The sequence below is a fragment of the Candidatus Sodalis endolongispinus genome (assembly GCF_018777395.1).
In the GTDB taxonomy this organism is placed as follows: Bacteria; Pseudomonadota; Gammaproteobacteria; order Enterobacterales; family Enterobacteriaceae; genus Sodalis_B; species Sodalis_B endolongispinus.
This window is the reverse complement of the sequence record NZ_JAFJYC010000002.1, coordinates 807,400-857,618: the sequence shown is the minus strand read 5'-3', so window position 1 is coordinate 857,618 and position 50,219 is coordinate 807,400. Positions and strand designations below refer to the sequence as shown.

Genomic DNA, 50,219 nt, shown 5'->3' with positions numbered 1-50,219 from the left:
GAGGCAGCGAACTTCCAGATCGCCTGCGCCTCTTGCGCCGCCGCCGCCAGGCTGTCCACCTGCACAAGCGTTGGCCGCTGCGCCGGCGGCAGAGTCTCCGACCAGGCCAGGGAGCGCAGGACATGATCGGTCGGGTGTTGATACAGCATGGCGTCATCCACGTACAGCAGGCCGTGAACATCATACTGATCGAGCAGACTCAGTACCGTCAGCGTCTGGGGCTTGTCGAGAGGTTGAGCGGCTAATACCCGCCGTGCCGGGTAATCGTACAGATAGGTACCGTTGCAGCAAATGGCCGGCGTGTCTATCTCGAGGACCTGATAGAAGGGGTGAATGGCGACGTGATGCCGGCCGGTGACGACCATCACCTGCAGGCCAGCCTCGCGCGCTGCGCGTAGGGCGGCAAGGGATTCGGGCAAAATACGTTTTTGGCGGGTCAGCAGCGTGCCGTCCAGATCCAGGGCAATAAGGCGATAATCCATAGGTTTCCTATTAGGTAAGTATTTCAATCATACTGCAATGTTACACCCTCAGCGCGTCGGCGAAAACCGTGATAATCTCGCTGGCTAAGGCGCTTTAAGGGTGACATGCTTAACAAAGGCGTGCCATAAAGGTGACGAAACGTTGCCAAATCAGGGACACTATGCCTGCCACAGAAGCGAAATTAGGAGAACATATGAAGCAAATTGTCTACGTTGCCAGCCCGGAAAGTCAGCAAATACACGTCTGGCAAATGGATAACCAGGGCACGCTAACATTGCTGCAAGTGGTGGATACCCCGGGGAAGGGGCAGCCGATGGTCATCCATCCGGCAAACACGCACCTCTATATTGGCGTCCGGCCGTCCTTCGGGGTGGTCAGCTATCGTATTGATGAACATGGCCTGCTGACTGAAGCAGGTATGGCGCCGCTGCCGGGCAGTCCGACGCAACTGACCACCGATTTGCAGGGCGAGACGCTATACAGTGTTTCTTATAGCGGCAGCTGTCTCGGTGTCAGTCCCATCGACGAACAGGGCATCTTCGGTGCGCCGACGCAGACGCTGGAAGGCTTGACCCATTGCCACTCCGCCAATGTCGACACCACCAACCAAGTGCTTTGGGTGCCTTGCTTGCAAGAGGATCGTATCCGGCTCTTCACCATGGGCGAGTCCGGCCAGTTAACCCCGCGCACGCCGGCAGCGTTGGACAGCGTGGCCGGCGCCGGGCCGCGCCATATGGCGTTTCACCACGGCGGCGGATACGCCTACACGATCAACGAGCTCAGCGGTACGGTGGATGTGATTGCCATTGACGCCGCAGGCGCCGGTCCGCGCATCGTGCAGACGTTGGATATTATGCCGGCCGGCTTCAGTGACACCCGCTGGGCGGCGGATATCCATATCACGCCCGACGGACGCTGGCTCTATTGTTGCGATCGTACCGCCAGCGTCATCAGCCGGTTCGCGGTGTCCGAAGACGGCGGGGTGCTCAGTCTGGCAGGCCATCAGACCACCGAAACCCAGCCTCGGGGTTTCAATATCGATAGCCAAGGGCGGTTCCTGGTGGCCGCCGGGCAGAAATCGCACCATATCACGGTTTATGCCATTGACCCGCAATCTGGCGTGCTGGCGCCGCTGGCGCGCTATGCGGTGGGGCAAGGGCCGATGTGGGTGTCCGTGCTGGCGCGTTAACCCTCCGCCTCGCGGTCCGTGGCGCCCCCGTGCTCAAGCCATTACCTTGCGCCCGGGCATGGCGGCGGGCCATCGCATCAGCGGTAAGTCACGGTCAGCGACGCACTGCCCAAAGCGTGGAAATGCACGTTAAAACCAATCATCGCGCCGCTGGCGTTTTCATCGACCTCCAGATGGTCCACATCCAGCGCATGGACGGTGAACTGATAACGGTGGGTTTCTCCCTGCGGCGCCGCCGCGCCGCCGTAGCCCGCACTTCCGAAATCGGTACGTCCCTGCACGGCGCCCGCCGGCAGATTGTCCTGACCGGAGCCTGCCACCTGGGGCAGCATACGCACCTCGGCCGGAATATTGGCTACCAGCCAGTGCCACCAGCCAGAGCCGGTCGGCGCGTCTGGATCAAATACCGTAATGACAAAACTTTTGCTGCCTGCCGGTACATTATCCCAGGCCAGATGCGGCGAAATATTATCCCCTTGATATCCCATACCGTTAAACACATGGCGCTCAGGTAACGTCGCGCCGGGTTGTAGATCGTTGCTAAAGAGAGTAAACACGCGGGCATTCTCCTGTCTGGCATTAGCGGTTAAGGATTTTTAATAAATTTTGCGCGGTGGCCGTCGACGAGGCCGGGTTCTGGCCGGTGACCAAATGGCCATCCGTTACCGAACAGGACTGCCAATCCTCGCTGCGCTCAAAGTGGCCGCCGTGGCGCCGAAGCTCATCTTCCACCGAGAACGGCACCACGGTAGTCAACCGGCCAGCTTGCTCTTCGCTATTGGTAAAACCGGTGACCCGCTTCCCCGCCACCAGCGGCGTACCGTCAGGCTTTTTCGCATGGCGCAGCACCCCTGGCCCATGGCAGACGGCCGCCACCGGTTTGCCGTTGGCGAACGTTTGCTCGATAAGGGCGATGGAATGGGGATCTTCCGCCAGATCCCATAACGGACCATGGCCGCCGGGATAAAACAGGGCATCAAACTCTTCCGCCCGCAAAGTATCGACTCTGACGGTGGCGGCCAGGGCCTGCTGCGCTGTCGGTGCGAAACCGCTCGGTGTCCTGGGTTTGCGCGTCCGCTTCGTCGCTTTTCGGATCCAGCGGTAGCTGGCCACCTTTCGGCGAGGCCAGGGTTATCTCTACTCCGGCATCATGCAGAGTATAATACGGCGCGACCAGCTCTTCCAGCCAGAAACCGGTCTTATCACCGGTATCGCCTAACCGGTCATGGGATGTCAAGATTATGGCGACTTTCATCAGCATTCTCCATTGGTTGCGGCGCGCGGGACAAGGATCGCCGGCGACGACGCTCTGACCAGATGCCATAAGAGCGGCCCGCGAGTTCGTGGCTGGCGCCATCGGCCCGGTCATCACCCCGCTCATCGCGGCTCATCGGCGCTCGGCACGGTTTCGCCGAGCCGCATTCATGCTCGCCGGCGGCGGAACGCCTCGTGCCGCAAGCGTCAGAGGTTAAGCATAGCGTATGTGGCCCGGCGCGCATGCGCACCCTGTGCCGCCGGCGTCACGGGAGAAAATGCGCCGGTTGGTCCAGGGCGCCGGCGATAGCGTCGATGAGCCGCGCCAGCGCCGGCGGTGAGATGATATAAGGCGGCATCAGGTAAATCAGCTTGCCGAAAGGACGGATCCACACGCCGCTGACGACAAACCAGCGCTGCAGCGCCGCCATGTTGACCGGCTGCGTCGTTTCCACTACGCCAATGGCGCCGAGCACACCCGCACATCGCGCACCCGCGGATGACTGGCCAGCGGTGATAACCCGGCGCTAAGCGCGGCGGCAATCGCCGCCACGCGCGGGCGCCAGCGTTCATCCTCCAGCAGCGACAGGCTGGCGTTGGCGGCGGCGCAGGCCAGCGGATTGGCCATAAACGTCGGCCCGTGCATGAAACAGCCGGCGTCGCTCTCGCTGATAGTATCCGCCACGTGGCGACGGGTCAGCGTGGCGGCGAGAGACAGGGCGCCGCCGGTCAAGGCTTTGCCCACACAAAGAATATCCGGCGCGATTGCAGGCGAACCATTCGCCGGTGCGGCCGAAACCGGTTGCGATTTCATCGGCAATCAGCAATATGCCATAGCGATCGCACAGCGCCCGCGCCCGGCGCAGGTATTCGGGATGGTAAAAGCGCATCCCGACGGCGCCCTGCACGATCGGCTCCAGGATCACCGACGCTAGCGTGCGGTGGTGGGCGGCTAATAGAGTAGCCAACGGCGCGTCGTCTCCTTCGAGCCAGGTGTCGTCGAAACGGCGTCGGGGAGCCTCAACGAACCGATGCGGTGGCAGGTAGCCCTGATACAGGCTATGCATTGAGTTATCGGGATCGCAAACCGACATCGCGCCAAAGGTATCGCCATGATAGCCCTGACGCAGGGCAAGCAACTCGCGCCGCGGTTCGCCGCGCGCCTGCCAATATTGCAGCGCCATTTTTATCGCCACCTCCACGGCCACCGAGCCGGAATCCGCCAGGAAAACGCACTCCAGACCGGCCGGCGTCAGCGCCACCAGCCGACGACACAGGGCTACCGCTGGCGGGTGGGTAATGCCGCCGAACATCACATGGGACATGCGGCCGATTTGTTCGTTCATCGCCTGATTGATAACAGGGTGATTGTAGCCGTGAATGGCCGCCCACCAGGAAGACATGCCGTCCACCAGGCGGAGGCCGTTGCTGAGGGTCAGCTCACAGCCGTCGGCGGCGACCACAGGATAGGCCGGCAGCGGCCGGGTCATGGAGGTGTAAGGGTGCCAGATATGGCGGCGGTCGAAGGCGAGGTCATCAGCCTGCATCGGATCATCCTGTAAACTAAATTTTAAATATATGGTTGACAGTGTAGCGGCAAACTCTACACTGACGCCATCTATTTCCTTCAAGATGCTGTGGATAACCGTTATGTCAACCTCTCAACGCTGGACGCTGGCGCAGGCCAGAGCGCTGTTTGATAAACCGTTTCTTGAGTTGCTGTTCGAGGCCCAACAAGTGCACCGCCAGCACTTCACGCCGGGCGAGGTTCAGGTCAGCACGCTGTTGTCGATCAAAACCGGTGCCTGCCCCGAGGATTGCAAGTATTGTCCGCAAAGCGCGCGTTACAGCACCGGGCTTGAGAGCGAGCGGCTGATGCAGGTGCAGCAAGTGCTGGACGCCGCCCGTAAGGCACGGGACGCCGGTTCAACGCGCTTTTGCATGGGGGCTGCCTGGAAAAACCCGCACGACCGCGATATGCCGCTGCTTGAGCAGATGGTGCAGGGCGTGAAGGCGATGGGGCTTGAGACTTGCATGACGCTTGGCATGCTTAACGATGGGCAGGCGCAGCGGCTGGCGGAGGCGGGGCTGGATTTTTATAACCACAACCTGGATACCTCGCCGGAATTTTACGGCAGTATCGTCACGACCCGCAGCTACCAGGACCGGCTCGATACCCTGAGCAAAGTCCGGCAGGCGGGGATTAAAGTGTGCTCCGGCGGCATCGTCTGGCTGGGGGAGGATATCCGCGATCGCGCGGGGCTGCTGGTGCAACTGGCCAATTTGCCGACGCCGCCGGAAAGCGTACCCATCAATATGCTGGTGAAGGTAAAAGGAACGCCGCTAGCCGATAATGAGGATGTCGATCCGTTGAGTTTATTCGCACCATCGCCGTGGCGCGCATTATGATGCCGCGCTCACGCGTGTGCCTGTCGGCGGGACGGGAGCAGATGAACGAACAGACCCAGGCGCTATGTTTTATGGCCGGTGCCAACTCCGTGTTCTACGGCTGTAAATTACTCACCACGCCTAACCCGGAAGAGGATCGCGACATGGCACTGTTTCGCAAGTTGGGCATCAATATCGAACGTCGCACCGCCACCCAGGGCGATGTGGCACAGCAAGCGCAACTGGCTGAAGACCTGCTCACCGCAGATACGGCGCATTACTACAATGCGTCACGCTAATGGCCGACGGCTGGATGTCGCGTATCGATGGTGCGCTGGCGCAGCGGCGCCGGGAGCAGACCTACAGCGAACGACGGGCGCTCAGCGGCGGCAACGCTCGCCTTATCCGCGACGGCAATAGACAGTACCTGAATTTCTCCAGCAACGACTATCTGGGATTGGCGCGCCACCCCGAGGTGATTGCGGCATGGCAGCAGGGCGCGGCGCAGGCGGGGGTAGGGGGATCGGGGCATGTCACCGGTTACAGTCTGCATCATCAGCGGCTGGCCGACTGGCTGGGCTTTCCGCGTGCGCTGCTGTTTACCTCGGGTTTCGCCGCCAATCAGGCGTTGGTGGCGGCATTAACGGCCTTCGGCGACCATATTTTAGCGGATCGCTTAAGCCACGCTTCGTTGCTGGAGGCGGTAATGCACTCGCCGGCGACGTTACGGCGCTTCGCCCACAACGATGCCGACGCCATGCAGCGTCTGTTGCGTCGCGATTGCGCCGGCAACCGTTTGGTTATCACGGAAGGCGTGTTCAGCATGGACGGCGATCGGGCGCCGCTGCCGGCGTTGGCGGAGATAACCCGGGCCGCCGGCGGCTGGCTGATGCCCATGGTATCGGCGTCGTCGGCGAGGAAGGACGCGGCTGCGCCTGGGCGCCGGCCGGCCGGACCTGCTGGTGGTCACCTTTGGCAAGGCGGTGGGCGTCAGCGGCGGTGCTGTGCGCGGCGCCGGTGGCCGAATACCTATTACAGTTCGCGCGTCATTTGATTTACAGCACCGCGCCGCCGCCGGCGCAGATAGCGGCTATTGACGCCGCCTTAAGCGTCGTGCGCCGCGGCGACGCCCTGCGCCAACGCCTTTGGGACAATATCGCCAGTTTCCGCCGCGGCGCCGCGGCGCTCGGATTTGCGCTGTCGCCATCAGACACCGCCATTCAACCGCTGGTGATTGGCGATAATTTACGCACGCTGCAACTGGCACAGCGCCTGCGCGAGCGCGGCGTGTGGCTGACGGCGATCCGTCCGCCTACCGTGCCGCCGGGCGGCGCACGGCTGCGCATTACGCTTACCGCCGCTCATCTGGCCGACGATATTGATACGCTGCTGGAGGCGCTCTCCGATGCCAATCAGCAACACGCATAATCTGCCGGCGGACCTTAAACCGGGCGGCGCACGGCTGCGTATTACGCTCACCGCCGCCCATCTGACCGACGATATTGATACATTGCTGGAGGCGCTATCCGATGCCCAACACCAAAACGCATAATCCGCCGTCGGACCATAAGCCGGGCATCGCCCGCCTTTTCAGCCGCGCCGCACCGCATTACGACCGTCACGCTGCCTTTCAGCGCGCCTGCGGCGATAGGCTTTGTGACCTGATAGGGCCAGTCACAAGAGGGCGGCTGCTCGATGCGGGCTGCGGCACCGGCTGGTTCAGCCGGCGCTGGCAAGCGCAGGGCAATCAGGTGGTAGCCCTTGATCTCTCCGCCGCCATGCTGGGCTATGCCCGACAACAACGGTCTGCGGGGGCCTACGTCGTGGGCGATATCGAACGGCTGCCGCTGGCGACGGAATCGATGGACAGGGTATTCAGTAATCTGGCGGTACAGTGGTGCGATGATTTGCCGCAGGCGCTGGCGGAGCTGTACCGTGTGCTGCGGCCCGGTGGCCTGCTGGCGTTATCCACCCTGGCGCAAGGATCGCTGGAAGAACTGGCGCAGGCGTGGGGACAGGTGGATGACGGCGTACATATCAACCGTTTTCTGCAGCAGCCTTTGCCCCTTATCGCCATCGCCTGCTGGCCGAGCCGCATCGCTTGCACTACCCGCAACTGACCGATTTGTTGCGGGAAATCAAGGGGGTGGGCGCCGGTTATCTTCACGATGGCCGCACGCCCGGACTGACCAGCCGCAGCCGCTTGCGGGCATTGGAGGCCAGCTGGCCGCACCGGCCGGCGGGGCTGCCGCTGAGTTATCGCGTGGTTTATGGGGTTATCTACCGTGACTAAACGTTTTTTTGTGACCGGGACCGATACCGATATCGGTAAAACCCTGGCGGCGTGCGCGTTGCTGCAATCCGCCGCGCGCGCCGGCTATCGCACCGCGGGGTAAAAACCGGTAGCCTCGGGGTGTGAACTGACCCCCGAGGGGCCGCGTAACCGCGATGCGCTGGCGCTGATGGCCAACGGCACCGTGACGCTTGACTATCAGCAGGTCAACCCGCTGGCGTTTATTGCGCCGACCTCGCCCCATATTGCCAGCCGCGATGAAGGCCGGCGCATCGACGCTGCCGCGTTATCGGCGGGACTTCGGACGGTGGCAACCGCCGCCGACTGGCTAGTGGTGGAGGGGGCGGGAGGCTGGTTTACCCCACTGAGGGAAACGCTTAGCTACGCCGATTGGGTCGTCGCCGAGCGGCTGCCGGTGATTATGGTGGTCGGGATGAAACTCGGCTGTATTAATCATGCGCTGCTGACGGCGCTGGCGGTACAACAGGCGTGGCTACCGTTGGTTGGGTGGATTGCCAATCATCCTACGCCGGTTAGCCACCGGCCGCGGGACTATCTGGCGGCGCTGCAACAGCGGCTGGATGCCACTTTGTTGGGGGAAATCCCCTGGCTTGACGCGGCGGAAAACGCACCCTTGGCCGACTATCTTGACCTCTCACTCTTGGAGGGCCCGTATTAAGTAGACCCGTTTGGGCCGGCTGTCGGCGGTGCCGTCGCGGGAAGCAAAACGCGCGCTGCTGTTATCCGCATCCTCCGCCACCGATACCATCGCGCGGCGGCGAGCGCTATCATTGAGGCCAGGCAGCAGCAGGGTGGCGTTGCGGGTTGTCTTAGCTCGCCAAATAGCCTTGGATCAGTGCATTGTCCTGCTCGTCCAACAATCCCTGGTCCACGTTGCGGCCGCCTTCCAGCAGGTAATAACGATCGCCGGTGAGAACACCCAAGGGTAATTGCTGTTCCACCAGTAACAACGTCAGCCCGAACTCATGCTGCATGCGCCGCAGAATGTGGCCGAATTCCTGTGCCGCCGCCGGCAGCAAACCGGCGGTGGGCTCATCGAGAATTAATAGCTCTGGTTTCGGCATTAACGCTCGCGCGAGGGCGAGCTGTTGCTGCTGGCCGGCGGTAAGCTCGCCGGCGCGCGCGCCGTCTGGCGAAAAGAAACGGAAACAGATTATGGACCATTTCCGGTACCTGCCGGTTATGATTGCGCCCGGCCAGCAGGGCGACGTGCAGATTCTCCTCCACGCTCAGTTGCGAAAAAATCTGCCTGCCCTGCGGTACATAACCGATACCAAGTGATGCGCGCGCCTCGGCAGGATGCGCCAACAGATCCTGCGCCTCTTCCCCCCGCAACTGCCAGGTGACGCTGCCGCTGCTGACCGGGACATGGCCCATGATGCAATTGATTAACGTGGTTTTACCGACGCCTTTGCGTCCCAGCAGGCAAGTGCATTGGCCATAGGGCAACTCCAGATGGATGTCCCGCAGAATTTGCCTCGGGCCATAAGACTGATTTACCGCGTGCATTCGTAACATAGGCTAGCTGCCTCCCCTTGTGAAATAACCGTCGTCGGTTCCTTGGGTACCGGTGCGAGCGACTTCGGCGTGCCGGCCAATGGTTGTAGCAACTATCAGGCCAACCGTGGTCACCGGCGGTATCAGCGGCAGGATGCACTGAGCGGGCTGGCCATTGGCAGGATAAAAAAGGTTTGCCGCGGCGATTTTGCCGGACAAAGTGCGGAATAATGCACTTTGTCGGTGCCTTGCGTGATTGTTGTGGTGCAAGCGGTGCCGCTAACACCCGTAAGACACAAGTAAGATGCGCCACCGCCCTCTACCAGATCACGGTCCTGTACAATGATAGGGAGGGTTTAGTTATTTTTGGCATAACAAGCCCCATAATAAAGACAAAAAATAGCTAAAAAAACCTTTTGTCATCTTTCTTTCAAGTTATTCAATTTTGTGGAACGCAAGCTATAAGCGGGGCGGTAGGAGTTATCCACTATTCCTGTGGATAACCGTGTGCATTAGGTTTAGAAAAACCCTCCGGTGCGAGAGCGGGCGCGGGTTGGCTGCGTTTTGCCTGTATTCTCCACGCTTTTTTTATTCGCGTATTTACAACCATTTATGTAAAATCAAGTAAATTTGTAAGCGAAGCGCCTGTCGCCTCTGTTTCGTCATCGGGAGGCTTCGCGCGCGGTCCCATCCCCTGTTGGTTAATCACCTTTTCCGCTCAAAGTCAACACATTTTCCCTTCACTGGAGATGCACTTTTGTGGCTATAGTCTGTCTAATTACTGGTATTGTATCCAGTGGTTATCTACTGGTAAAATAGCCCGAGCGTTCCCATACTCATAGAGTAGCCCGCCACCCACATTTCCAGCAGGTAGTTATTACAAATGAGTAAAGCATTTAAACTGGTTTCATCGTTTAAACCGTCCGGCGATCAGCCGGAGGCCATTCGTCGCCTGGAAGACGGGTTGGAGGATGGTCTGGCCCATCAGACTCTGCTTGGCGTGACCGGGTCAGGGAAAACCTTTACCGTGGCAAATGTGATAGCGGACTTGAACCGTCCTACCATGGTGCTGGCGCCCAATAAAACGCTGGCGGCACAGCTGTACGGCGAAATGAAAACGTTTTTCCCCGATAATGCGGTGGAGTATTTTGTCTCTTATTACGATTATTATCAGCCGGAATCCTATGTGCCCAGCTCTGATACCTTTATCGAGAAGGATGCGTCGGTCAACGAACATATCGAGCAGATGCGTTTATCCGCCACCAAAGCGCTGCTGGAGCGACGCGATGTCATCGTGGTCGCGTCGGTTTCCGCCATCTATGGCCTGGGGGATCCTGATGCGTATCTGAAGATGATGCTGCACCTGACGCGCGGCATGTTAGTCTCTCAGCGCAGCATCGTTAACCGGCTTTCGGAGCTGCAGTATACCCGCAACGATCAAGCTTTTCAGCGCGGCACCTTCCGCGTGCGCGGCGAAGTTATTGATATTTTCCCCGCCGAGTCTGACGAAGTGGCGCTACGCGTTGAGCTGTTCGACGATGAAGTAGAGCGCCTGTCGCTATTTGATCCACTCACCGGTCATGTCAGTCAGGAAGTGCCCCGTTACACTATTTACCCGAAGACCCAATACGTCACCCCGCGCGAGCGTTTGTTACAGGCGATGGAGGATATCAAAGTGGAGCTGGCCGAACGGCGTCAGTCGCTGCTGGCTGCTGGCAAGTTGCTGGAAGAGCAGCGCCTGTCCCAGCGTACCGCCTTCGATCTGGAAATGATGAACGAACTGGGCTACTGCTCGGGGATCGAGAATTACTCCCGCTACCTGTCCGGGCGTGGGCCGGGCGAGCCACCGCCGACGCTGTTTGATTATTTGCCGGCCGATGGCCTGCTGGTGGTGGACGAATCCCATGTCACCATTCCGCAAATCGGCGGGATGTACCGTGGCGACCGAGCGCGTAAAGAGACACTGGTGGAATACGGTTTCCGACTGCCGTCGGCGCGGGACAACCGGCCGATGAAGTTTGAAGAATTCGCCTCGCTGGCGCCGCAGACCATTTATGTTTCCGCGACGCCCGGCCACTATGAACTGGAGATGTGCGGCAATGAGGTCATCGATCAGCTGGTGCGGCCGACTGCTCTGCTGGATCCGCTCATCGAGGTGCGACCGGTCGGAACCCAGGTGGACGACCTGCTGTCGGAAATACGCCACCGGGTGCAGATAAACGAGCGGGTGCTGGTCACCACCTTGACCAAGCGGATGGCGGAAGATTTGACCGAATATCTCGAAGAGCACGGCGAACGGGTGCGCTACTTGCACTCAGACATAGAAACCGTGGAGCGGGTGGAGATTATCCGCGATTTGCGTCTCGGCGAATTCGACGTGCTGGTCGGCATCAACTTGCTGCGTGAGGGGCTGGATATGCCAGAAGTGTCGCTGGTGGCGATACTGGACGCCGACAAAGAGGGCTTTTTACGCTCCGAGCGGTCGCTTATCCAGACCATCGGCCGCGCGGCGCGTAACCTCAACGGCAAAGCTATCCTGTATGGCGATAAGATCACGCCGTCGATGGCGCGCGCGATTGAGGAAACCGAGCGCCGGCGCGAGAAACAGCATGCCTATAATCTGGCCAACGGTATCGTGCCACAGGCGCTGAATAAGCGCATCGCCGATATCATGGAGCTGGGCCAGTCGCCGGTGCACGCCAAGCACAAAAAACGCAAGGCGATGGAGGCGGCGGCGAAGTATGGCGATTTGACGCCGAAAGCGCTGGAGCAAAAGATCCGCGAACTGGAAACCCGCATGCAGCAGCATGCGCAGAATCTGGAATTTGAAGAGGCCGCCAGCGTGCGCGATCAAATTCACGCGCTGCGTGAGCAATTTATCGCCGTTTCCTGATCCGCCAGCGCGTCCAGCGCTTCAGCCGCTCCCTGTGGGGGCGAGGCTAGCGCGGGGCAAGGGTTAAGCGCCGTGGCTGTGAGCGCTTGGTTTGGCGTCGTGGGGGTTGATCATGCGCCGGGCGCCGTGGCGGTAACCCCCGGAGTGGAGCCATGGGGCGGGCGTTGAGGGGGTCCCTCCAGGGCGGTTGCTCTTAGGGTCGTTTGCCAGCCTGCGCCCGGCGTACCGGGCGTCGACTGTCAGCCGAGGGACTGCAGCGCCAGATCCAGCGCTTGGCGCAGCAGCGCGCGATCGTGGTGGTGGGGTTCATCCTCCGCCGCCAACGGCCGCTGTATTATGACGCGATCCGCCAGATTTTCCGCCGCCGTGGCCGGCCCGATAACCACCCCGTCAATCACCTTTTCCCGGCCGATGGCCTGCTCCATCATGTGCACTTTCTGCGCCAGCGTCATACTCGCCGCCGCAACGCTGAGCTCCCGGCCCAGGTTATCAAGGTAAATCATCGGCGCGCGGGCGCAACGCAACGCCTGCGTCAAATCTTCCAGCAGCAATAGAGGCATCAGGCTGGTCAGAAAACTGCCCGGGCCGATAATGATCAGATCCGCACCGGCGATGGCCAGCAGCGCTTCGCGCGTGGTCGTCACCGGCGCTGTCAACGTCAGTTGGACGGGCAGTTTGGCCAGCCGGTCAATGGCCACTTCACCGTACACGGTGTCGCCGGCCAGCGTGGTGGCTTGCAAATCAACCGGTTGTTCCGACATCGGGATCAGGCTGGCATTGACTTTAAGCAGGTTGCGAATGAGGTTGATGGCCTCGAGCGGCCTAACGCTGAGATTGTCCAGCGCCTTCAACATCAAATTGCCCAGATTATGGCTCGCCAGTTCGCCATGGCCGCCGAAGCGGTATTCAAACATCGCCGAGGAGATGCTCGGTTCGGCGATCAGCTGATTGAGGCAGTTGCGGGTATCGCCCCAGGCGATACCGCCTTCGGATTGCCTGATGCGGCCGGAGGAGCCGCCGTTATCGGTGGTGGTCACAATGCCCGTCAGTCGTGACCCCAAAAAGGATAGCGCAGACATGACCCGGCCCAAGCCGTGGCCGCCTCCCATGGCGACCACCTGATCCAGATCGGCTAACGTTCTGTTGCGCATAGGTCTCCTGATGGTGTGAAGCGGGTGTCTGAGGCTGAGTGTGGCATAAAATAGCGTATTTGCCGGCAAAAGCGAACCGGGTCGCGCGCCGATAAGCGGTTTTTGGCAACTAAAATGGAAAACCATCGCAATTTCAACGTTATATATAAATTTATATAACGGTCTTTCGCGCTGTACGCATGGTAACCGCGTGGCTTTAAGGCTATTATAGTAGATAGTCAAGCATTCCTTTTCGCCCCGTTAGGCGTAAAGGTATACATAACTCCTAGCCTTTACGCCTAAGTGGCCCGTTTGAGCCATACGAGGTTCTGGCCGTGGCGAAGCCACCAGGGTGCAGGGTAGAAATGCCGGCATCTCCCGTATTTGGAAAGGTGTTACTGTGTCACAACTCATCGATGCGTTCGAGCGCAGATTTTACTATCTGCGCTTGTCAGTCACGGACGTTTGTAATTTCCGCTGCAACTACTGCCTGCCTGATGGCTATCGCCCGCAGGGTACCCGCAATACCGGCTTTCTATCGCTGGACGAGATCCGCCGCGTCACCCGCGCCTTCGCCGAGCTGGGGACAGAAAAGGTCCGCCTCACCGGCGGCGAACCGTCGCTGCGGCGGGATTTCACCGATATCACTGCAGCGGTGCGCGCCAATCAGGCTATCCGTACCGTCGCGGTCACCACCAACAGGTATCGGCTGGCGCGTGATGTCGCGGCCTGGCGCGACGCCGGGCTCACGGCGCTGAACGTTAGCGTCGACAGTCTGGACGCCCGCCAGTTTCAGGCTATTACCGGCCAGGATAAATTCCATCAGGTGATGGCCGGCATCGATGCCGCCTTCGAGGCCGGTTTTGACAAGGTAAAGGTCAATACCGTGCTACTGCGCGACGTGAACGACGTTCATCTGGATACGTTCCTGGCGTGGATCAAACCGCGACCGCTGCAGCTGCGCTTTATCGAGCTGATGGAGACCGGCGACGGCAGCGCGCTGTTCCGTGAGCGTCACTTTTCTGGCGATCTTATTCGCCGGCGGCTGGAGCAACGCGGCTGGCAATGCCAGCCGCGCGGGCGCACGGATGGCTCGGCGCTGGTGTTTCGCCATGTGGATTATCAGGGCGAAATCGGCCTTATCATGCCTTACGCCAAAGATTTCTGCGCCAGCTGCAATCGCCTGCGCGTGTCGTCGCTGGGAAAATTGCACCTGTGCCTGTTTGGCGACGGCGGTGTTCCGCTGCGCGATTTGCTCGACAGCGACGCTACGCTTGAAGCGCTGAAAACCCGTATCGCGGGCGGATTGCAGCATAAAAAACAGACCCATTTTTTGCATCAGGGCAATACCTGCATCACCCGCAACCTTTCCTATATCGGCGGCTAGGCCTGCCCGGAGAAAACGTATGTCGCGACTAACCCATATTACCGAGCGCGGCGAGGCGCATATGGTGGATGTTTCCGCCAAAGCTGATACGGTGCGCGAAGCGCGCGCCAGCGACTATGTCACCATGGCGCCCGCCACGTTGGCGATGATCCTCGACGGCCAGCATCATAAAGGCGATGTGTTCGCCACCGCCCGCATCGCCGGTATTCAGGCGGCGAAGCGCACATGGGAGTTGATTCCTTTGTGCCACCCGCTGTTACTCAGCAAGGTCGAGGTGCAACTGACGGCCAAAACCGAACAGCACCGGGTGCGGATTGAGGCGGTCTGCCGCCTGACCGGTAACACCGGCGTGGAAATGGAGGCGCTGACCGCGGCCTCGGTGGCCGCCCTGACGATTTACGATATGTGCAAGGCGGTGCAAAAGGATATGGTTATCGGCCCGGTGCGCCTGCTGGAGAAAAGCGGCGGTGAATCTGGCGATTTCACGGGGGATGAGGCGTGATTACGGTGTTGTTCTTTGCCCAGGTCCGCGAGCTGACCGGTGTCGAGCGTTTATCGGTCGACGCGGGATTCGCCTCGGTGGAAGCTCTGCGTCAGGCGCTGGCGGCGCGCGGCGATCGCTGGGCGCTGGCGCTGGAACCGGGCAAACTGCTGGCGGCGGTCAATCAGTCGCTGGTGACGGCGGAGAACCCGCTGGCCGCCGGCGATGAAGTGGCGTTCTTCCCACCTGTCACGGGGGGCTAAATGGAGGCAACCCTGATTGAGGTTGGCGCGGGCGATTTCGACGTCGCGGCGCTGTATGCCTGGCTGTACGCCAGCGATAACGATGGTGCGGTAGTCACCTTTACCGGCAAAGTGCGCAGCCATAATTTGTGCGCCGAGGTCAGTAAGCTGACGTTGGAACATTATCCAGACATGACCGAAAAAGCGCTGGCGGACATCGCGGCGCAGGCGCGCGAGCGCTGGCCGCTGACCCGGATCGCCTTGCTGCATCGCGTCGGCGAACTCGGCGCTGGCGAGCGAATTGTCTTTGTGGGCGTCAGCGGCGCTCACCGCGCCGCGGCGTTCAGTGCCGCAGAATATATGATGGATATTCTCAAAACCCTGGCGCCGTTCTGGAAACGGGAGTCAACCCCTGCCGGCAGCCGCTGGCTGGACGCGCGCGTCAGCGATCAACGCGCGGCCGAACGTTGGCAAGGTTGTTCTCCTGCCGGTGAAACAGACAGCACCGGCTGAGCCGTCGGCCGCGATGGCGGGGCACAGCCATCATCGAGCGCGCTGCTGTATAAGGGCACTGCCTTCATCGAGTGCGCGGTTATGTAAGGGAACCGCCTTCGTCGAGTGCGCGGTTATGCGAGGGGCACTGCCTTCATCGTGTGCGCGGTTATGTAAGGGAACCGCCTTCGTCGAGCGCGCGGTTATGCGAGGGGCACTGCATTACATCGTGTGTGCGGTTATGTAAGGGAACTTCCTTCGTCGAGCACGCGGTTATGCGAAGGGGACTGCCTTCATCGAGTGCGCAGTTATGTGAAGAGGACATCCTCTGCCGGCCGTGCTTTTATGCGAGGGGGCATTCTACGTCGGGCGCGCTTTTATGATATACTTGGCAGAGGTGGGTCGTCCGCGCGGCCTGGGATAATTCGCCCGCGTGCGGCCTATAACTCTTTCGCAAACTCAAAGGTGATAGTCATGGATCGCTTTCCCCGCTCCCAGGGTTCCATCGTAGAACGCGCCAACAGCGCGGTGCAGCCGTTTATGGCGCAGGTCTACGGCTGGATGACCTGCGGATTGCTGTTAACCGCCTTCGTGGCCTGGTACGCCGCCCGCACCCCGGCGCTGCTGCAGTTTATTTTCTCCAGTCAGATTACCTTTTTTGGTCTGATTATCGCCCAATTGGCGCTGGTGTTTGTCATTTCGGGCATGGTCAACCGCCTTAGCGGTGCGGTGGCGACGTCGCTTTTCATGCTGTACTCGGCGTTAACCGGGCTGACGCTGGCGAGTATTTTCATCGTCTATACCGCGACCTCCATTGCCAGCACCTTTGTTGTGACCGCCGGCATGTTCGGCGCCATGACGCTTTATGGCTATACCACCAAGCGGGATTTAAGCAGTTTCGGCAACCTGCTGTTTATGGCGCTTATCGGTATCGTGCTGGCATCGCTGGTGAATATCTGGCTGAAAAGCACCGCGCTGATGTGGGCGGTAACCTATATCGGCGTTGTGGTGTTCGTCGGACTGACTGCCTATGACACCCAGAAACTGAAGAACATGGGCGCACAACTGTCGTTGGACAATAAAGACCAGTTCCGTAAATATTCCATCGTCGGCGCTCTGAGCCTGTATTTGGATTTCATCAATCTGTTTTTGATGTTGCTGCGTATCTTTGGCAATCGACGCTAAGCCGGAGCCGAGGATACGATGAGCGATCTTGCCCAACGGTTGGCCGGCATTCCCCGGCTGGATATTATTGTCCCGCCGACGCCGCTCGAGCATCTCCCCCGGCTGTCGGACTTTCTCGCGCGCGATATCTTTATCAAGCGCGACGATTTCACCCTGCTGGGCCTGGGCGGCAACAAGCTGCGCAAGCTGGAGTATCTGGCCGCCGATGCCCTGCGCCAGGGCGCCGACACACTGTTGACCGCCGGCGCCATCCAGTCGAACCACGTGCGGCAGACGGCGGCGCTGGCGGCCAAATTGGGTTTGCACTGCGTCGCGCTATTGGAACAGCCGACCGGTACGTCCGGTGGGAATTACCTGACCAACGGCAACCGGCTGTTGCTCGATTTGTTCCAGTGCGAGGTCATCGCGTGCGAGGCCATCACCCAACCCGTCCAGCAGTTGGCAGATGCGGCGCTGCGCCTGGAGGCGCAAGGTTTTCGGCCTTATGTCATACCGGTGGGTGGCTCCAATGCACTAGGCTCGCTGGGCTATGCCGGTTGTGCGCTGGAGATAGCCCATCAGTGCCAGGGAGTGATTCAGCCGGGCGCGGTGGTAGTGCCTTCGGGCAGCGGCGGCACGCACGCGGGACTGGCGGTCGGGCTGGCCGCCGTGCTGCCGGAAACGGCGTTGATCGGCGTGACCGTTTCGCGCCGCTCGGAGCAACAGCCCCTCATTGCGGGTCTGGTGGCACAAGTGAGAGAGCAATTGTCGCTCGCACCGCCGGCCGCGGAGATTATCCTGTGGGACGAGTATTACGCACCTGGCTATGGTCTGCCCAATGACGAGGGCCGCGAGGCGATTGAGCTACCCGCGCGTCTGGAGGGCATTGTGCTGGACCGGTTTATACCGGTAAGGCCATGGCAGGGCTGATTGATGGCCTGGAACGCGACCGTTTTCCCGACGGGCCGCTGGTGTTCGTGCATACCGGCGGCGCGCCGGCGCTGTTTGCTTATCATCATCTGGAGACCCGATGAGCGCGATTGAAGTTAAATGGCTGGTTAAGACGTTTAACGACCACATGGTGCTCGAGTGTACCAGTCTCGCGGTAAATCCCGGCGAGGTGTTGGAGATAGTGGGCCCGAGCGGGTCCGGCAAAACCACGTTGTTGCGCAGTATAAACCTGCTGGAGACGCCGGATGACGGCAGTATTCAGGTGGGAGATATCACCATCTACGCCAGCCGTCCGCTGAGCGACCAGAAAGCGCAAATCCGCGCCCTGCGCCAGCAGGTCGGGTTTGTGTTTCAGAATTTTAATCTGTTTCCCCACCGCTCGGTGCTCGACAATATCATTGAGGGGCCGCTGGTGGTGAAGAAGGAGCCACGCGCCGAGGTGGTCGCGCGCGCGCGAACTGCTGGCCAAGGTGGGTCTGAGCGGCAAAGAGGACGCCTTTCCCAAACGGCTGTCCGGCGGTCAGCAGCAACGGGTGGCTATCGCCCGCGCGATGGCGATGCGTCCGGCGGTGATTTTGTTCGATGAACCGACGTCGGCGCTCGATCCCGAATTGGTGGGCAAGGTGCTCAGCACCATCCGCGCGCTGGCCGAGGAGCGATGCACCATGGTTATCGTCACCCACGAGATGGGATTTGCCCGCGACGTCGCCGACCGCGCGATTTTTATGGATGAGGGCAACATCGTGGAGCAGGGGCCCGCGCGTGATGTCTTCGCGCATCCGGATTTTTCTCAATAAATTTCTCGGCGCCTGACAGCAAAGGCACGCTCCACCGCCTTGTCCCCGGTGGGGCGGGAAGGATTACAGTTATTTACCGGATACTCGTGCCCAACGGCCGGATATTTTGCTACAATCTCGTTATTGATGTTTTGTCCGTTCACCATGGTAAGGCTTTGCCTCCCATCTGATTATCCCCCTGAGCGCGGTTTCGGCCGGCGACATCGGGGCGGGTCTGGAGTTTTTCAGTCTATGTCATTTGATTCACTTGGCCTGAGTGCCGAGATTTTGCGCGCATTAGCGGAAAATGGTTATCTCGAACCGACGCCGGTTCAGCAGCCCGCCATCCCTTATGTCTTACAAGGCCGCGATATTATGGCCAGTGCCCAGACCGGCACCGGCAAAACCGCCGCCTTTACCCTGCCCATCCTGCAGTTGCTCGACCAGCGCCCGGCGCCGGCCGGTAAACAGCGTCGGCCCGTCCGGGCGCTTATTCTGACGCCGACCCGTGAGCTGGCGGCGCAGATTGGCGAAAATATAACCGAATACAGCGCCCATCTCGGCCTGCGTTCGCTAGTGGTGTTCGGCGTCGTCAGCATCAACCCGCAGATGATGAAGCTGCGGGGCGGGGTAGAGGTACTGGTGGCGACCCCAGGCCGTTTGCTGGATTTGGCTCATCAGCGCGCGGTCGATTTGTCGCAGGTGGAAATTCTGGTGCTGGATGAAGCCGATCGCATGCTGGATATGGGCTTCATCCACGATATCCGCCGGGTGATGAAACTGTTGCCGGCAAAACGTCAGAGCCTGATGTTTTCCGCGACCTTCTCCGATGAGATTAAAACGCTGGCCAACACCCTGCTGGATAATCCGGCGTCGGTTGAGGTCGCGCGGTGCAACACCGCGTCTGAGCAGATCACCCAGTTCGTGCATATGGTCGATAAGAAGCGTAAGCGCGAGCTGCTTTCCGATATGATTGGCCGCAACAACTGGCAGCAGGTGCTGGTGTTTACCCGCACCAAGCACGGCGCCAACCATCTGGCGGAGCAGCTTAACAAGGACGGCATTACCGCCGCCGCGATCCACGGCAACAAGAGCCAGGGCGCGCGTACCCGGGCGCTGGCGGATTTCAAACAGGGCAGCATCCGCGTGCTGGTGGCAACCGATATCGCCGCCCGCGGTCTGGATATCGACTTGCTTCCGCACGTGGTTAGCTATGAATTGCCACAGGTGGCGGAAGATTATGTATACCGCATTGGCCGCACCTGACGCGCGGCGGCTACCGGCGAAGCGCTGTCGCTGGTCTGCGTCGATGAGCTGGGCCTGCTGCGCGATATTGAGCGTTTGCTGAAAAAGACCATCCCGCGTATCGCGTTACCGGGCTATGATCCAGACCCCAGCATTAAAGCGGAGCCCATCCAGCAGGGACGTGGCAGTCGGGGCGGCGGCGCTGCCCGCGGCGGCCGCGGCGCGCCCGCACGCGATAGCCGTTCAGGTCCGTGCCGCGATGGGGCTCATCCGCGCCGTAGCGCGTCAGGCCATAACGCTGCCCGCGGCGGGAATGCTACCGGTAACGGCGGTGCCCGTAGCGGGCGCTGCGGCAATTATGCCGGTAACGGTGGCACCCGCAGCGGCAACCCGCTGCCCGCCTTGACGGCGTCGGGGCCATTACAGACGCCGGCAACCCGCTGTCCGCCCTGTCGGCGTCGGGATCGTCTCTGACATTGGCAATACGTAATTCCTTCAGCAGCTTGTGCATACCGACCATCTGCGCATAACAGAACGGTGCTTTATCTTCCCGGCGCCACGGTAATTCAGGCGGGCCATGTCTTTGTCTCGCATGCGCTTATCGTTTGCATTTGGCGGCGGTTTTCCCCTAGTATTGCTCCCCTGCTGGTTATCGGGTGGTGTTATGCGTGTGGTATTGGCTCCGATGGAAGGCGTGCTTGACGCGCTGGTCCGCGAGCTGCTGTGCGAAATCAATGATTACGATCTGTGCATCACCGAGTTTTTGCGGGTGGTGGACGGGCTGCTGCCGGAAAAATCCTTCTATCGACTCTGCCCCGAACTGCGCCGGCACATCCGGACCCCTGACGGTACGCCCGTGCGGGTGCAACTGCTGTGGCAAAATCCCCCCTGGCTGGCGGAAAATGCCTGGCGCGCGGCGGCGTTGGGATCGTGGGGGGTGGACCTCAACTGCGGCTGCCCGTCGAAAACCGTCAACGGCAGCGGCGGCGGCGCGACGCTGTTAAAAGACCCGGAGATGATTTATCAGGCCGCGAAAGCGATACGCGCGGCGGTGCCCGCCGATCTGCCGGTTTCGGTCAAGGTTCGTCTTGGCTGTGATTCCACCGGCCGCAGCCTGGAAATCGCCGATGCGGTGGAGCAAGCCGGCGCCAGCGAAATCGCGGTACACGGCCGCACCAAAGAAGAGGGCTACCGGGCCGAATGTATCGATTGGCCAGCCATCGCGGCTATCCGCCGGCGTTTACGTATTCCGGTCATCGCTAACGGTGAAGTTATGGACTGGCAGAGCGGGCAGGCGTGTCTGGACAGCTCCGGCTGTCAGGCGCTGATGATTGGGCGCGGCGCGCTCAGTGTACCCAACCTCAGCCGGGTGGTGAAACACCATGCGCCACCGCTGACCTGGCCGCAGGTGGTCAGCTTGCTGCAAAAATACAGCCGTATGGAGAAACAGGGTGATACCGGGATGTACCATGTGGCCCGCATTAAACAGTGGCTTAATTATCTGCGCAAACAGTATGCCGAAGCCGATGAGCTGTTTGCGACCGTACGCGCGCTGAAAACCTCGTTGGCGATAGGTGATGTGCTCTGCCGCCTTGCGGACGGGACGTAATGACTTTCTACCGCAGACAAACACCTCTTTCCTGACTGCTGGGGCCGCCGGGCGCTACTCTTTGCTGCGTATATGGCGCGACGTCGTCGCATTCACCGGATCCGCTGCCCGTTCAAAGGACGATCATGAAAGACAATTCCCTGCGCAAATCGTACATATTGCAGCATTTGCCCCTGCAGCTTCCCGGTCTGGAAATTTCCCCGCTGTTCCGTCCGGCGACGGACAAGGCGCTGCACAATGTGTGCTACACCGATTACACCTCGGCGGAGGAGTCGCGGCAAAAACACGCCCATTATGAGCATGATGAGATTGTCGACATCGATTTTATCTGTCACCCCCACGCCACGCTGCAAAGCTGCGTGCCGGATCAACAACAGTTCGACTGGTCGGTGGCATCGCATGTGCTGGAGCATGTCCCGGACCCGCTGGGCTGGATCCTGGAGGTGCTGGCGGTACTTAACGACGGCGCGGTGTTCTCGTTGGTGCTGCCCAATAAACGTTATTGTTTCGATCGGTTTCGTCAAACCAGCAGCGCGGCGCAATGGCTGCAGTGGTGGTTGACCCGCCAGCGTATACCGGCGCCGCAGCAGCTTTATGATTTCCTGCGCCATTGCACCTCCGACGACGGCGAGATGTATGAGAGATTAAAGGATTTAAGCCCCGAAGCATACCAGCAGACCCGCTGTCCGCATTACGCCCAGCAGCAGGCGCTGGAATTCGTGCTTAACGCCTGGACCACCGGCCACTATTTCGATGCCCACTGCTCGGTTTTTACCCCCGAGAGCGCCGCGGCGCTGATGGCCGAAGTGGTTGAGCTCGGTATTTTGAATGTGGCGGTGTCGGCACCCCAGCAGTATGAGGATGAGTTTTATATCCGGTTGACCAAACTGGGCGAGCCGGCGCTCTCACATCCCGGCCCGGGGGCGTCATCTTCTCCACCTTGAACCAGCCAGAGCAACAACGTCTGTCGCACTGCTACCCGCGTCCGCCACACTGGCGGGTCATAGCCTGCTCTGCCGCCTACCGCTTATCGCTTATTATTTATCCCCTACCGTCTGCTCAAAACGCCTGGCGCTTTTGCCTGCCGGCTGGGTTACCTGCCCTGATTTTCCATTCGCGTCGCTGGCACGGCCAATGCGTTGACGCGGTAAGAATTTAGCGCGCTAAGGTGTCTGCCGTATTTTGTGCGCGACCTTCGTGTGACCTCATCCTGCCGGTAATTGCGGCGAGACGGCCGGACTGCGGCGCCCGCCGGCGGGTTGCGCTGTGATGGAACATGCAAAAAACGTTCATAATGATTTCTTATGACCAGGCAGAATAAAGTTATGCGCTTAAGTACGTAGTGGCGTCGAGGATCATGTGTAACACTCTGTTTTCGGGCGGAAGTGCTGCAGGTGTGGCGTAATATCCCGCCGTGTAAAACGCCCGGGACGGGCGGTCGCGCTCAAGCAATAATAAGATCGATAAGGAAAACCGATGGCATCTTTCAGGCATTACTCCAGATTGACCAGGGCGGCAGGCGCCCTCTTGATGTTGACCCTCGCGCCCTCTGGCGGCGCAGGCGGATCAATTGGCAGATATTCAACGCGCGGGGGTGGTGCGCGTCGCCACGTTTGACGCCAATCCGCCGTTTGGCGCGATTGATGCCAAATCTCATCAGATTGTCGGTTATGACGTTGATTTCGCCCGCGCCGTAGCCGACGTGCTGGGTGTAAAATTGGCGCTGGTGCCCACCAACCCCGCGAACCGAATCCCCTTGCTACAGTCCGGCAAAGCCGATCTGATTATTGCCGATATTACTATCACGCCCGAACGGGCACAGGTGATTGATTTCTCCACCCCGTATTTTGTCACCGGACAGCAATTTCTGGTGCCTGCCGCCTCGTCGAATAAACTTGATGACTATGCCTCGGCGCGGATAGGCGCCGTAAAGGGGACCACCGGCGAGCAGGCGCTGCATCAGCGTTTCCCCAACGCCCGCGTATTGGCCTATGACGATATCCCTCTGGCGCTGTCGGCGCTGCGCAATGGCAATGTCAAAGCCATCACCCAAGACAGCACCGTTTTGGCGGGGCTGCTCGCCGGCGCGACGGATAAGGCAAAGTACAAAATTTTGCCGGAGTTGCTAAGCCAGGAGCAGATCGGCATTGGCGTTAAAAAAGGGGAGGGCACGCTGCTGGCGGCAATTAATCAGCAGCTGATTGCGCTTGAGCAGAGCGGTAAAGCAGCGCAGATTTACAACAGCTGGTTCGGGCCGCAGTCGCCCGCGCCGCCGCCGCGTTCGTTCACTCTGACCTCCCGATAACAGGCGCTACCGTGGTGAAGTCATTCAATGTACCGGCGGCAATCTTGCCGCCGGGGACGGGCGACGTTCCGGCAGCTGTGGAATTTCGTCGGGTAAGCAAAGCATTCGGACAGCAGTCGGTGTTGCAAAATATCAATTTACGGTTAAACACGGGGGAAGTTGTCGCCATCTGCGGGCCGTCAGGCTCCGGTAAATCCACGCTGATCCGCCTTATCAACCAGCTTGTAACCCTGAGCAGCGGCGAGATTTTCATTCATCAGCGTCCCACAGCCGGCCTGAAAGGTCGGCAGCGGCGGGCGCTACTAACCGGCATTGGTTTTGTTTTTCAGCAGTTTAACCTGTATAGCCATCTCACCGCGTTGGAGAACGTTTCGCTGGCCCTCATCAAAATTCATCGGTTGAGCGTGGCCGCGGCGCACCAGCATGCGCAGGAGAAGCTGCGGCAGGTAGGTTTAGCGGACAAGACATCCTTTTTCCCCCATCAACTTTCTGGCGGCCAGCAGCAGCGGGTGGCTATCGCGCGCGCGCTGGCCACCGGACGCCGATATTATTTTGTTCGATGAACCCACCTCGGCGCTGGATCCCGAGATGATTGGCGAAGTACTTTCGGTCATGCGCGACTTGGCCGGCAGCGGGGTGACCATGATTGTGGTTACCCACGAGATGCAGTTTGCGCGTGAAATAGCCGATCGAGTGGTGTTCATGGACGGCGGCGAGATTTTGGAGCAGGCCAGTCCAGCGCGCTTTTTCACCCGGCCGCAGCATCCGCGCGCCCGGCGATTTCTGGAAAGAGTGCTGTCACCCCTCGGCGCCGGGGAGCCGACACCCATATGATGTGGCATCCTGATTGGGCCGGTGTGCTGAGCGGCCCGCCGCTGGCGTGGATTGGTACCGGGTTTGTCACCACGTTGCTGGTGACCCTGGCGGGTTCGCTGTTGGCGACGGTCATCATGCTGCTGTTGCTGGTACTGCGCATGATGCCGGGCCGGGCTGGGCGCCTGCTGGTGGCGGGCTGGGTTTCGCTGTTTCGCAATACGCCTTTGCTGGTACAGCTTTTTTTCTGGTATTTTGCCGCCTGGAGTGCGTTACCCATCGGCTGGCGCGATTTTCTGGCCGATGATCATCGTTGGGCGATGCTGCCGGGCAATCTTCCCTGGCTGACGCCGGAGTTCCTCTGCGCCGCCTGGGGACTGGCCATGTTCAGCGCGGCTTACCTGTTGGAAGAGCTGCAGGCGGGGCTAAACGCCATGCCTGCAGGGCAGCGCGAAGCGGCGATTGCGCAGGGTTTCAGCCGTCTGGCGATGCTGCGTTACATCCTGCTGCCGCAAGGGTTGCGTAACGCCTGGCAACCGATGGTCGGGCAATACCTCAACTTGATGAAACTCTCCTCTCTGGCGTCGGCGATAGGTTTTGGCGAGTTAACGTATTACATCAGCCAGATCGAAAGTTACAATGCCCATGCGCTGGAGGGTTTCGCCGTCGGTACCATGCTTTATCTGTTGTTGGGTCTGGCGGTGGGCGCCGCTCTGCTACGGCTGGGCCCGCGGACGCCCGGGCGCCCGCCGGCGGGAGGCCAGCCATGAATTTTGATTGGTCGGTGATCCTGGACAATCTGACCTATCTCCTGTGGGGGCGGGCGGCGGAAGGGGAACCCGGCGGTCTGCTGCTGACTATCATGATAGCGCTTGGCGCGGGTGTCATTGCCCTGGCACTGGGGGTACTGTTGGCAGCGGTAGCCTGGCGTTACTCCGGTTGGCCGCGCCGCTTACTGTTTATCTGGGCGGAACTCATTCGCGGTATCCCGCTGATTTTCGTCATTTTCTGGCTTTACTTCCTGCTACCGGTGGCGTTCGGCCATTCGCTGCCCGGCGCGGTGACCGTGACGCTGGCGCTGGCGTGGTTTACCTCGGCGGCGGTCATGCATGCGACGCTGGCCGGGCTACGGGCGTTGCCGACAGGTCAGGTGGAGGACGGGCTGGCCAGCGGCCTTAGCCATTGGCATGTCCTGCGGTTGATTCTACTGCCCCAGGCGTGGCCCAATGTGTTGCCCTCGTGGAGCGGGCTGTTGACGTCACTAATTAAGGATACGTCGTTGGCGTTTATCGTTAACGTACCGGAACTGACTACCGTGTCAGGTCAGGTCAACAGCCGGCTGCAGATTTATCCGGCCGAGATCTTTTTGCTGATTGGCGCGCTGTATTATGTCCTGTGCGCCTCGCTCACGTCGCTAGCTGCGTGGTTCGCTCGCAGCGTCGGTGCAGGCCGTTAGCCATCCCGGGAAGTATTCGGGCGGCGTTAAGCGACGGTATTGCGCGCTGCCTGCTGAAATGGCTTTCGCCTACCGGTTAACGCCTGCTGACTGCCGGAGCAAGGCGGGCGGCGATGGCGTCGCTTTTGGCGGCGAGGAATATACCGCCCAGGGGGGCTATTCATTCGCCTGCAGCCACAGGCGCAGCAAGGCGGTCAATTGTTGACGCTGTGCCACATCAAGCGGCGCTAACAGTCGTTGTTCATTCGCTACATGAGCGGTCAAGGCGCGGTCGATTAGCGTCAGTCCGGTTTCGGTCAATCCCACTTTACAGCTACGGCGATCGTGTTCATGGGGTTTGCGGTATATCAAGCCGCGCTCCACCAGTTTGTCGAGCCGCACCGACATCGCACCGGAGGACAGCATCAGCGTCTGATACAGACGGGTTGGTGTCACCTCTTCGCCGCTGCGGCGCAACGTGGCGAGAATATCAAACTCCACCGGCTCCAGGCCTGCGCAGGCATGGAGCGCGTTGACCTGAGTGCTTATTAAGTCATTTATTCTGGCGAGACGGCCAACCAGCCCCATTGGCAGGCAATCCAAATCCGGGCGCTGGTTGCGCCACTGTTCCAGTACGCGGTCGACATGGTCCTGGTTCATTGCTTCTCCTGTCGAGATAATAACCAAAATATACTTGAGGCATCGATAAATTTCCAGCATTATATCTTTTGTGAAAGATACTTTTTGGAAAGCTATAATGCCTCTTTTTCTTGCCTTGCTGGCCCCGATATTGTGGGGCAGCACCTACGCGACGGTCGGCCTGTTTTTGCAAGAACAGTCGCCCGTTTGGGTGGCGGTCTGGCGCGCGCTGCCCGCCGGCATCCTGCTGTTGTTGCTCCATCCCGCGAAACCGCCGCTGCCGGCGAAAAAAATGCTGCTGTTGAGCTTTTGCAATATCGCGGCCTTTTTTTTCCTGCTGTTTATCGCCGCGTACCGGTTACCGGGATCGATAGCCGGCACTTTGAGCGCCACCATGCCGCTGCAGGTAATGCTGCTGCGCTGGCTGCAGGAAGAGAAAAAACCTTCTTGGTGGATGGCGCTGCTATCGCTGGCGGGTATCGCCGGCGTAGGGTTGTTGCTCAATCCATCGTCGTCGCCAGATCCTATCGGCGTTGCCGCGGCGCTGGCGGCAACGCTGTTGATTGCCCAATCCACCTTATGGATGAGTCGTTGGCAGTATCGGGATGCGTTAGCGCTGACCGCATGGCAACTGCTGCTCGGCGGACTGATGCTGCTGCCGGTAGCGCTGGTGCTGGCCGGGCCGCCGAGTTTGCCACGGCCGCACGCCTGGCCGTGGCTGGTGTTGGCCAACAGCGCGCTGGCGTATTGGTGCTGGGTCCAAGCGCTGAGCCGCTTTGGTCCCGCGGTGATGTCGATGGCGTCGTTGCTTAACCCTCTCAGCGCAGTATTGCTGGGGGTGATGTTGTTGCCGGAACGGCTGTCATGGCCACAATGGCTAGGCATCATACTGATTTTACTGGCGGTATTGTTAATGAAAATACCGTCTCCGCTGCGCCGTCCCCTGCGCCACCCTGTGGCGAAAAACACCCCGGACGCGTGCGCGGGCCGGTGTGCCGCGCGCTCGCACGGTGCTCGGGCGAGAGACAAGCCTTAACCTTTGCGCTGCGCCCGCGCGGCGCTTGGTCGGAAGACAGGGCTTAACCTTTGCGCTGCGAGTGCTGCTCCCGCGCGGAGCCCGGTTGGGAGGCAGGCCTTAACCTTTGCACTGCGATCGCTGCGCCCGAGCGGTGCCCGGTCGGGAGACAGGCCTTAACCTCTGCACTGCGAGCGTTGCGCCCGCGCGGTGCCCGGTCGGAATACAGGGCTTGACCTCTGGACTGCGTGCGCCGCCGCGGGACGCCAAGCGTTGGGTCGGCGTGCCCGCGGACTATCTTTTACTGCCGGTGCGGATAACCGCCGCGATCCGGTTGGCGATGTCCTGCTCATCGCCGAGAAAATAGCGTTTGCGCGGCTGATTATCGCCATCAAATTCGTAAACGATTGGCACGCCGGTCGGAATATACAGCGCCGTCAGAGCATCTTCTTTTAGGCCGTCCAGATATTTGACCAGCGCCCGGATGACGTTGGAATGCGATACCAGCAGCACCTGTTCTGAGCGCTGCAGTCGGGGTGAGATAACCTCATGCCAGTAGCCCACCACCCGTTGCTCGGTCGCTTCCAGGCTCTCGCTAAACGGCCGGGTGACAGCGGACAACGTACGGTAGCGGGCATCGTGTCTCGGATGGCGCGGATCGTCCGGCAGCAGCGGCGGCGGTGAGGCCCGGTAGCCACGACGCCAGGCCATAACCTGATCATGGCCGTAGCGTTCGGCGGTCACCGCTTTGTTCAATCCTTCCAGCGCGCCGTAATGGCGCTCGTTCAGCCGCCAGCTTTTTTCCTCCGTCAGCCAGCTCTGGTCGAGCTCATCGAGCAGCAACCAGAGTGAATGCACGGCCCGCAGCAGCACCGAGGTACAGGCAAAGTCAAAGCGGTAGCCGTGCTGCTTTAACAGCCGCGCCGCCTCGATAGCCTCGATGCGTCCCCGTTCGGTCAGTGTGATATCGGTCCAGCCGGTAAATCGGTTTTCATGGTTCCACAGACTTTCGCCGTGGCGCACGATCACCAGACGTTTTGCGGCCGTCGCCGTCGTAGCAGGAGTCATTATCATAAATCGTTCAGGTACCCGGCGGGCTGAAGCGCCACATCATCGTTGGTCAATTCGGATTGGTGGCCACAGCAGCATTAACAAAATTACGTCAGCAGAGTATGGCGTATATGACTACTATAATATCAGTCTTTCTATACAAATCTTGACATGAAAGCTGTCCGTGCGGCGCCAAGGCAGGTCGATGTTAACGCTTGCCTGCCTTTGCACGGAAAGGTTTTATTCCTATCGGTACCGTTCAGGAGCAGTCATGCTACGTCGTCTTATTTTACCGGTTTGCTGGTGTGTGTCTGTGGCTTGTTTTTTTTGGTGGTTGGACTGTGGCTGGTGGCGTTGGGCGGTTCCGCTTATTATCTCCCGGCCGGCATTTTGTTGAGCTTGAGCGGTTTCTTTATTATCGAACGGCGCTTGATGGGGCTGTGGATTTATTGGCTGACGTTTGTGCTAACCGCGTTGTGGGCGCTGTACGAGGTCGGTCTGGACGGTTGGAAACTGATGCCGCGTCTGCTGTTGCCGGCGGTGCTCGGGCTGTGGTGCAGTATGCCGTTTATCGTCCGGCCGCTGACGTCGTCGCGTCGACAGCGCCTGTTGGCCGCCGTCGCCGGGCTATTTTATCTGCTGACCGGCGTCGGCGTGATCGGCGCGGGCTACCTGACCAGCGAGCGTCTTTACGTTCAGCATGCGCCGCTGCCGGCGGCGGCGCAGAGCGCGCCACAGGAGGCCGGGCGCAATGATTGGCACTACTATGGCCGCACCCCGAGAGGGGAACGTTACTCGCCCCTGACACAGCTTACCCCTGCTAACGTGGCCGGCCTGGCGCCCGCCTGGGCTGTCCATACCGGCGATGTCATGCAGCCGGGGGAAGATAAAAAAGGCCGCGAGTTCAATTTTGAAGTCACGCCTATCAAAGTAGCCAACCGGCTCTATTTGTGCACGCCACACCGGCAAGTACTGGCGCTGAATGCGACCACCGGCAAAACCCTGTGGTCTTATGATCCCCATAACGACACCCGCGCCAACGAGTATCTTGCCTGCCGCGGCGTGGCTTATTACGCCTCCCCCGCACCTGCGAATGTTCCCTGCGAACGACGCATTATCACCACTACCGCCGATGCCAAACTTATCGCTCTTGATGCCGACACCGGCCGGTTATGCGAGGATTTCGGCGTCGGCGGCCGCGTGAACCTGACCGATCGGATGGGCAAGGTGCCGCCGGGTTTTCATTTCATCACATCCCAGCCGCTGGTGGTCAACGATAGCGTGGTGCTGGGCGGCTGGATATATGATAATCAGGCGCGCGGCGAACCGTCAGGGGTAGTGCGCGCCTATGACCCTCGCAGCGGCAAGCTGGCCTGGGCATGGGATATGGGCCGGGATAATCCTACCGCGCCGCTGAAACCCGGCGAAACCTATACGCGCGGCACGCCAAACGGTTGGGGCACCTATACCGCGGATCCGGCGCTGGGGCTGGTGTATATCCCGCTGGGTAACTCGACGCCGGATTATTACGGTGCCCAGCGCCGGCCGTTTGACGACACTTATTCCAGCGCTATCGTGGCGCTGAGTCTGGCAACGGGAAAAGAGCGTTGGCACTTCCAGACCGTCCATCACGACGTCTGGGATTTCTATTTGCCCATCGGACCTTCGCTGGTGGACCTGCCACAGCCGGGGGGTGGCACGCTGCCGGCACTGGTGCAGACCACCAAAATGGGCCAGTTGTTTTTGCTGGATAGACGCACCGGCAAACCGCTGGCGCAGGTTGAGGAGCGACCGGTGCCGCAGGAAGGCCATTTCCCGAGAGAACGCCTCTCGCCCACCCAGCCGTATTCCACCGGCATGCCGACACTTGCCCCGGCTAACCTGACCGAAAAGGATTTGTGGTGCGCCACGCCGTTCGATCAGCTCTGGTGCCGGGTGCAGTTCCGCCGATTTGGCTATCAAGGACAATATACGCCGCCGGGATTGGGCACCCGCATTGCTTATCCGGCGTTTGACGGGGTTATGGACTGGTACGGCGCCTCTGTCGATCCGGCGCGTCAGGTGCTCATCGCTAACACCAGCTATATCCCGTTTATCGCCGAGGGCATCACCGAGCAGAAAGCGTTGCGCAGCAGATTGATGCAACCGTGGGCCGGCTGGGAGAGCGACAAGCCTTACCCCAAGCCGAAAGATTTTGCGGTGGGGCCGCAGTACGGTACCCCCTATGCCGAGGTCGTGCGCCCCTGGTTGTCGCCGCTCGGCGCGCACTGTAATGCGCCCCCCTGGGTCAAACTGGTGGCGATTGATTTGCAAAGCCGTAACATCAGCTGGGAGCGTCCGGTAGGCACGACCCGGGATATGAACATTTTCAAAACCCATACTAATCTACCGCTGCCGACGGGAATTTTTACCATGGGTGGCAATATTATTACCGCGAGTGGCTTGATTTTCATGGGCGCCACCGCCGACGATTATCTGCGCGCTTTCGACGAAGCGAGCGGCAAAGAACTTTGTCGCGGTCGACTGCCGGCGGGCGGCCCCAGGCGACGCCAATCACTTATCTGGGCGACGACGGCCGTCAGTATGTGGTGATTGCCGCTGGGGGGCACGGCGGGTTGGGTACGCGCACCGGCGACAGCGTGGTGGCCTGGGCGCTGCCCGCACGCAGCAATCACGGAAAATAATGGCGCGGCAAACGCGCCTGACGGTGCAGGTGTGGTCATTGCGGGTGGTCGCCGTCAGATGCCGGTTTCGCCTTTGCGCGCGGTCGCGGGCATACCGCAGCGAGTCCTCGGTTTCATCGCGGCGTGCAGGTGCTGGCGGGCTTAACGGCCATGAGGCGAGTACCGCGCGACCATATTTGCGCACGAATGGCGGGATGCGACGATATTGACCCCGGCCGTGACGCGTTTAAAGCGTCATTTAAGTGAACTGCAGGTCGGGTGGGGTATTGGCTATCATAAACTGCATACCTTGCTTCATGCCTTCCCACATCTCATGGCGCATCAGCAGCAGCTCCGACAGGGTGATCCCCAACAGGCCGGTGACAAACCAGCAGGCCATACCGATGCCGACGCCGGTGAAAATAAAGGCCATCGCGTTGCGGCTGGAGCGTCGGCACTGCACGTGTAATTGGCTGGCGAAAAACATCATCATGGCGCTGAGCAACTCCAAACGCATTACAAGAAAGCTTGCGGTAAGCGTTCCCACGGTGAAAAATCCTCCCATCATCAACTGATGGTGTAATTTTCCCTCGTTTTTTTGCATTGCGCTACAAAAATTTGTGATGGGAGTCATAAAAAACACCCACATCACTTGCGTTATATCGATTCATGACTTCGAGTTAACCGTTACAGCCGGGCCAAATACCTGAAACTTGGGCAAATCTCCTTGCGGGTAGAGATCCCAGCCGCCGCCCATCGCTTTATACAATGAAACCAGATCCAAGCTTGATTGCACGCGGGCGCTTGCGGACTGCTGTCGCGCCTGCGCCTGCGCCTGCGCCTGCGCCTGCGCCAGCTGCCGTTGCGCGTCCAGCACCTCGATGAAGGTGCTAATCCCCTGACGGTAGCTGTTGCTGGCCAGATTGAAGGCGTTTTGCAGTGCGTCGGCGGTTTGCTCAAGTCCGTCAACCCGCTGCTGGTCGGCGCGATAGCTGACCAAGGCGTTTTCCACATCCTGCAGCGCCGTCAACACCGTTTGGCGATAGGAGAGCACGGCATTCGCCTGCTGCGCGCGCGCCAGCCGCACCGACGATACCAGCCGTCCACCCTGGAAAATGGGAATGGACACCTGCGGGCCGTAAGAATAAAAATGGCTGCTCCAATGGGTCAGATAGTCGGCATCGGTGTTGCGCATGCCGAATTGGCCGGTCAACGACCGATCGGGGAACAGCTGTTCGACCGACACGCCGATATTGGCGTTGGCGGCATGCAGCTGCGCCTCTGCCTCACGCACGTCGGGACGGCGGCGCGCCAGGGACGCTGGCACCCCCACCGGCACCGCCGCCGGCAGGCGCGGCAACGGTTTGGTCTGGGTCAGCTCGACGTCCGGCGCCCCCGGCGGCAGCCCGAGCAAAACCGCCAGTCCATTCATCGCCTGGCGCTGTTGCGCCTGATACTGCGATAGTTTAGCACGCAGCGAGCCGATTTGCGCACTGGCGTTTTCCACATCCAACTGCGGCGCCAAACCGTTGCGCGCGCGGCTTTGGGTTAGCTACAGCGACTGCTGCGCCACGTCGATTTGCTCCAGCAGCGTGCCGCTGACGCTTTGCGCGCCGCGTAGCTGTAAATAGGCCCGCGCCACTTCGGCCTCCAAAGACACCAGCGCATCATTGCGGCTCTCCACCGACGCCTGGGTTTGCGCGTTGGCCATTTCAACCGAGCGGCGCACCAGGCCCCATAAATCCAGCTCCCAGGAGGTATCGAAACTGCCCTGATAAAGGTGGATCGGCCGGGTGATGGAATCGAGGCGCGAGGCAAGCGCCTCATTGCTCTCAGCCAACTGCGCGCGCGCGCCGGAAGAGTCGAGTTCCCCTTCAAGCCCTAACTGCTGGCGGGTAGCGCTGGCGTTGGCCCTGAGGGTCGGCAGGCCGGCAGCGCCCGCCTGCAACGTTTGCTCCCGGGCGCCGGCAATACGCAGCACAGCCTGCTGCAGTGAGATATTGCCGGCGATGGCGCGGTCGATAAGACTATTGAGCTGCGGATCGTTAAAGGTGCGCCACCACTTCGGATCGGGCTGGGCAGCCAATGCTTGGGAGGCGGTACGCTCGGCGCTGTGCAAATCATTAAAAGCCGCCGGCGTGGTGGGATGTGGTGGTTGATAGTCCGGCCCCACCGAACAGGCGCTCAGCGTCAGTGCGCTCAAACCGAGCAGCGGTGACAAAGGGAAAGACAGCCTCCTGTCTGGGCGAAAACGAGCCGGCATATTAGTGAGCTCCCGCGTTGCCTTCGCTTTTCACCGGCGAAAGCAGAAAACAAAATGGAATAAGAATTAACGACACCAGCGCGCAAAGGCTGAAAACATCGATATAAGCCAGGATCCGCGTCTGCGCCACCATTTGTTGGTAGAGTTGTCCCGTGGCAAGCTGCGTCGAGTCGCCGATGACGCTGCCGACATCGCGGAACGCTTGGGCGGCACGCTTATTGCCTGCTGAAATTGTTCATTGAACGGCGACAGGTTATGCACCATATCGGCGCTATGGGCCTGGGAGCGCTCGGTAATGGCGGCGGTGGACAGCGAGATGCCAATGGAGCCCGCCACGTTGCGGAACATGGTAAACAGTGCGGAGCCATCGGCATTCAGTCGCTGGGCCAGCGAGACGAAGGCGAGGGTAGTCAGCGGCACGAACAGAAATACGAGGCCGATGGACTGCGCTGCACGCATTTTGACCATGGTATTGAAATCGATATTCGGCGCCAAATGGCTGGAGTAGATAAACGACAGCGTCATCAAGGTAAAACCGAACGCCACCAGCCAGCGGGTCTGCACCACAGTCATCAGCTTTAGCACCAGCGGAATGGACAAGACGATCAACGCCGCCCCCGGCGAAAGCACCAGCCCGGACCAGGTGGCGGTATAGCCCAGCTCCTGCTGAGCCAACTGCGGCATGACCACCGATCTGCCGTAAAGAATCATCGCCATCCCTGCCATCAATAGGCTGGAAACGGCAAAATTGCGGTCCTTCAGGCATCGCAGATCCACCACCGGTTTACGGGTATAAAGCAGCCAGTACACCGCGCCCACCAGACCGACCACGGCCAGTAGCGCAAATAAGCGAATGAAGCCGGAGCTGAACCAATCATCATCTTCACCGCGATCCAGCATAACCTGCAAACAGCCCAGCCCCAGCGCGATAAGCCCGATACCGATATAATCAATATTAAGCTTGCCGCTTTTCACCTTGCGCTCCCACGGGGGGTCCTCAAGCATCTGGTAGATGGCCAGAAAGGTCAGCACGCCCACCGGGATATTAATCAAGAATACCCAGCGCCAGCTGTAATTATCGGTGATCCAGCCGCCCAGCGTCGGCCCGATAACCGGCGCGACGATAATCGCGATCGAGGAGAGGCCGAACGCTTTACCGCGATCCTCGGGTTTGAAATAATCGAGCAATACCGACTGCTGGACCGGTTGCAGGCCGCCGCCGAAAAAGCTCTGCATGACGCGAAACAAAATCATTTGCCACAGCTCGGTGGCGATCCCGCACAAAAAAGAGCAGACGGTAAACATGACCACGCAAATCAGGAAGTACTGTTTGCGGCCGAGCACCCGGCTGAGAAATGCCGAGATGGACAGCACGATGCCGTTTGCCACCAAATAAGAGGTCAGCACCCAGGTGGACTCGTCATAGCTTGAGGACAGGGTCCCGGCGACATGGGGCAGCGCGACGTTAACGATGGTGGTATCCAGAATTTCCATGAACACCGCTAGCGTGACGACGATGGCGACCAGGGGTTACTGGACGGCGTCCAGTGGCGTTCGCCGCTCATTCAAGCATGACCTTCGGCTCGGCCGACAGCCACAGCGGCAGCGGCGTGTTGGTATCCAGGCCGCTGTCGATGACGATTTTGACCGGGACCCGCTGAACAATCTTCACGAAGTTGCCGGTGGCGTTTTCGGCCGGAAAGGTGGAAAAGCGCGAGCCCGATCCCTGCTGAATACTATCGACATGGCCGTGCAAGGTGAGATTGGGATAGGCATCCACCGTGACTTCCACCTGGTTGCCGTGACGCATGCGCTCAAGCTTGGATTCCTTGAAATTGGCGGTAATCCAGATGTCTGGCGAGACCACCGAGAACAGCGAACTGCCCGCCTTTACCAGCGTGCCGAGCTGGACATTGCGCCGGGTCACGAAACCGTCGAACGGCGCGCGCACGTCGCTGTAGGAGAGATTGAGGTCAGCGGTTTCCAACTGCGCCTGCGCTTGATCGACCTGACGCTCGCGCGCTTCGACATTGGTCTCGGCCTGACGCACCTGCAACTGCACTTGGGCGGCGACCTCGACTTGCGCCTGGGCGTTGGCCAGTTCGGCGCGGGCGGAGCGCAACTGGGCGCTGGCGTTATCGATGTTTTGCTGCGAGGTTGCGCGGGGATCGACGCCGCGCTGCCGGCGGTAGTCCGCCTCGGCATTTTGTAAACTGGCTTCAGCGCGGGCCTGTTGGGCTTTGGCCTGGGCGAGTTGAGCGGGGTATTGCACTTGGGAGAGCGCCAGTTGCGCCTGCGCCTGATGCAGTTGCGCCTGCGCCAGACCCAACTGCGCCCGCGCGCGGTCGCGCTCGGCGGTCGCATCGCGCGGGTCTATTTGCACCAGAAGATCGCCATGGTGCACGTGCACCCGCTGGTTGTCTTTGACCAGCAGTTTCACCACATAGCCGGATATTTTCGGCGCGACGGTAACCGCATTGCCCTCAGTAAAGGCGTCATCGGTGGTTTCCTGGTTGCGGGTGGAAAGCCAGAACCACAGGCCGATGATAAGCATGACCACCACCACCACCGCCAGAATAATCAGCGGCTTTTTGCCGGGGCGCTTGCGTTCGTTGCCGCCGTCATCATCCGTCTCCCGGGGGTTATCCTGCGGCTGGGCGCCATGACCGCCATCCCGGGGGTTAACCGCCGGCTGCGGGCCATTACCGCTATTCTGGTTATCGTCTTCCCGCCGGGTGTCGCCAGCGCGGAACGCGCCACCTTCGTCCCCGGGCCGGGGGGGCCGGTAGGGGTATCGCTGTCGGTGCCGGCAGCGCCTACAGACGGCGGAATATGACGGTCAGCGTCGTCATTGGGTCGGGATGCATCGGAAGTGTGCTTGGGTTTGTGGCTGTCCATAGGCTCCGTCAACTAACGTGGCAAGCGCTGCGCCAGAATAAAAGGAAACTGTGTCATTAAGGGTAAAAGGATTTTCGCTAAACACCAGTCCACGCACGACAGGAAATGTCGTTACGCCATTAAATGCTAAAACACCTGCGTCCAGCATACCCAGCGAAGCAGAATTAACAAGACAAGCGCTAATTATTCCCTTGTGTCAAGCGCGGTGGACGCGTTAAAAAGGTGACAAAAAATACCTCTTCCCGACGATTCGCGTTTTGGGTGAATGGGATATACTTATGCGCAATTCACTGCGGCCTTGCGGTATTTTTCAGGTAACGGATAATGCTTTCTCTATTACGTGTCGTGTATCTTGGCGTGTCACTTTTCACCCTCGGCAATCTGGTTGTCGCTCCCGCCCAGGCGGCGCTGAGCACCGAACCCGCGCCGCTGGTCTCTCCGCTGCAAATAGCGTCTGGTAGCGCGCTGGTGCTGGATATGTCGAATAATCATCTGCTCTACGCCGCCCATCCTGACAAGGTGGTACCCATTGCGTCGCTGTCCAAGCTGATGACGGCCATGGTGGTGTTGGACGCCAAACAGCCGATGAACGAAATGATTTCGGTGGATATCCACCAGACTGCGGAACTGCGCGGCGTGTTTTCCCGCGTGCGGGTCGGTAGCGAGATTGATCGCCGCACCATGCTATTGCTGGCGCTGATGTCTTCGGAAAACCGCGCCGCCGCCAGTCTGGCGCACCACTATCCCGGCGGCTACGGCGCCTTTATCAATGCGATGAACGCCAAAGCCCGCGCGCTGTGAATGACCCAGACCCATTATGTGGAACCGACGGGCTTGTCGATGCACAATGTGTCCACCGCGCGCGATCTCGCCAAGCTCCTGATGGCCAGTAAAAACTATCCGCTGCTGAGCGAATTGAGCACCACGCACGAAACCATGGCCACATTCCGCCACCCCGCCTACACCCTGCCGTTTCGCAATACCAACCATCTGGTCTATCGCAATGACTGGATTATTCAGCTGACCAAAACCGGTTTCACCAACCAGGCCGGCCACTGCCTGGTGATGCGCACCGTCATCAATCATCGCCCGGTGGCCCTGGTGGTGCTGGATGCCTTCGGCAAATATACGCACTTCGCCGACGCCAACCGCATCCGCAGCTGGCTTGAAACCGGCAAAGCGTCACCGGTGCCGCCGCCGGCGCTGGATTATAAGCGGCAGAAAGCGCGCCTGGTCGATCAGACCGCGCGCAACACCCGCCGCGACGATGGGCAATCATTGGAATAAGAAACAGATAAGGAAGCGGTTGGTCGCGAACCCGCACGCGGATCGGACCTCCCCCCAAACGGTGATACCGACGACGCTGCTCAATTCGGCCGCACCGCTCAATCAGGTAGCACCGCTTAATTCTGCCGCGCTGTTCAGCCCGGCAGCGCCGCGCGGAAATCATGGATCAACTCGCCGCAGGCCAGCATCTCCTGTTCATGGTCGGCGTCGCGCCAGGTTTCATCCAGCGCCTGCTGATACCAAAGCCGCATCGACGGCAGCGCCAGCATCCGTTCACACCACGCCTGGGCCGGAGCGCTCAGCGCGAGGCCGAAACTTTGCGCGCGAAACACCACCGGCGCATAGAACGCATCCACGGCGCTGAACGCCGTACCCGCCAGCCAGGGGCCGCCAAAGGTGCGCAACCCGTCTTGCCACAGGGCATGCAGACGGGCGATGTCTCTCTCTAACGCCGGCGGTACCTGCGTCAAGCGTACCCGCACGCCTCAGAACATCGGACGGAGATTGCGCAGGGTAACAAAACCGGAATGCATCTCCGCCGCGGCGCTGCGTGCCCAGGCGCGCGCCGCCGCCTACGGCCAGACGTGCGGATGATGCTCCGCCAAATATTCCACAATGGCCAGCGAATCCCACACTGTCTGTGCACCATCGACTAACACCGGCACTTTACCGGTCGGCGAAAAACGGCTGAAGGGCTGTGCGGCCGTCGGCGGTGCAAAGGGGTGCAAATTCTCCTCGAAGGGCACGGCCAGCGCTTTCATCAATACCCACGGCCTTAATGACCAGGACGAGTAATTTTTATTGGCGATATGCAGTTGATACATCCTTGCGTTCTCCCTTAAGGGGGTAAAAACCGTGCGCCGACGGACAGGTCTACAGCGTCACGCGGAAACGGGGCATGCGCAGGCCCGGCACCGTGACGGAATCCACGCTGCCTTCCTGGCGCGCGCCCATACGTTGATAAAATCCGGCGGCCAGCGGATCGGCGTCAATCAACAGCCGGGTGGCGGCGCCGGCGCGGTGTGCCGCTTTGATAGACCAGCCAAACAGGGCCTTGCCGATCCCCGCTTTTTGCCGCGCCGGCGAGACAAACAAGCGCGCCAGGAAAGCCTCTTCGTCATCCACCTGCAATTGAGCGACCCCCAGCAGTTGGCTATTGCTTTCCGCCACGCAAATCAGTGAATTTTCCATATCCGCGGGCCGAAAGGTCAGCTCCTGCCGGCAGCATTGCATAATCGCATCGTCATAACCCCATAACGCTTTGGATTGCAGACAGAGCTCAGTGAGTTGGGCCAACTCCTCAATGCGTGCTTCTCTGAGCTGATGCATTACTCTTTCCTCTCGTGCTGTTGGTAAATATGCAAGATGAGCTCGGTGACGCGCCGGGCGTCGTCGTCGTCGGCCAGCGGAACCGCCCCGCGGGCGACGGCCTGCTCGAAATCCGTCAAAATTGCCTGGTGTCGACGGCTATCGTTAAGCGTGGCGCTGCTGGCGCCGTTATCCGCCACCGGCGGAGGCGGGTGCGCGGGATTATCGACACCGTCGATATGCCAAACGTCGATACAATCGTTCGTAAGCGTAAACGTCCCTTTCTCACAGCACACCTCCAGCGGCGGCGGGTAGCCGGGACGTGCGCAGGTGGAGGCCACAATGGTGCCTATCATGCCGTTGTCATAGCGCATGACGACGGCGCCATGGTCCTCCGCTTCCATACGGTGGGCGAACGTGGCCAGCTCGCTGTGCAGCTGCGCGAGCATGCCGAGCAGCCAAATATAGGTGTCAATCGCGTGGCTCGCCTGCTGCATAAACACGCCGCCGCCGTCGAGCCGATAGCCGCCGCGGTATTCGGCGCTATCATAATAGGGCTGGTCGCGCCAGAAACGGCAACTGAGATCGGCGGCGTAAATTCGTCCAAGCGCGCCGCGCGCCAGCAAGGATTTGACGGCCAGATTATCTGGATAGCTACGGCGCTGAAAGCTGACCGCCAGAGTGACACCGCGCTGGCGGGCGGCGTCCATCATGCTGTCCATGGCCGCGACGGTGATAGCCAGCGGCTTTTCCACCAAAATATGCTTACCCAGGCGGGCAGCCGCGATAGCGCTTTGCGGATGCAGTCCGTTTGGCGTGGCGACAATGACCGTGTCAAAGGGTTCATCGATGTCGGCAAGGGTCGGCCAGCAAGGCAGGGATGGCTGGCCGGCCAGACCATGACGGGTTTGCCGGCGGGAGATAAACCCCGTCAGTTCACATCCTGCGACCGCCCGCAGCGCGTCGGCGTAGGTGCCGCTGATATTCCCCGTACCCACAATGACATATTTCATACACTCTCGGTGCCTTATGGTAATAACAGACCCGATCATCCCTGAAACGATGCCCCCGGCAGAAGTGACCCGAGTTCCCTTTTCCTGTAGCGGAGGCGACGGATGCCGTGAAGCGGCAATCGTAAAGCGCGGTATAGGCGAAAAACACTTTGTTACAGGGTAAGGCAGTATTGCAAAGCTTCCGGCGCTTGCCAAGCCCCCCGGACAGAAGGGGGGGCGGCGTGGAGGATTTGCCGTGGGCGGGCCTGAGCCCAAGAAACAATCCGTTTCAATAAATCTACCGCAGGCTTTATGCTGTGTGAGTCGCTATACTCTTGTAATGCCACATTTATGGCATAGTAGCGCCTTATTTTTTCGTGACCGGAACGTGCCGGCTGGCTTTCGCGATTGTGAGAAACCTCTATGAGGTGGCTTTGGTCATTTGGCCTGATGCTGGCATGTGTCGTTGCTCCCGCTTTGGCGGATAACAATAATTTACTTCCTTCACCTCGCTTACCCCGTGACGCCTTCGTCAATGCGCTATTGGCGAAAATGACCACCGAGGAAAAAATTGGCCAGTTGCGCTTAATCAGCGTCGGGCCGGACAATCCCAAAGACGCCATCCGTTTGATGATCCAACAAGGCCAGGTGGGGGTATTTTCAATACCGTTACCCGCCCGGATATCCGTGCCATGCAGGATCAGGCGATGCAATTGAGCCGCCTGAAAATCCCGTTGTTTTTCGCCTACGATATCGTTCATGGTCAGCGCACTATTTTCCCCATCAGTCTCGGACTTGCCGCCAGTTGGGATCTGCAGGCGGTAGCGACCAGCGGACGGATTGCCGCCTATGAGGGCAGCGAGGACGGCCTAAATATGACCTGGGCGCCCATGGTGGATATCACCCGGGATCAGCGCTGAGGCCGCGTGTCGGAAGGGCTGGGCGAGGATACCTTTCTGACGGGGGAAATCGGCCGCACGCTGGTGACCGCCATTCAAGGCAAAAATCCCGGCGATCGCCATACGCTGATGACCAGCGTTAAACACTTCGCCCTGTACGGCGCGGTGGAAGGCGGGCGAGACTACAATAGCGTGGACATGATCCCGCAAAAGATGTTTCAAGATTACATGCCGCCGTATAAAACAGCGCTCGATGCTGGCAGCGGCGGCGTCATGGTGGCGCTGAACTCCGTCAACGGGACGCCGGCCACGGTGGACCGCTGGTTGCTGCAGGATGTGTTGCGCAAAGCGTGGCATTTCACCGGCATCACCGCCAGAGATCATGGCGCTATCAAAGAGCTCATTAAGCACGGCGTGGCGGCAGATCCCGAACAGGCAGCGAAAATGGCGATTAACGCCGGTATCAATATGAGCATGAGCGATGAGTATTTCGTGAAATATTTGCCGGGACTTATCCAGCGCGGCGAAGTGAGTCAGGCCACGCTTGATGACGCCGGGCGCCATGTCCTGAACGTCAAATATGATATGGGATTGTTCCGCGACCCTTATGTGCATCTCGGGCCGGCGGGCAGCGATCCGGTGGACACCAACGCGGAAAGCCGTTTACACCGGGCCGAAGCGCGGCAAGTCGCACGCGCGAGTCTGGTGCTGTTGAAAAACCGCATCAACACGCTGTCGCTGCCAAAACAGGGCACCCTGGCGGTCGTCGTTCCGCTGGCCGACAGCAAGCGCGACATTATGGGCAGCTGGTCCGCCGCGGGGCGCGCCGAACAATCCCTCACCCTGCTTGAGGGGATCCGCAATGCGGTAGGCGACAAGGTAAAAGTCCTGTACGCCCGCGGCGCCAATATTACCGATCATCAGGATTTGATAGCCTACCTCAATCAATATGAACAAACCGTCAAGGTTGACCCGCGCACCCCGCAAGCGATGATTGACGAAGCCGTGCGCACCGCCCGGCAGGCGGATGTCATCATCGCCGCGGTCGGCGAAGCGCAGGGCTCATGAAGCCTCCAGCCGCAGCAATATTACCATTCCAGAAAGTCAGCGCCGGCTGCTGCGCGCGCTCAAGGCCACCGGCAAACCGTTGGTAGTGGTGCTGTTAAATGGGCGTCCGCTGGCGCTGGTGCAGGAAAACCAACAGGCGGACGCGTTGCTTGAGGCCTGGTTCCCCGGCACCGAAGGGGGGAATGCCATTGCCGATGTGTTATTCGGCGATCACAACCCGTCCGGCAAATTGCCGATGTCGTTCCCGCGTTCGGTCGGGCAGATTCCCCTCTATTACAATCATCTTCCCACCGGCCGGCCCTATGATCCGCAAAAGCAGGAAAAATATACCTCTCATTATTACGACGAGGCTAACGGCCCGCTGTTTCCATTCGGCTATGGGCTGAGTTACACCCACTTCACCGTATCGCCGGTGACGTTGTCGGCGACGCAACTGGCGCCGGCCGGCAGTCTGACCGCCACGGTGACGCTGACCAATGACGGCGACAGGGACGGCGCCACCGTAGTACAGCTTTATTTGCGTGATGTCACCCCTCCATTAGCCGGCCGGTGGCGATGTTGCAGGGCTTTCGCAAGGTCGCGCTGAAAGCCGGGGAGTCGCGGTCGGTCCACTTTACCGTTACGCCGGCGATGCTGCGGTTTTATAACCAGCAAATGCAGCTTGTCACCGAGCCGGGAGAGGTGGAGGTCATGATTGGTCTCGATTCGGCCAGAGTGAACCGTGCCCGCTTCACGCTGCAATAATCTGGACCGCCTGCTGGCGCCCGTTCGGCGGCGCATCGAGCAGCAGGTGCTGGGCCTGAGCGGCGTCGGCCTGGGCACGGTGGATTTCACGCAGCCCGCCGGCGATCCGGGCCTATACGGCCCGGACTCGATAATCTGGCGGGTGCACGGCGACTTTACCTCGATGCTGTGCGGCGGCATCAGCGCGTTGCTACTGCAAATGTTGCACCCCTCGGCGCTGGAGGGGGTGTGGAATCACTCTGATTTTCGCAGCGATATGCTGGGGCGACTGCGCCGCACGGCGCAGTTTATCTCTGTCACCAGTTTCGGTCCCACCGCCGCCGCCGAGCGGCTTATCGCACGAGTGCGCTACATTCATTTGCAGGTACAGGGGGTAAATCCGTTGGGCGCCGCATATCAAGCCAGCAGTCCGGATTTGCTCACCTGGGTACACGTGTCGGAGGCACGCAGTTTTCTGGCGGCGCATTTGCGCTTTCGCAATCCCCGCCTGAGCGGCGCTGAACAAGACGATTACTACCGTCAGGCGATGAAAGTGGCCTGTGCGCTGTGTGCGCGCAACGTTCCCGCCAGTCGCGCCGCGGTTGAAGCGTATTTGCAGGCGATGCGGCCGCATTTGCTGTGCGATGACCGCACGCGGGAAGTGACGCGGTTGCTGCTCAATGCCCCCATGCCAAGCCGATTGGCGCAGCCGGCGGGGTGGCTACTGATGCGTGCCGGGATCGATCTGCTGCCGGACTGGGCCAGCGCGCAATTGAATCTTGAAAGACCGGCCCTGCGGCGCGTTTTGGTGACGCCGGCGGTGCATTCCCTGGCCCATGTTTTGCGCTGGTCGGTGCGCAATGGCGCCTGGCATCGCGCTATGCGCCGTATGGGACGCCCGGAAGCCTGAAACCGACACCCTAACGCTATAAAAAAGACGCTCGCTTAAAAGAATATCACTTCACCGCACAGACATTATCCTCTCAGGCCGATAAACTCATTACCATCTCTGACCACGGGCAACAATATCTGTCCCCGGGCGCATGATCGGGCCCGGGTGGCGCGCAGCGAGGCGTATATGGCATTAACGCAAGTTATCCTGGTTGATGAACGGGATCAGACGGTGGGCACCATGGAAAAACTTCAGGCTCACCGCGAAGGCGCACTGCATCGCGCGGTGACCGTCTATCTGTTCAATCCTGCCGGACAACTGCTGCTGCAGCAGCGTGCGCGGGAGAAATACCACTGCGGCGGTCTTTGGAGCAACACCTGCTGCAGTCACCCCATGCCGGCAGAAGAGAGCGCCGCCGCCGCCCGTCGCCGGTTGTTTGAGGAGATGGGGCTGCGGGTGGAACTGACGCCGGTGTTTCAACTTTACTACCGTCTGCCGCTGCCTGATGGCCTGATTGAACATGAATTCGGCCATGTGTTTTTCGGCATCACTACCCGGATGCCCGCGCCCGATCCCGCCGAAGCGATGGCCTGGCGCTGGCAGGCGCTACCGTCGGTGGTGGCGCAACTGGCTCGTGAACCAGACAGTTTCACTCCCTGGTTCACATTGACCATGGCACGGATCCCAGAGTATCACGCCGCTTTTATGCGCGCCCGCAAGACCGGCTGAACCGTCAATGCTGACGCGGCGTCCAGGCATCCCTTGTTGTTGCGCAGGCCGGGCGTGCGGCATGTCGCAGTCGGGCAACATCTTGAAACTATCTCACGGCAGCGCACGCGCAGGCGTGCGGTATATTGCAGTCGGGCAACCTCTTTAACTGTTTCACGCACGCGCCCGCGCAGACCTGTGGTATGTCGCAGTCGGGCAACATCCTGAGACTGTTTACGGCAGCGTACGCGCAGGCGTGTGGCATGCCCTGTCTCCCGCGCCCTGCTGCCGTTTCGGGGAAATAAATTCACGCCTAACGTGCGGTAACTGCGTGCATTTTCCCAATTGCTCCGCATTTTTGGGCTATTATTGCAAAACCGCCGATCGGCGACGCCCGTTCGGTGCCAATTATCGTCACTTCCAAAAGGAAACAATGTCTATGGCAACCATGGTTAATTATGGCCGCGCTCTCGTGCTCGCTGCCATGATGATCAGTATCACGCCCGCGGCGCTGGCTGCGGATACGGCGGTGCGCGTGGGGTCGAAAATTGATACGGAAGGATCGCTACTGGGCAATATTATTTTACAAGTTCTTGAATCCCATCAGGTTAAAACGATTAATAAGTTGCAGTTGGGCGCGACCCAAGTGCTGCGCGGGGCGATTACCGCCGGCGAGATTGACATTTACCACGAATATACCGGCAACGGCGCGTTTTTCTTTTCCGCGGAGCAGGATAAGGCCTAGAAGGACACCAACGCCGGCTATCAAAAAGTTAAACAGCTCGACTATGACAAGAACCATATCGTCTGGCTGAGCCCGGCGCCGGCCAACAATACCTGGACTATCGCCGTGCGTGATGAATTGGCGAAAGACCAGCATCTCGACTCGCTGGCCGATTTGAGCCGTTATTTGCAGAGCGGCGGAAAATTCAAACTGGCCGCGTCGGCGGAATTTATTGAACGACCCGATGTGCTGCCGGCGTTTGAGAAGTCCTATCATTTTACCTTGCAGCAGGATCAACTGCTGTCGCTGGCGGGCGGCGATACCGCGGTGACCATCAAGGCCGCAGCGGAGCAGACGTCCGGCGTCAATGCCGCTATGGCCTACGGCACCGACGGCCCGGTGGCGGCGCTGGGGCTGCATACCCTGTCCGATCCGGCGGGCGTGCAGCCGATTTACGCGCCGGCGCCGATCATCCGTGAGGCGGTGCTGAAGCAACACCCGGAAATCGCTCAGTGGTTGAAGCCGGTCTTCGCCGCGCTGGACACCGAGACGCTGCAACGGCTGAACGCCAGTATCGCCGTCGAGGGGCAAAACGCCAGCAAGGTAGCGGCGGATTTCTTAAAGCAAAAAGGCTTTATCTCATCCTGATGGGCTAAGCACCAAACAGGTGAACGCGGCGGCGCGGATGCCGATGGGCACGCGTATGTCCTGCACGGGGTCGGCCGCCGCAAGAGGCGTTGCGTGATGGAAAATCGGGTGATATTAACCCTGACGGTGCTGCTATTGGCGGCGGTGTGGCTGTTGCCACTGGTGAATTTTGCCCCCAACAGGCTGGTCTCCGGGCGGGGGATCGGACTGGCGGAACTGCTCAGCGGCGCCCGGCTGTTGCTGCTGTTGCCGGCGCTAGGGCTGCTGGCGCCCACCCGCTCGCGCTATGTCGTGGTACTGCTGCTGGCGGAAGGGTTGTTGTGCGGGTTGCTGTGGCTGGCGGGCGAAGGTGCGCGCGAGCTGGCCGCGCAGGGCGGCAGACTGGTGCGCACGTCCTTTGGCAGCGGTTTTTGGCTGATGGCGGCCCTGTGTTTATTAACCGCCTCCGAGGCCGTCGGTCGTCTCACCGCCAACTCCTGCCTGCGGGCGCTCGCCAATGGCCAATTGTGGCTGACACTGGCGCTGCTGCTCGCCAGAGGCCGTCTCGATGAGCTGTCGCTGATGAAAGAGTATGCCAATCGCGCGCAGGTGTTCCACCAGGCATTTGCTGAGCACCTTACGCTGTTATTCGGTACCCTGGGGCCGGCGCTGCTCATCGGTATCCCGCTCGGTTTGCTGTGCCATCGCTCGGCCAGATGGCGTCCATCGCTGTTTGCCGCGCTCAACATTATCCAGACGCTGCCCGCCATCGCGCTGTTCGGTCTTTTGATAGCGCTGGTGCTTTATGCCCTGCTGCCGCTGGCGCTGCCGGTTATGCTGTCGGGGGTAAGGGTTATCGCCGTGCAAACGGTCGGGATGGGTATGGTGGCGGCGCTTATCGGCGCTGGCTGGTTCGGCGCCCTGATGTTTCAGGGGTTGCTCAGCAGCGCGCTGGAGCTGGTGCTGCTGGGCGTGATCCCGGCCGTCGCCCAGGCGCTGGTGGTCGATACCCTGTTTAAAGTGATGATTTCCATGCTACAAAAGGTACGCTTGTGATTGAATTTCAAGCAGTCAGTAAATTTTTCCACGGCAAACTAGCGGTGGAGAATTTGAGCTTTACGCTGCCCGCAGGCGAAATCACGGTGCTTATCGGCCCCTCCGGCTCAGGCAAGTCCACCACCTTGAAAATGATAAACCGCCTGATTGAGCATGATGCCAGTAACATTCTGTTCGCCGGGGAAGAGATAGGGCGCCTGCCCGCCGAGCAACTCCGACGACGCATGGGCTACGCAATACAGTCTATCGGTCTGTTTCCCCATTGGACCGTGGAGCAGAATATCGCCACCGTCCCGCAGCTGCTGAAATGGCCGCGTCAGCGCATCCTTCAGCGCGTCGATGAACTGCTGGCGCTGCTGCATCTCAATCCTGACCAGTTTCGCCACCGTTATCCGCACCAGCTTTCCGGCGGACAGCAGCAGCGGGTCGGCGTGGCGCGCGCGCTGGCCGCCGATCCAGAGGTGCTGCTGATGGACGAGCCGTTTGGCGCGCTCGATCCTGTCACCCGTAGCGCCCTGCAAGAGGAAATCGTCCGCATTCATCACCTCTCCCGCCGCACCATCTTGCTGGTGACCCACGATATCGACGAAGCGCTGCTCTTGGCTGATCGGATCTTGTTGTTGGACGGCGGGCGGCTTGTTCAGCAGGGCACGCCGCAACAGCTGCTGTTACGGCCGGCCAGCCCGCTGGTGCGCAATTTTTTTGGCGGCGTCGAGCGGGGGATCCGCCCGCTGTTGCTGGGGGCCGCCGGTCAGTTGGCCCGTCCGGGCGAGCAACTGCCGGGGCAACCGATCTCGGCGGCGATGTCGCTACGCGCGGCGCTGTCCGAATTTATCGCCCGCGCAACCGATCGCTTGCCGGTGGTGGACGAGCAGGGGGAGGCGGTGGGCGTGCTGTACTTTGGTGACCTGTTGCGCCCGCTTAAGGCGACGGCGTAATGGCGCGGCGCATCCTGACCTATCCGCTATTATAGTGCCTGCTGCTATTGCTGACGTTGCTGTTCTGCATGTCGCATATGACGCGGCTCTTCGCGGCGCTGTTTCCCGCGCTCGAAAGGCCGGTATACCGTCAGGACAGTTTTGTCGCGCTGGCATTGGCCCATCTGTGGCTGGTGCTGACGTCGAGCTTTATCGCGGTGGTTATCGGCGCGGGTGCCGGCATCTGGGTAACCAGACCGGCAGGCCGGGCATTCCGCCCGTTATTGGAAACCGTGGCGGCGGTGGGGCAAACCTTCCCGCCGGTGGCGGTACTGGCGGTGCCGGTGATGGGCTTTAGCGCCGAGCCGGCAATCATCGCGCTGGTGCTCTATGGGCTGCTGCCTATCGTGCAGGCGACGATTACCGGTCTCGAGACGGTGCCGGCGTACTTGCATGAAATTGCCACCGGGGCGGGGATGAGCCGCGGGCAAATTTTGCGGCGGGTGGAGCTGCCGCTGGCGGCGCCGGTTATCATCAGCGGCATTCGGACGTCGATGATAATTAACATCGGTACCGCCGCAATAGCCTCCACCGTAGGAGTAAAAAGCCTGGGCTCGCCTATTATCATTTGACTGAGCGGCTTTAACTCCGCCTATGTGCTGCAAGGCGCGCTATTGGTCGCGCTGCTGGCGATAATCAGCGATATGCTGTTTGAACGCTGGCTGTCAGCTATGGACGATAATGATATAGCCTGCAAGCATGACGCCGCCGATGGCGCCGAGCGAGAGCAGGGAAATCACGCCGAAAACGGCGGTTTTGATAAGCTTCATGGGCATCCTTATATGCAGTGCATCAGACATTATAAATATTCGCCGCGGCGATACAAGGTTGACGCTGCGGCGCTGTCGCAGCCAGGGCTAAATGATGGGGACGGGGACACCACTTTCCCCGGCCGAAAGCAAAGCAGAAGGCGCTTGCCGTTTAAATGGACCGCCGGGTGACGCCGCCGCTGGCGATCCGCCTGGCGTCACCACAAAGCGCTGCGGCGCGCAGCTTGATGGATGAACTCTCCGCCACCTTAAACGTGCTAACCGGTGACGAAGGCCGCACTTCGTTCGATCCGGTGCGGACGGTCGGCGCCGGCGGCTGTTTCGCCATCGCCTATGCCGTGCCCGACGGTACCCCGCTGGGCTGTGGCGCACTGCAACCGCTGGCGCCCGACGTCGTGGAATTGAAACGCCTGTATGCGCGCCCGGGCACCCAAGGTGTGGGCGCCGCGCTGCTGCGGTTTTTAGAACAGCAGGCTTGCGCGTGCGGCTACCGGCAAGTATGGTTGTCTACCCGCCGTGTCAACCTGCGGGCGGTGGCCTTTTATCGCCGCCACGGCTATCTGCCGGTGGCGCCTTACCGGCACTATCGCAACCGGCCGTAATCGCTATGTTTGGGAAAAGCACTGCAGTTTTATACAGCACAAGGCTGACGCCGACCCGCGACTGTGGGACAATGGCGCATTTTCCGGCGATAAGACTTGAACAATGACGCTCTCGGTAGCAATTAAGGCGCAAATCCACGACTGGTATAAAGCGCTACAGCAGCACATTCCCGATTTTATCCCCCGCGAGCCGCAGCGGCAGATGATAGCGGAAGTCGCTCGTGCGCTGGCGGGGGATATTGAACGCCATCTGGTGATCGAAGCGCCCACCGGCGTCGGCAAAACACTGTCCTATCTGATCCCGGGCATCGCCATCGGCCGCGCCGAACAAAAACCGCTGGTGGTGATCACCGCCAATGTTGCCCTACAGGATCAGATCTTCAGTAAGGATCTGCCGCTGCTGAAAAAGCTCATCCCGGATTTAACCTTTGTCTGGGCGTTCGGCCGCCGGCGCTATGTCTGCCCGCGCAATTTGGCGGCGCTGGCGGCAGAAGGCGGTGGCCAGGGCGATCTGATGCTGTTTCTGGATGATGCGCTGGCCCCCGCCAGCGGCGCCGATCACCCACACTGCGTAGCGCTGCAAAAATCACTGAGCGATTTCAGCTGGGACGGCCTGCGCGATCATTACCCCCATGCCGTGAGCGATGCGCTGTGGGCCAGGCTCAGCAACGACAAAGCGAATTGTCTCGGACGTAATTGCCATTATTTCCGCGACTGTCCGTTTTATTTGGCGCGCAAGGAAATCGAAAACGCCGATGTGGTGGTGGCCAATCACGCTCTGGTGATGGCGGCGCTGGAAAGCGAATCGGTACTGCCCGAGGCGAAAAACATGCTGCTGGTGCTTGACGAAGGCCACCACCTGCCGGACGTGGCGCGGGACGCGCTGGAGATGGACGGCGAGATTTCCAGCCATTTCGTTGCCCATCAGCTGGAGCAGTTCCGGCGGCAGACAGCGCTTATCCTGACCCAGTTCCGGCCCGCTCGGCCGCCGCAGCTCAGCCAGGAGGCAC

Annotated in this window: 32 protein-coding genes, 19 pseudogenes and 1 riboswitch (1 of these 52 running past the window's edge); of the genes and pseudogenes, 35 read left to right on the top strand and 16 right to left on the bottom strand. The window is 60.2% G+C overall.

Features of this window, described 5'->3' with window-relative positions:
- Positions 1-482, bottom strand: a 482-nt coding sequence (locus tag JZM24_RS17210) for an HAD hydrolase family protein (RefSeq protein ID WP_215671179.1), incomplete at its 3' end; no start/stop codon positions are given.
- Between the two features lie 194 nt (positions 483-676).
- On the opposite strand from JZM24_RS17210, the gene pgl reads away from it, so the two are divergent.
- On the top strand, positions 677-1,672 hold the full coding sequence (gene pgl / locus JZM24_RS17205; protein WP_215671177.1) for a 6-phosphogluconolactonase: 996 nt from the start codon (positions 677-679) through the stop codon (positions 1,670-1,672).
- A gap of 77 nt (positions 1,673-1,749) precedes the next feature.
- Here pgl and JZM24_RS17200 read toward each other — a convergent pair whose 3' ends face one another.
- From JZM24_RS17200 to bioA, 3 genes and pseudogenes are all read right to left on the bottom strand, one after another.
- Complete coding sequence (locus tag JZM24_RS17200) at positions 1,750-2,229, bottom strand: kinase inhibitor (RefSeq protein WP_215671175.1); 480 nt, start codon at positions 2,227-2,229, stop codon at positions 1,750-1,752.
- Between the two features lie 22 nt (positions 2,230-2,251).
- Positions 2,252-2,927 (bottom strand): annotated as a pseudogene (locus tag JZM24_RS17195) (type 1 glutamine amidotransferase domain-containing protein).
- Between the two features lie 265 nt (positions 2,928-3,192).
- Positions 3,193-4,473: pseudogene (gene bioA / locus JZM24_RS17190) on the bottom strand (adenosylmethionine--8-amino-7-oxononanoate transaminase).
- A 103-nt stretch (positions 4,474-4,576) separates the two neighbouring features.
- Between bioA and bioB the strand changes: the two are divergent.
- The 5 genes and pseudogenes from bioB to bioD all read left to right on the top strand — a co-directional run bounded on the left by bioB (position 4,577) and on the right by bioD (position 8,286).
- A pseudogene (bioB, locus tag JZM24_RS17185) lies at positions 4,577-5,613 on the top strand (biotin synthase BioB).
- Positions 5,613-6,742: pseudogene (locus JZM24_RS17180) on the top strand (8-amino-7-oxononanoate synthase). The pseudogenes bioB and JZM24_RS17180 overlap by 1 nt, the downstream one beginning before the upstream one ends.
- Positions 6,720-6,866, top strand: a complete 147-nt coding sequence (locus tag JZM24_RS17175; protein WP_215671264.1) for a hypothetical protein — start codon at positions 6,720-6,722, stop codon at positions 6,864-6,866. Before JZM24_RS17180 ends, JZM24_RS17175 begins: the two are co-directional and overlap by 23 nt.
- A pseudogene (gene bioC / locus JZM24_RS17170) lies at positions 6,844-7,607 on the top strand (malonyl-ACP O-methyltransferase BioC). The gene JZM24_RS17175 and the pseudogene bioC overlap by 23 nt, the downstream one beginning before the upstream one ends.
- Positions 7,600-8,286, top strand: a pseudogene (gene bioD / locus JZM24_RS17165) (dethiobiotin synthase). Before bioC ends, bioD begins: the two co-directional pseudogenes overlap by 8 nt.
- 151 nt (positions 8,287-8,437) lie before the next feature.
- On the opposite strand, the pseudogene JZM24_RS18120 reads toward bioD, so the two are convergent.
- Positions 8,438-9,146, bottom strand: a pseudogene (locus JZM24_RS18120) (ABC transporter ATP-binding protein).
- An 862-nt stretch (positions 9,147-10,008) separates the two neighbouring features.
- On the opposite strand from JZM24_RS18120, the gene uvrB reads away from it, so the two are divergent.
- Entirely contained in the window at positions 10,009-12,018 is a 2,010-nt protein-coding gene (gene uvrB / locus JZM24_RS17155) for an excinuclease ABC subunit UvrB (RefSeq protein WP_215671173.1), read from the top strand.
- A 239-nt stretch (positions 12,019-12,257) separates the two neighbouring features.
- On the opposite strand, the gene yvcK is transcribed toward uvrB, so the two are convergent.
- Positions 12,258-13,169 carry a uridine diphosphate-N-acetylglucosamine-binding protein YvcK gene (gene yvcK, locus JZM24_RS17150; RefSeq protein WP_215671171.1) on the bottom strand — a complete coding sequence of 304 codons (912 nt, stop codon included), beginning with the start codon at positions 13,167-13,169 and terminating at the stop codon, positions 12,258-12,260.
- A gap of 250 nt (positions 13,170-13,419) precedes the next feature.
- Positions 13,420-13,559: riboswitch (molybdenum cofactor riboswitch) on the top strand.
- Between yvcK and moaA the strand changes: the two genes are divergently transcribed.
- The 15 genes and pseudogenes from moaA to JZM24_RS17080 all read left to right on the top strand — a co-directional run bounded on the left by moaA (position 13,549) and on the right by JZM24_RS17080 (position 26,069).
- A complete protein-coding gene (moaA, locus tag JZM24_RS17145; protein WP_215671169.1) occupies positions 13,549-14,535 on the top strand; it encodes a GTP 3',8-cyclase MoaA in 987 nt (328 codons plus the stop codon). It overlaps the preceding riboswitch by 11 nt.
- Before the next feature lie 19 nt (positions 14,536-14,554).
- Positions 14,555-15,037, top strand: coding sequence for a cyclic pyranopterin monophosphate synthase MoaC (moaC, locus tag JZM24_RS17140; protein ID WP_215671167.1), 483 nt, complete (start codon positions 14,555-14,557; stop codon positions 15,035-15,037).
- The gene (gene moaD, locus JZM24_RS17135) at positions 15,034-15,279 is read left to right on the top strand and encodes a molybdopterin synthase sulfur carrier subunit (protein WP_215671165.1); all 246 of its coding nucleotides are present in this window, start codon (positions 15,034-15,036) and stop codon (positions 15,277-15,279) included. The genes moaC and moaD overlap by 4 nt, the downstream gene beginning before the upstream one ends.
- Positions 15,280-15,771, top strand: a complete 492-nt coding sequence (gene moaE / locus JZM24_RS17130) for a molybdopterin synthase catalytic subunit MoaE (RefSeq protein WP_215671162.1) — start codon at positions 15,280-15,282, stop codon at positions 15,769-15,771. It abuts the gene before it with no gap.
- A 453-nt stretch (positions 15,772-16,224) separates the two neighbouring features.
- The gene (locus tag JZM24_RS17125; RefSeq protein WP_215671161.1) at positions 16,225-16,935 is read left to right on the top strand and encodes a Bax inhibitor-1/YccA family protein; all 711 of its coding nucleotides are present in this window, start codon (positions 16,225-16,227) and stop codon (positions 16,933-16,935) included.
- 18 nt (positions 16,936-16,953) lie between these two features.
- Positions 16,954-17,948, top strand: a pseudogene (locus JZM24_RS17120) (D-cysteine desulfhydrase).
- Positions 17,945-18,451: an ATP-binding cassette domain-containing protein gene (locus tag JZM24_RS17115; protein WP_512699079.1), complete on the top strand. Its 507-nt coding sequence runs from the start codon at positions 17,945-17,947 to the stop codon at positions 18,449-18,451. The pseudogene JZM24_RS17120 and the gene JZM24_RS17115 overlap by 4 nt, the downstream one beginning before the upstream one ends.
- Positions 18,336-18,662: an ATP-binding cassette domain-containing protein gene (locus JZM24_RS20110; RefSeq protein WP_512699076.1), complete on the top strand. Its 327-nt coding sequence runs from the start codon at positions 18,336-18,338 to the stop codon at positions 18,660-18,662. The genes JZM24_RS17115 and JZM24_RS20110 overlap by 116 nt, the downstream gene beginning before the upstream one ends.
- Before the next feature lie 231 nt (positions 18,663-18,893).
- Positions 18,894-20,360: pseudogene (gene rhlE, locus JZM24_RS17110) on the top strand (ATP-dependent RNA helicase RhlE).
- 190 nt (positions 20,361-20,550) lie between these two features.
- Positions 20,551-21,495: a tRNA dihydrouridine(16) synthase DusC gene (gene dusC / locus JZM24_RS17105; protein WP_215671160.1), complete on the top strand. Its 945-nt coding sequence runs from the start codon at positions 20,551-20,553 to the stop codon at positions 21,493-21,495.
- A gap of 125 nt (positions 21,496-21,620) precedes the next feature.
- On the top strand, positions 21,621-22,439 hold the full coding sequence (locus JZM24_RS17100; RefSeq protein WP_215671159.1) for a class I SAM-dependent methyltransferase: 819 nt from the start codon (positions 21,621-21,623) through the stop codon (positions 22,437-22,439).
- Between the two features lie 605 nt (positions 22,440-23,044).
- The gene (locus JZM24_RS17095) at positions 23,045-23,800 is read left to right on the top strand and encodes an ABC transporter substrate-binding protein (RefSeq protein ID WP_215671257.1); all 756 of its coding nucleotides are present in this window, start codon (positions 23,045-23,047) and stop codon (positions 23,798-23,800) included.
- A gap of 14 nt (positions 23,801-23,814) precedes the next feature.
- A pseudogene (locus tag JZM24_RS17090) lies at positions 23,815-24,634 on the top strand (amino acid ABC transporter ATP-binding protein).
- Positions 24,631-25,383: an amino acid ABC transporter permease gene (locus tag JZM24_RS17085; protein ID WP_215671158.1), complete on the top strand. Its 753-nt coding sequence runs from the start codon at positions 24,631-24,633 to the stop codon at positions 25,381-25,383. The pseudogene JZM24_RS17090 and the gene JZM24_RS17085 overlap by 4 nt, the downstream one beginning before the upstream one ends.
- Complete coding sequence (locus JZM24_RS17080; protein WP_215671157.1) at positions 25,380-26,069, top strand: amino acid ABC transporter permease; 690 nt, start codon at positions 25,380-25,382, stop codon at positions 26,067-26,069. The genes JZM24_RS17085 and JZM24_RS17080 overlap by 4 nt, the downstream gene beginning before the upstream one ends.
- 156 nt (positions 26,070-26,225) lie before the next feature.
- Here the strand turns inward: JZM24_RS17080 and JZM24_RS17075 are convergent, their stop codons facing one another.
- A complete protein-coding gene (locus tag JZM24_RS17075) occupies positions 26,226-26,708 on the bottom strand; it encodes a MarR family winged helix-turn-helix transcriptional regulator (protein WP_215671155.1) in 483 nt (160 codons plus the stop codon).
- 97 nt (positions 26,709-26,805) lie between these two features.
- Here JZM24_RS17075 and JZM24_RS17070 point away from each other — a divergent pair, with 97 nt between their 5' ends.
- Complete coding sequence (locus JZM24_RS17070; protein WP_215671153.1) at positions 26,806-27,723, top strand: DMT family transporter; 918 nt, start codon at positions 26,806-26,808, stop codon at positions 27,721-27,723.
- 273 nt (positions 27,724-27,996) lie between these two features.
- Here the strand turns inward: JZM24_RS17070 and gpmA are convergent, their stop codons facing one another.
- A complete protein-coding gene (gene gpmA, locus JZM24_RS17065) occupies positions 27,997-28,770 on the bottom strand; it encodes a 2,3-diphosphoglycerate-dependent phosphoglycerate mutase (RefSeq protein ID WP_215671255.1) in 774 nt (257 codons plus the stop codon).
- A gap of 312 nt (positions 28,771-29,082) precedes the next feature.
- On the opposite strand from gpmA, the gene JZM24_RS17060 reads away from it, so the two are divergent.
- Positions 29,083-31,344 carry a membrane-bound PQQ-dependent dehydrogenase, glucose/quinate/shikimate family gene (locus JZM24_RS17060; RefSeq protein WP_312885055.1) on the top strand — a complete coding sequence of 754 codons (2,262 nt, stop codon included), beginning with the start codon at positions 29,083-29,085 and terminating at the stop codon, positions 31,342-31,344.
- 330 nt (positions 31,345-31,674) lie between these two features.
- Here the strand turns inward: JZM24_RS17060 and JZM24_RS17055 are convergent, their stop codons facing one another.
- The 4 genes and pseudogenes from JZM24_RS17055 to JZM24_RS17040 form a co-directional block, all read right to left on the bottom strand.
- Positions 31,675-31,962 (bottom strand): YjcB family protein, encoded by a 288-nt coding sequence (locus JZM24_RS17055; RefSeq protein WP_215671253.1) that lies wholly within the window; start codon positions 31,960-31,962, stop codon positions 31,675-31,677.
- Between the two features lie 120 nt (positions 31,963-32,082).
- Positions 32,083-33,678 (bottom strand): annotated as a pseudogene (locus JZM24_RS17050) (efflux transporter outer membrane subunit).
- A gap of 1 nt (position 33,679) precedes the next feature.
- Positions 33,680-35,243: pseudogene (locus JZM24_RS17045) on the bottom strand (DHA2 family efflux MFS transporter permease subunit).
- A pseudogene (locus JZM24_RS17040) lies at positions 35,240-36,292 on the bottom strand (HlyD family secretion protein); the annotation flags it as partial. The pseudogenes JZM24_RS17045 and JZM24_RS17040, both read right to left, overlap by 4 nt.
- 48 nt (positions 36,293-36,340) lie before the next feature.
- On the opposite strand from JZM24_RS17040, the gene JZM24_RS17035 reads away from it, so the two are divergent.
- Both JZM24_RS17035 and pbpG read left to right on the top strand, forming a co-directional pair.
- Positions 36,341-36,514, top strand: a complete 174-nt coding sequence (locus JZM24_RS17035) for a hypothetical protein (protein WP_215671147.1) — start codon at positions 36,341-36,343, stop codon at positions 36,512-36,514.
- 386 nt (positions 36,515-36,900) lie between these two features.
- A pseudogene (gene pbpG / locus JZM24_RS17030) lies at positions 36,901-37,863 on the top strand (D-alanyl-D-alanine endopeptidase).
- 134 nt (positions 37,864-37,997) lie between these two features.
- On the opposite strand, the pseudogene JZM24_RS17025 reads toward pbpG, so the two are convergent.
- The 3 genes and pseudogenes from JZM24_RS17025 to JZM24_RS17015 form a co-directional block, all read right to left on the bottom strand.
- Positions 37,998-38,687, bottom strand: a pseudogene (locus JZM24_RS17025) (glutathione S-transferase family protein).
- Positions 38,688-38,736: 49 nt separating this feature from the next.
- Positions 38,737-39,192 carry a GNAT family N-acetyltransferase gene (locus tag JZM24_RS17020; protein WP_215671145.1) on the bottom strand — a complete coding sequence of 152 codons (456 nt, stop codon included), beginning with the start codon at positions 39,190-39,192 and terminating at the stop codon, positions 38,737-38,739.
- Positions 39,192-40,184, bottom strand: coding sequence for a Gfo/Idh/MocA family protein (locus tag JZM24_RS17015; protein ID WP_215671143.1), 993 nt, complete (start codon positions 40,182-40,184; stop codon positions 39,192-39,194). The genes JZM24_RS17020 and JZM24_RS17015 overlap by 1 nt, the downstream gene beginning before the upstream one ends.
- Positions 40,185-40,586: 402 nt before the next feature.
- On the opposite strand from JZM24_RS17015, the pseudogene bglX reads away from it, so the two are divergent.
- The 7 genes and pseudogenes from bglX to JZM24_RS16980 form a co-directional block, all read left to right on the top strand.
- Positions 40,587-42,874 (top strand): annotated as a pseudogene (bglX, locus tag JZM24_RS17010) (beta-glucosidase BglX).
- Positions 42,875-42,887: 13 nt separating this feature from the next.
- Positions 42,888-43,763: an oxygenase MpaB family protein gene (locus JZM24_RS17005; RefSeq protein ID WP_215671252.1), complete on the top strand. Its 876-nt coding sequence runs from the start codon at positions 42,888-42,890 to the stop codon at positions 43,761-43,763.
- Positions 43,764-43,931: 168 nt separating this feature from the next.
- The gene (gene idi / locus JZM24_RS17000; protein WP_215671141.1) at positions 43,932-44,474 is read left to right on the top strand and encodes an isopentenyl-diphosphate Delta-isomerase; all 543 of its coding nucleotides are present in this window, start codon (positions 43,932-43,934) and stop codon (positions 44,472-44,474) included.
- A 463-nt stretch (positions 44,475-44,937) separates the two neighbouring features.
- A pseudogene (gene osmF, locus JZM24_RS16995) lies at positions 44,938-45,825 on the top strand (glycine betaine ABC transporter substrate-binding protein OsmF).
- A 96-nt stretch (positions 45,826-45,921) separates the two neighbouring features.
- Positions 45,922-46,860 (top strand): ABC transporter permease family protein, encoded by a 939-nt coding sequence (locus tag JZM24_RS16990; protein ID WP_215671138.1) that lies wholly within the window; start codon positions 45,922-45,924, stop codon positions 46,858-46,860.
- Positions 46,857-47,798, top strand: coding sequence for an ABC transporter ATP-binding protein (locus JZM24_RS16985; protein WP_215671137.1), 942 nt, complete (start codon positions 46,857-46,859; stop codon positions 47,796-47,798). The genes JZM24_RS16990 and JZM24_RS16985 overlap by 4 nt, the downstream gene beginning before the upstream one ends.
- Positions 47,799-47,866: 68 nt before the next feature.
- Positions 47,867-48,502 (top strand): annotated as a pseudogene (locus JZM24_RS16980) (ABC transporter permease); the annotation flags it as partial.
- Here JZM24_RS16980 and JZM24_RS20015 read toward each other — a convergent pair.
- Positions 48,503-48,607, bottom strand: a complete 105-nt coding sequence (locus tag JZM24_RS20015; protein WP_025244213.1) for a YohO family small membrane protein — start codon at positions 48,605-48,607, stop codon at positions 48,503-48,505.
- A 155-nt stretch (positions 48,608-48,762) separates the two neighbouring features.
- Here JZM24_RS20015 and JZM24_RS16975 point away from each other — a divergent pair, with 155 nt between their 5' ends.
- Positions 48,763-49,209 (top strand): GNAT family N-acetyltransferase, encoded by a 447-nt coding sequence (locus tag JZM24_RS16975; protein ID WP_215671135.1) that lies wholly within the window; start codon positions 48,763-48,765, stop codon positions 49,207-49,209.
- 103 nt (positions 49,210-49,312) lie between these two features.
- Positions 49,313-50,219 (top strand): annotated as a pseudogene (gene dinG, locus JZM24_RS16970) (ATP-dependent DNA helicase DinG) (it continues 1,248 nt past the right edge of the window).

Coding starts and splice junctions, on each gene's coding strand:
- JZM24_RS20015 (WP_025244213.1), bottom strand. CDS start 48,607: ATGAAGCTTATCAAAACCGCCGTTTTCGGCGTGATTTCCCTGCTCTCG.
- JZM24_RS16990 (WP_215671138.1), top strand. CDS start 45,922: ATGGAAAATCGGGTGATATTAACCCTGACGGTGCTGCTATTGGCGGCG.
- JZM24_RS17125 (WP_215671161.1), top strand. CDS start 16,225: ATGGATCGCTTTCCCCGCTCCCAGGGTTCCATCGTAGAACGCGCCAAC.
- JZM24_RS17085 (WP_215671158.1), top strand. CDS start 24,631: ATGATGTGGCATCCTGATTGGGCCGGTGTGCTGAGCGGCCCGCCGCTG.
- dusC (WP_215671160.1), top strand. CDS start 20,551: ATGCGTGTGGTATTGGCTCCGATGGAAGGCGTGCTTGACGCGCTGGTC.
- JZM24_RS17075 (WP_215671155.1), bottom strand. CDS start 26,708: ATGAACCAGGACCATGTCGACCGCGTACTGGAACAGTGGCGCAACCAG.
- JZM24_RS17175 (WP_215671264.1), top strand. CDS start 6,720: ATGCCAATCAGCAACACGCATAATCTGCCGGCGGACCTTAAACCGGGC.
- JZM24_RS17100 (WP_215671159.1), top strand. CDS start 21,621: ATGAAAGACAATTCCCTGCGCAAATCGTACATATTGCAGCATTTGCCC.
- JZM24_RS16975 (WP_215671135.1), top strand. CDS start 48,763: ATGGACCGCCGGGTGACGCCGCCGCTGGCGATCCGCCTGGCGTCACCA.
- pgl (WP_215671177.1), top strand. CDS start 677: ATGAAGCAAATTGTCTACGTTGCCAGCCCGGAAAGTCAGCAAATACAC.
- JZM24_RS17020 (WP_215671145.1), bottom strand. CDS start 39,192: ATGCATCAGCTCAGAGAAGCACGCATTGAGGAGTTGGCCCAACTCACT.
- idi (WP_215671141.1), top strand. CDS start 43,932: ATGGCATTAACGCAAGTTATCCTGGTTGATGAACGGGATCAGACGGTG.
- moaE (WP_215671162.1), top strand. CDS start 15,280: ATGGAGGCAACCCTGATTGAGGTTGGCGCGGGCGATTTCGACGTCGCG.
- gpmA (WP_215671255.1), bottom strand. CDS start 28,770: ATGACTCCTGCTACGACGGCGACGGCCGCAAAACGTCTGGTGATCGTG.
- uvrB (WP_215671173.1), top strand. CDS start 10,009: ATGAGTAAAGCATTTAAACTGGTTTCATCGTTTAAACCGTCCGGCGAT.
- JZM24_RS17070 (WP_215671153.1), top strand. CDS start 26,806: ATGCCTCTTTTTCTTGCCTTGCTGGCCCCGATATTGTGGGGCAGCACC.
- JZM24_RS17080 (WP_215671157.1), top strand. CDS start 25,380: ATGAATTTTGATTGGTCGGTGATCCTGGACAATCTGACCTATCTCCTG.
- JZM24_RS17015 (WP_215671143.1), bottom strand. CDS start 40,184: ATGAAATATGTCATTGTGGGTACGGGGAATATCAGCGGCACCTACGCC.
- JZM24_RS17035 (WP_215671147.1), top strand. CDS start 36,341: ATGACCGCCATCCCGGGGGTTAACCGCCGGCTGCGGGCCATTACCGCT.
- JZM24_RS17115 (WP_512699079.1), top strand. CDS start 17,945: ATGAGCGCGATTGAAGTTAAATGGCTGGTTAAGACGTTTAACGACCAC.
- yvcK (WP_215671171.1), bottom strand. CDS start 13,169: ATGCGCAACAGAACGTTAGCCGATCTGGATCAGGTGGTCGCCATGGGA.
- moaC (WP_215671167.1), top strand. CDS start 14,555: ATGTCGCGACTAACCCATATTACCGAGCGCGGCGAGGCGCATATGGTG.